Here is a 57,671-nt window from a genome sequence, read left to right on the forward strand (position 1 = left end):
AGTTAGTTTCCTAACTACGGATTTTGCATGATCGTTTGGATCGGTCAACCGGTCATTTTCTTAACTGATCGGCATTAACCTAATCGGTGCTTTTATTTTATATAACAACAAATACTTAATAGTTAAAACCTATCAATCTCATCAACATAAACAATTTCCTAAATTCCTATCTATAAACCATACTTTGTATAGAACATCAGCGGGAGAGACCCAAATGCTAAATACAAAAGTAAAAGATTTTATGCAACGCAAGTTGCCAAATATCACACCAGATACAGAAATGACAACAGCCATAGCAGAACTACAAAAATTTAAACTACTTGGCGCACCAGTATTTGATAAAGATAAATGCCTAGTCGGATTTATATCTGAGCAAGAACTATTAAAACCACTTACGCAAAGCAGTTATTTTTGTGATGGGATGGTTAAAGTATCGCAACTTATGCAAACAAAGGTAGTGACCGTTAGCGGCGATACCAATATTATTGAGCTTGCAGAGCAAATGCAGCCCGGTAAACCAAAAAACTACCCTGTTGTAGAGGGTGTTAAAGTAATCGGCATGATCAGCCGAGCAGATGTACTTAAAGCACTTTACGATAATTACATGAGCTGCCAAACACACTAAATTGCAGATAACAAAATGCCGCTTATAAAGCGGCATTTTTAATGTGTATTAAATGGAGTTAACGTGCGCTAACGATTGCTGAAAGTTCTTTTTTATCGCCATCGCTTAAAAATGCTATTTCTAATGCATTTTTTTGGGCTTTTTCCATATCAGCTTGAGATAAGCCCGCTTTAGGTGCTGCAACGGTATATTCGTACTCAATTTCAATGCCTTCAACCGCAGGGTCATCAGTATTAATACACGCTAAAATACCGTGATCTAAAAACTGTTTAAGTGGGTGCTTAGCTAAATCGTTTACTGTACTGGTTTGAATATTACTTGTTAAGCACGACTCAATACCAATACGGTTATCGCGTAAGTAATCCATTAGTTTTGGATCTTCAATAGCTTTAACGCCATGCCCTATTCGGCTTGCACCTAACTCATTAATTGCTTGCCAAATACTTGGAGCACCGAGTGCCTCTCCAGCATGAATAGTCGAAGCTAAATAAGCATTTCGTACTTGTTTAAAGTGCTCTACAAACAACTCACCAGGAAAGCCAATTTCGTCACCGGCTAAATCAACAGCGACTAAATCATTTTTAAATGCGAGTAAAGCATCAAGCTCTTTTTGACATGTTTTTACGCCATAAGTACGCGATAAAATACCAATCAAGTTAGCTTTTATATTTGCATCCTTTGTTGCTGATTTAATACCATCAACAACCGCCTCTACAACCCCTTCTGGGTGTAAACCTTGGCTTTGTGCCATGTAGTAAGGGCTAAATCGAAGCTCTACATAATCAAGGCCTTGTGCTTGTGCATCTTCAATGTTTTCAATCGCTATGCGTCTACACGCATCGTAGTCGCCAAGTACAGTGACACCCCAATCTAACTTTTGTAAAAAAGCCATAAGGTTTGGCTCAGGGTCAATAACTTGAACATGAGGAATTAATGCCTCAACGTTATCTGCAGGTAACTCTATATTAAACTGACGACCAAGTTCTAATATGGTTTGCGCACGTACATTACCATCTAAATGACGGTGAATATCTAGCAAAGGTAATTTTCTATTGATCATAATAGCAACCCAGTTTAGTTAAATTTGCGCGCATGATACGCAGATATAGTTATTTTTCAAGTCTATATGGTTTGCGTTAAGTTTAAGCGGTCATATGTCTGCTTTTTGTGCAAAAAATAACGTTACTTATTTATTTGATAAATAATGCCAAAGAGTTTTAAAAAGCGTATTTGCATCAATAGGTTTGGTAATATAACTATTCATTCCAGAGGCTAATGCCTTTTTAACGTCATCGTCATGGGCGTTCGCCGATAGCCCTATTATGGGTAAATCAATTAACCCTAAATCACAACGAATTACTTTTGTTGCTTGGAGTCCATCCATTTTTGGCATCTGAATATCCATAAGAACAATGTCGTAGCTATTTTCGGTTAGCTTTTCTATGGCTTCAAAACCATCATTAGCAATGTCGGCAATACACCCTTTTGTTTTTAAAATGGCACTGGCAACATGCTGGTTAAGTGGGTTATCTTCGACTAAAAGTAACTTATAGTTTGCGAATGATAAGGTACTTACATCTATTTCGTCGTATTGCTGTTGAATTTGCTCTGCCTTTGGTAAAGGCGATATAAGCGGCAAACTAAATGTAAATGTAGAACCTTTACCTTCATAACTGACTAAATCAATTGCACCACCCATTAACTCAACCAGCTTTCTGCAAATACTTAACCCTAAGCCTGTACCACCATATTGACGTGAGGTTGAGCTATCGGCTTGCGCAAACGGTTTAAACAATTGTTTTTGTGCTTCGCTACTAATACCAATACCCGTATCGTTAATACTAAAGTAAGTCATTTTTTTCGACTGCCAAATTTTCAGAGTGATCTCACCTTCCCCTGTAAATTTAACCGCATTATTGAGCAGATTCAGCAGCACTTGTTTTAAGCGGATTGGATCGGTATTAATGACCAAATTTGATATTTTATCAAAATCTAGACTTAACTTTATTGATTTAATGTCAGCTTCAAACTGAAGTAAATTAAGCATTTCATCCGCTAAACTCGCTACATTAATAGGCTCTTGCATTAAGTCTAGCTTGCCTGCTTCCATTTTTGAAAAGTCGAGCACATCGTTTAATACCCGCAGTAAAACACCCAGTGCTCCATCTGCTTGTTCAATGTAACTTCTTGCTTGTTGCCAATCATTCTGTTGCAGCGCTAAATAATGCAGCCCTTTTATACCGTTAATAGGGGTACGGACTTCGTGACTCATGTTTGCTAAAAACTGTCCTTTAATATGACTCGCTTCATCTGCTTTTTGTTTTTCTTTGCGTAATGTATGCGTTTGCTTAGCCACTTGTTCGCGAATTTGTATGTTTGTACCTGTAACTGAAATCAAAAATGTAATCAGTAACCACACAAACAACATACCTACTATTTGTGCAAGCCAATACATTAACCAAGACGTTCTAACTATTGGTTCATATAACTCGACCTGCCACATGCGTTTGCCAATCAACAATTGATATTCTTTAAACAGCGTTTGCGAGTTATCGGTATCGGCAATATAAATTGCCTGCTTTTTCCCTGGTATCGTTGTATCAAAAAAACTGACTGAAATTGAGTTGTTGTGATCAAATAATAGTGTTTGCGATAAGCGTTTCAGACTGACAATCGCTGCCACAAAACCTTGAAAATCATCTTCGGTAGACGACTCTCCAAAAACAGGATATAAAAAAAGCACACCGTCTTCAGCTGTATTTTGGACTAAATTAATTGGCTCACTTAGTGCAAGTTCATTAAGCTCTTTCGCTTTGCTAAGCGCTGCACCTCTTACTTTACTAGAAGCTAAATCAAACCCTAAAACACCTTCATTATCTTTTAAGGGATATACATATTTTACAGGAAAGTAATTACTACGAGTACCTGCAGGTTGCCAACCTCCATCAAGTGACTTTTCTTTTATGTATAAAGTTTTGCCTGTGGCTGTATTTTCATGTGTTTCAAAATCTGCGAGTTTATTTGCTGGTACATAAGGTATCCATTCAAATGCTAAAATTTCTTGGCTATAGTCCAACTGCTTTGAAGTAAATTGTTTAAACTCTTTAAAGTTCACGTCATTACTACTAGCAAAAAATGTAGCTAACAATCCTAAGTGAGCAGTAATACCATCGAGCTTCTGGCTTATAGCATTTTGCACAGTAAGTATTTTGGCTTCTTGCTTTTGAATGTCTTTTTCTTTTTTAACACTGGCAGCGCCATAAAAACTAACGCTGATCAGTATATAAATTAATAGTGAAGGTAAAATTACCAACATACGGTGGCGTACTTGCGTGTAATTAAAGGCTGCGAGCATGAGTGGAGTAAATATAAGTACACCGATACTGTCACCAATCCACCATGCTATAAAGCTATCAAAAATAGCATGCGTAGGGATCACATTATTCAATGCTAATAAGCTAGTTCCCACACCTGCAGCAATAACACAGCATATTGGCCCTGCTACTATTAGGCTCTGCACACTGTGTTTTAAAGAAGATAAATCTAGTGGAGCCTTTATAACATTTACTATGATTTGACGACCAATCCAAGCCTGTAAAACAGATGCTAAAGTGACGCAAATAGCTTGTAAAAGCACATTAAAATGAAGAATATCTACGGTGTTATCAAGATGAATTAAGTTAGTACAGAAAGCACCAAGAATAAGGCCAATAAATGACTTACGTCCCCAAATTAAAAAGCTCGCTAAAGCAATTCCTGAGGGCGGCCAAGAGGCGACCGCATAGCCATCAACAGAAAGAAGTGAGTTGCTAAAATACCCAGTAAAGAAGTAAGCACAAGCCAAGCTAAGGGTTAATATTAAAAACTTTCTCAATGCTTGTGCTCCTGAACTACAAAAAATGCTAAGTAGTTATAGTGTAGTCATTTATTGATATAAAACGAGCGCCTTTTCTGCTTGTGCACTATTTTTATAACTTAAAACAGCTTGTTCAGAGAACTGTTTTTTATTGTCACTATTCAGTGCTTTATCAAAAATTCTAGCTGCTAAGTCATAATCACCTTTAGCATTAGCAAGGCAAGCCAGCGCAAGTAATAGTGAATTATTTGAATCATCCTTTTTAAGGCGTTCTTGTATGTTTATTTGCAACTTAGGCGCGTCGGCTGCTGTTGCTTTACTTAATATATTGGCAAGCTCTAAGTGTTGCTCATTATGCTTAACCATTTTAATTAAGTCACTTTCGATAACAGCCAATTGACCTGCTTGCGCCATTTGCATTAAATATGCGGTGTGGGCATGAGCTTGCAGCTTTTTCGGTAGCTGTTTATATTTTTCACTCAGTTTGTCTGCATCTAACGCATTAAAGTAGGCACTAAATAACTGCGTCCACTGTGCATCAGTAAGTGCTTTTTTGCGTAATAAACGCGGCAAAAAATCTTCCAGCGCACTAAAGTGTTGTTGCTGTACTAATACTTCTGCATAAAGTTTTAACTCAAGTGCGGTGGCTTTTTTAGCTTCTGCGCTAATACGCATTTGTGATTCAATCGCGCTACTGTCGCCACTTGCCAACCATAGCTTTGCTACTTTTAATTGATGCTCTGGGCTTATTTCAAATAAACGCTCAAGTGCTTTATCTGTTTGATTATTAGCAAGCGCTGCTTTTGCAAGTAATGCTAAGCGAATATCTTCAAACTTATCTGGTACGCTATTACCCGATAGAGCCTGCTCTACATGCTCATAATCATCGTTAATAGCACTCCACAACGCCTGTTCAATCGCTGCTTGTTTACGCTCTTGGCTACGTGCAAAAAAGCCATGTTTAGTATTATGATAAATCGATAATAAGTAGCGGATTAGCTTATATGTAATAAATACGATCGCAGTAATAACAATCACTGTACCGCAAAAAGCAATCATAGTGCCCTCAACTGTATAGTTATTAAATGAGAAAAGGACATAACCTTTCTCATTTATAACGTAAGGAGCTACACCAATAACAAGTACTAACGCAATAACCAGTATTATTAGCCCTATCATTGCACCCACTCCTTAACCTGCTGTGTACTTTGAAGTGTTACTTTAGGGCTAAAGTTAAGTGATTCTTTCTCAAGGTTAGCTATTGATTTTAAAACCATTTGTGTAGCGTTATCGTCTTTCTTAAAATACTCATCAACTAAGCGCTTTGCTTCACTTAAAGTACTAAAGTAGATGCTAGCTTGTTTACTAAGTAACGCATCTTGTGCCTGAGTAATATAAAGCTTAATACGTTGATTAACGAGGTGACGCTCTTGCTCATCAAGAAATGGAGCAACTACTCCCCCTTCTCGGTGGTGAAGTGTTAAAAAGCTGTCTAAAAAGCGACCCCAGCTGTTATTTAAATTCTGCTGCCAATCATTTATATCTTCACTTAATTCATTTTCATCTACTTCGGTAACTTCTTCTGGCAAATTAACTGCATTAAAAACTAAGTCGTCAATACTGCTTAGTACACTGTTTAGCTGTAAATAAATAGCCTCTGTTGCAACAGGTTTAAGGCTATCAAGTGTTTGTATGTCTTGCATAATAGCTTGGCGAACTTCAACTGTTCCAGGGTGTTCGCTAAGTAATGCATCTAAGCGCTTTAAAACAGCACTAGTGCCTTGGTAATCTTTTTCAGCCCATAACTTAAACTCAGCCATACGCTGTAAGCTGGTTACTTCTTGTGGGTTTAAAGACGAGCCTTGTTGCTGCGCTTTTTGCAGGGCTGCTTTTAGCTCTTGCTGATTTTGAGCTGCACTTTCACTTAGGGTTGCGGCTACTTTTTTCTCACTATTAAATAGCGCTTGCTGCAAATTAGATTGTGCTGACTTAAGTGCTTGCAGCTCTTGAGCGAGTAACTTATTTTGCTCACTCAACTCATTCGCGGCCAGGTTTTGCGCCTTACCCGCATTTAATTTTTGATAAAACTCATAACCCACACCTGAGGCCACAATTAGCGAAATAAGAAGTGCAAGCACTGCGACTTTGCTAACCTTTTGTTTATTTTTATTTGCGGTGTTTTTAGCGGCTACAGGCTCTTGTTTAGCTGATTTAACCGAGGCCGTATTAGCTGTTGTTGGAGTGGCTTTTTCTGCCGTAACTGACTTTGACTGTTCGCTCATGTTGCTACCTTGCTGATTAATACAGGTAAACATAGCGTCATCGCTAGCTCCTGCTGCAATATGTATATTAGCCAAACTTACTTGTTGTTGCTGTAAATATGCGGCAATGCGCTCGCTGGCAACATAAAATTGGCACTGTTGTAACCATTGTAGTTGTGGTGCAGCAAGGGGAGTAAAAATGGCATCGACTGCTGCATTACTTGTTATGACTATACCGTGTACATTATTGCTTTTCCAGTGGTCAGTCCAGTTACCACCTAATTCACTTATCGGTTCACGTTTGTACACTACGCAATTATTTAAAAAAGCACCGCGCTCTTTAAGCACTTTTGCTATATCTGGGCGACCGCCTTGTCCTTTAACCAAAACTATATTACTACCATCAACCTGAGCAAGTGATTTTAGAGCCAGTAACCCCTCTGAATCATATTGCTTAGATTTAGGCAATGCAGCACGCACACCAAATTGTTCATATATTGTGTCGGCTGTTTGTTGGCCTACCGCATAAAACTGCGCTTTTGTATTTATATCTGGTTTTAGTTGCGCAAGCGCACTGACTGCATCTTGCGATATAAATATTATTTTGTCCGCATTTAACAGCGGACTCAGCTCGGTGCTAGAGGGTGTTAAATGCGTTATTTTTAATACCGGAAACAAAGACGCCTGATAACCCGCTTGCTCTAATTGCTGTGCAAGGGCTGCGCCTTTTCCTTCGGGCCGAGTTATCAGAATATGTGTCATTTATGCGTCTCTATAAACTTCAGCTAATATTTTGTCTGCGCCTTGAGCTAGTAATTTTTTAGCAAGCTCAATGCCTAGTTTTTCTGCATCATTTACATGACCAGTTACTTCGTCGCGTAAAATTTCGCTGCCATCAACAGCACCCACTAAACCACGCAAATGTACCTGCTCGCCATCAACTAATGCATAAGCACCAATAGGCACTTGGCAACCACCTTCTAAATGGCGATTCATCGCACGCTCTGCATTTACGCGAATACGTGTTTGAGTATGCTCAAGTGGTGCAAGTAATGCTTTTGTTACTTCATCATCAATACGGCACTCAATACCTACAGCGCCTTGACCATTTGCCGGTAATGATACTTCTGGCTCAATATAGTCGGCAATACGCGACTCCATTTCTAAACGAATAAGCCCTGCTGCAGCCAAAATAATAGCATCGTATTGGCCATCATCTAACTTACCTAAACGCGTATTTACATTACCGCGTAAATCACGAATATCTAAATCAGGACGAAGTGCTTTAATTTGGCACTGACGGCGCAAACTCGAAGTGCCCACAATAGCGCCCTGTGGTAGAGCGTTTAAATTAGCAAAATTGTTTGATACAAACGCATCTCGCGGATCCTCACGCTCACAAATAGTATACAGCTCTAATCCTTCTGGGAACTCTACTGGTACGTCTTTCATAGAATGTACGGCAATATCAGCTCGGCCATCTAACATGGCTTGCTCAAGCTCTTTAACAAATAAACCCTTACCGCCAATTTTGGCCAAAGGCGTATCTAAAATTATATCCCCTTGCGTCGACATTGGGACTAATTCTACGCGTACATCTGCATGAAAACGCTCAAGTTCAGCTTTTACAAATTCGGCCTGCCAAAGTGCTAAAGCACTTTTACGAGTTGCGATGCGTACTAATTTTGTTTTTTCTGTCATAAGGGTATCCAATTAATTACTGCGTTTAGCTAGTTTTAGTCAGCTAAAATTCTAAATTCTTTTTGGGCAATTAAATTACCTTGCTCATCTACAACATCAACACGCCAGTGGCCTGTTTGTGTGTCCATAATATTTTTTGTTGAGTAGGTTCTGTAGCGAGGCGAAGTAACATTGAGTGTAATTTCAGCCATAGTTTCATCTTCAAACGTCCAAACATGTTTAACTTGCTGCCCTTGAAGGTTTTTAATCTCGCTAAAAAACGATAACCCTTCATCAAACTGACTTAACCTAATATCTGCCGCAAACACATTAGTAGGCTCACGCTTACTTACTTTACGAGTAAGTACCGCACGGCTAATTTTATCTGTGTCTATTTGCGCGCCTAATGCCACACTTGCCACTTGTGCTGTAGGCGAAAAACCTTCAGTACCACTCAATGCACCATCATCGCTTTTTTGATCTAAAAGTAAGTCACTCTGATCAGCATACTCAGCTATATTTTCAGCTTCTTCGGTTTCTTCCTGCGTATCATTATCAAGGTTTGAGTTTAACTCTGTATTAATACTCTCACTTTGATCAATCACAATATCGTTGCTAGCTAATAAAACTGTATCATTATTTACTGGATTCACTTTATCAGGTGCATTATTTGATATGCTTTGCTCAACTTCATTCTGCGCAGCTAATAACGGTTCAATGCTCGTTTGCGTTATCTCTGCGGACTCGTTAGGAATGTTGTTTATTGATGATTCAGGCTCAACATCCGTTACTTCAACGTTTGTCTGGTTTTGAGCGTTACTGCTAAAGCTTAAAAATTGTTCCTGCTCATTTGGATGCTCACCTTGCTCTGCACTGGCTGAGGTTGTTAAGCCATATACAACTGCTGCAGAGGTCATTAATACCAACATAGCAATACTCACAATACGACGCCAATTCCACTCGTAGCTTACCGTTGGTACACTCTCTTGTAGTTCGCGTTTAACATTTGCTTTAATAACTATTTTTTGACTCATATTGACCTCAGCGGTTCCAAAATTAGCTTAAACGAGCAATTAACCATTGGCGAATAGCTTGCAATTCTTCTGCGCAAACTTGATGAGCCATTGGGTATTCTTGCCAGCTTACATCCATGTTATGTGCTGTTAATACTTCAAACGCACTTCTTCCCGCACTATGCGGTACTACGTTGTCTTGACTACCATGCGCCATAAATACATTTAAATCGGTATGTTTTGCTTCATCAGCAAATTTTTGCGGCACACACATATAAGTAGAAAGCGCCATAACACCCCCAAGCTTTTGCTCAAAGCGCGGCGCTAAATGCAGCGACACAACACCACCTTGAGAAAAACCAGCTAAAATAATTTTATTAGCGGGTATGCCATTAGCAATTTCTTTGTTGATTAGTTCTTCTACTTTAGCAGCCGAATCTCTTACGCCTTGTTCATCGGCACGCTTATCTAATTCTATAGATTTAATATCGTACCAAGAGCGCATTTCCATACCACCATTTATGGTGACCGGTTGCACTGGTGCATGCGGAAAAACAAACCGTATACCCAGTTCACTTGGTAAATTAAGCTGCGGAGCCACTGGTGCAAAACCATCCCCAGAATCGCCTAAGCCATGTAACCAAATAACCGTTGCTTTATGCTCGCTTTGAGCTGGAAATTCTACAAACTCTAAACTCATAGTGTTGATTGCCACTTAACTTCTTGGCCTGCTTGGCGAGTTGATGCTTCATTTATAAACGCCCAAAATTCTGCACCCGAACGGTTATCAATCCATAACCCATCGCGCATTTCAAAATGATGACCGTTAAACTTAGTCGCAACCCATACTTGATGAAGAGGCGCTTGTTTATTGATTACTATTTTACTTTTATCAGGAAAAATAATTTCTAAAATACCTTGTGCCGATTCGTAATCTAAATCAGCTTCGCAATCATCAACTTGCTCTTCAATAGTGAACATAAGAGCTTCGGCTAATTGGTGATATTCGTGTTCAGTCATTGTTATTTCCTTTGCAGGCGAGCCGCCTAATATTGGGTACGTTTTAGCTTTAAAAGTGTACTGTTAGTGTAACAGGAATAAAATCATCCGCGAATAGCTGCATTTTTTAGATATTCTGTTACTCTGCGATTATAAAGCCAGCAACCATATTAATCTAATGAAAGCGACGCATACCTTACAATTAAAAAAACTATTAATAAGCACTGTACTGTTAAGCGCCTTAGCTGGCTGTGGGCAGAGCGGTCCGCTATATTTACCAGAACAACAAACAGAGCAAAACCAACCTCAAAATACAGCTAAGCCAGCCACTACCGCTGAGCAAGCAAAAACACAGCAAAGTCAGGAGCAATAAATGGATTATTTTAACTACAAAAACAACCAATTATTTGCCGAAGACGTAAGTGTGGCAAGCATAGCGCAGCAATACGGCACACCTTGTTATGTATACTCGCGTGCTACGTTTGAGCGCCATTACCTAGCGTTTGCTAACGCCACTAAAAATCATAAAAGCTTGGTGTGTTACGCCGTTAAAGCAAACTCAAATATAGCCGTACTTAATATATTAGCGCGCTTAGGATCGGGTTTCGATATTGTGTCGAAGGGTGAACTGGCACGTGTAATTAAAGCAGGAGGCGATGCTTCTAAAGTGGTTTTTTCGGGCGTGGCTAAAACGTCTGACGAAATAGCGTACGCATTAAAGTTAGGCATTAAATGCTTTAACGTTGAATCAGCTTCTGAGCTTGAGCGAATTTCAGAAGTTGCTTGTGAGCTTAATTTAGAAGCGCCTATTTCTATTCGTGTAAACCCCGATATAGATGCAAAAACACACCCGTATATTTCTACCGGCTTAAAAGAAAATAAATTTGGTATTGATATTCAAACAGCGGTGAGTGTTTATCAACAAGCAGCGGCTTTACCTGGTTTAAAAATAATTGGTGTTGATTGCCATATTGGCTCTCAATTAACTGAAGTAAGACCCTTTTTAGAAGCCCTTGATAAACTCATGGCGCTTATTGATGAGCTAAAAACCAACGGTATTGAGCTAACTCACTTAGATATTGGTGGGGGTTTAGGCGTGCCATATAACAACGAGCAACCACCGCACCCAAGTGAATATGCAGCGCAAGTTACCGAGCGCTTAGCTAACTATAAACACCTTGAACTAATTTTTGAGCCAGGGCGCGCTATTGCAGCTAACGCAGGTATTTTAGTTACTCAAGTTGAATTTATTAAACAAAACCAAGACAAATTTTTTGCCATTGTAGATGCAGGTATGAACGACATGCTTCGCCCTGCGCTTTATCAAGCGTGGCAAAAAATCATTCCGGTATCAGTTCGCGACGACGAAACACCGACTCACAACTTTGATATTGTGGGTCCGGTGTGCGAAACCGGCGACTTTTTAGGAAAAGATCGTGAACTAGCGCTTAAACAAGGCGACTTACTCGCACAGCGAAGTGCTGGTGCATATGGCTTTACCATGAGTTCAAACTACAACTCGCGCCCGCGTGTTGCAGAAATAATGGTAGATGGTCAGCAGCACCATCTTATTCGTGAACGCGAAACTATTGAAAGCCTTTATCAAGGTGAGAAAGTTTTACCATAAACGTTTTTGTCTACTAGCTGCTCTGTGGCATGATTAGCACAGAGCAAAACCGAATTAGAGCGCTATGTTAGTTAATTTTTCCAAAATGCACGGCTTAGGCAACGACTTTGTTGTGATTGATAACATTACACAAAATGTTTTTTTGTCGCGAGATCAAATCAAAAAACTGGCAGATCGCCATTTTGGCATTGGCTTTGACCAATTGCTAATGGTTGAAGCGCCATACTCTCCTGATCTCGACTTTCATTATCGAATATTTAATGCCGATGGTACCGAAGTAGAACAATGCGGTAATGGCGCACGCTGTTTTGCCCGCTTTGTACGTATGAAGGGCCTTACTAACAAGCATAAAATTACTGTGTCGACCAAGTCGGGCAACTTAACGCTCTACATAGAAAAAGACGGTCAAGTAACGGTTAACATGGGTCATCCAAATTTTGAGCCAAGTAAAATCCCTTTAAAAGCGAGCAAGCGTGAGCTTACTTATATTATTAGAACCGAAGAACACACTGTATTTAGTGGCGCGGTATCTATGGGTAACCCGCATTGCGTACTAGAAGTTGACGACGTAACCACCGCGCAAGTTGATATATTGGGGCCATTACTTGAAAACCACGAACGCTTTCCGCAAAAAGCGAATATTGGTTTTATGCAGGTTGTATCGCAAGAACACATTAAATTAAGGGTATGGGAGCGAGGCGTTAACGAAACCCTAGCCTGTGGCACAGGCGCATGTGCAGCAATGGTTATTGGTCATATGCAAAATAAGTTATCAACAACCGTTCAAGTAGATTTACCAGGCGGTAGCTTGCAAGTACGTTGGAGTGGCGAAGGTCACCCTGTACGCATGACAGGCCCCGCAGAGCACGTATTCGACGGACAAGTAGCGCTATGAGCGAGCTAAGTAAAGAACAGGTTATTGATTACTTACATCAACATCCTGATTTTTTGGTTCAACACCCGGAGCTACTCGCACAACTTGAGCTGCACCAACAAGCTCAAGGTGCAACGTCGCTGGTACATATTCAGCAACGCCAATTACGCGAGCACAACACGCTTTTAAAAAGCCAAATAGACGCGATGAGCAAGCATGCAACGCAAAACGAGCTTGTATATCGTTTGTTTAGCCAGTGCCATCGCCAGCTTTGGAATCATGACGACTTTGATACGCTAGCAAATAACCTGCGCAATATAATTTGCTCAAGTGAAGATGTTAACGACTGCAAATTAGTAAAATATAATCCCGAATACGACGAACTTATTGCACATCGCCTTACCCATTCTGGGCATTATTTAGGGCGTATTAATCAGCAAGAACGCGAACAATTATTTAGTGAAGATACACAATCTGTCGCCATTTATTTAATTGGCGACACTACACACCCTATCGCTATTTTGGCGTTTGGTAGCAGTAACGTAAACCATTTTGAGCCCGCTCAAGATAACCTGTTTGTACTCGACTTTATAAACGCATTACACCTGCGGTTGCAAAAACTAGCATGAGTGACGATGCGCCTAATACTATCCAGTTAAGCGACAATTGGCGTACACCTATAACGCTATTTAGCGATTATTTAAAGTTTGAAAAACAATATTCAGCGCACACCGTAAACCAATACGTAAGCCAACTTGGCTTTGCAGCCCTTTATTTTAGCAAACTATGTGATGACTGGTTTGGCGTACAAGGCGAGCATATTCGCCGCTACAGCATGGCACTGCGATCAAAACAATTAAGTGGCCGTACAATTAGCTTAAAGCTCAGTTGTATTCGCAGCTTATATAAGTTTTTAAAAGCAAAAAATATTGCCGAGCAATCGCATTACCATAATCCGGCGGTGGGTATAAAAGGTCCTAAGTTTGCAAAGCCCCTACCTAAAAATCTCGACGTAGATCAAATGGCGCGCTTACTCGAAATACCCGACGACGAGCCTCTCGCAATTAGAGATAAGGCAATGATGGAGCTTATGTATTCATCAGGGCTGCGTATAAGCGAATTAGTTGGCGCTAACATGCAAGATATTAGCGCTGCTAATGGCGAAATTTTAGTGCGTGGTAAAGGCAATAAAGAGCGATTAATTCCGGTGGGTAAAAAAGCGTTAGACGCATTAAAAAAATGGCTCACAATACGCCCTCAATTTACAAAGCCCGATGAAATAGCAGTATTTTTAAGTAGCCAAAAAAATCGTATTTCGATTCGCCAAGTGCGCCTACGCATGCAAGAGTGGGGAATAAAACAAGGCATTAGCTCGCAGGTTCACCCGCATAAGCTGCGCCACTCGTTTGCGTCACATATTTTAGAATCATCTGGTGATTTACGCGCCGTGCAAGAATTACTAGGGCACAGCAGTTTGTCGGCTACACAAGTGTATACGCATTTAGATTTTCAACATTTAGCCAAGGTGTACGACAACACTCACCCTCGCGCAAAAAAACGAACTGATTAGGAAAATAAATATGATCCGATTTAATCGTGCTATTAAGCCATTTTCTGTCATGAGCTTTGATTTAGACGACACGCTATACAGCAATCACCCTATTATAAAAGCAGCCGTTAAAGCCCAACAAAATTATTTAAACGCGCTACCGGGCTATCAAGAGCAAGGTCCAAAGTACTGGCAACTATGTCGCGAACTTGCCGTAATACAAAACCCAGACCTTGCAGATGACGTAACTAAATGGCGCAAACACACCCTACGTTTAGCGCTTTCTAAACTTGGGTTTACCGCAGATGATGTAGAGCGCCATGCAAATGCCGCCTATAACGCCTTTGCCGATGCGCGCAGCAACATAGTCGTAAGCGATGACGTACTAAACTTACTAGATAATCTAGCCAAACATTTTACGCTTGTTGCAATTACTAACGGTAACGTTGAAATTGAACGCTTTAATTTACACAACAAATTTGAGCTAGTATTACAAGCAGGTATGCACGGTAAAGCAAAACCCCACACCACTTTATTTGATAAAGCAGCCACACATTTAAACGTTGCTAAAAGCGATATTTTACATATTGGCGATAGCCTAGACACCGACGTACAAGGCGCAAATAATGCCGGCTGCCAATCGGTATGGTTAAACGATCAAGGCGCTAACTATGCCTATAAAGGGCTGGCTGATATTGAAATAGTCAACATCCATGCTTTAACGCACTTTATTAAATAATACCAATTGCATTAAATAAGTGTTCTATTATAGCGCTAAGAAAATAGCACAATAACAAGGCGAAAATTGTGACATATAGTTGTTCTATATAAATAATTTTTAACGCAGTTAGTGAGTTATTTAATGCGATAAAATGATCATGTTTTAATAAAATTGGTATAAACTCGTTTAAAAATAAGAGGTCACAATGAGCCACTATACCAAGCTAATCACCTTGCTATTAATTGGCTCGCTTAGCCTTAACGCTTATTTATTATGGCCGCAGCCTGCGTTAACTACACCACAAAAAACGCAAAGTGCCCAGCAAAGCATATCGCCTAAACAACAAAATACGTTACTAAATACGGCAAAGCAGCAATTTAAACAACACCAATTTGAAGCCGCACTTAGTAGCTATCAACAACTCAAAAATAGCTACCCAGAAAGTGCAAAAAAACTTTATTCATCGTGGCTGATACAGCTTAAAACATGGCTAAATAGCAATTTATTACTCAGCGAGTCATTTCTCAATGCGCTATTAAATAACAGCCCTTATAACGTAGAATTACTTAACTTACAGGTTGAGTATTTAATAAATAGCGAGCAAACACAAAACGCCATTATTGCTTTATTTGAGCTTAATTCATTACAACCTGCTGATCAGCAAAGTAACGAAAATACACGTTTAAATACGCTCACTCAAAACGAATTACACACATTAACTGAGCAACAAAATTGGCAAGCTATTATTGAGCAAACACAAATTTGGCTTGATTATAAAAGCGATAACGCGCAGTTTTTATATCCGCTTGCGTACGCCTACTTTCAGCAAGGCGATTTAATTAGTGCACAAGCAACCCTTGATCGAATGCCAAACCAGCACAATCTAAAAAGCCAAGTGCAAACACTGCAAGCTATGATCAATAAAGCACAATCGCAAGACGACTTTGTTGCTTTAACGCCTTACGGCGCGCATTACTTAATAAACACCGAAATAAATAACAATCTATCGACCGAATTAATGATTGATACAGGCGCAAGCGTAACCTCACTACCTACAAGTATAATTGAGCAAATTTCGCCACAGCCTTTGTATTTACGCGATGTAACGGTAAATACAGCGAATGGTCAAATTGTTGTAAAGCGTTATCAAATTGAATCGTTTAAAGTGGGCTCGCAAATTATTTATGGTTTTGAAGTGTTGAGCATTGAAAACACACGCGGACAAGGTTTGCTAGGGATGAACTTTTTATCGCGATTTAAATTCAATATAAATCAGCAAACAGATGAGCTAGAGTTAAGCGCTAAATAATTAAAAATCCAAAGGTAACACATGACACTAAATAACTATTTAAAAGCACTTGCTGAAAATCCAAAAAGCATTCAATTTACCGATACAATGGCGGTGATTGAAGCAAATTACGACTTTACTGCATGTGGCTTTAATAACCATGGATTACTTAGCGCTGCGAGTGAGAACAACGGCTCATGTAAAATTTTTGCGTTTGCTAAATTAAACGATTTAAGTAAACAAAATACGTTGGATTGTTTTGGTAAGTTTTACCGAGAAGACGTGCTGCAAAACCCAAAAGGCAATGATCACCTAAATATTCGCACTTTTATGTTAGCACCAGAGGCAACACCTTTTTTAGGTATTACCTTTGAAGGCGAGCCACTAAAAGAAAAATAGCCAGCAAAAATTAAAGTGGCTTTTCCATAAAGTAACGCGTACCTGAGCGTGGGTAATTATTAAGTTGATACTTAACACTATAACCGCGCTTTTCGTAAAAAGGTTTTGCTTGAAAATCAAGTGTATCAAGCTGAGCAGTTGTTGCTCCTAGCTCAACAGCAGCTTGTTCAAGTTCCGTTAGCAGTTTATCTGCAAGCCCTTTACCTCGTGCACTATCGCTACACCAAAGCCAACTAATCATCAGCCAATTTCCAAACACACACCCACTAATACCGGCAACAAGCTCGCCCTGCTCATCAGTAAATTTATAACCTAATGGCACTCTTTGCGCATCAAAATGCTGGGCGTTAAATTCAACCATTTGTGCGCGAAGCGCTGAGTTTAACGCATCGGTATTATCTACTTTTAATTGATACATTTATCGCCCTTAAAAAGCAGATACTAGCAAATTAGCTCAATCAATAAAGATTATTTTTACCGTAAGGTACTTCGAGCATATTGCTGCCGGTTTTTTCTGGCTGACCGCACATTTCGTCGTAAGCGCTTGTTTGGCGCAGTACCATTTCGGCATACGCTATTTTGTCAAAACGCTTTTGAACATGCAGTGGGCTTAGCGCTCTTAAAAACTCACCGCTGTCTTCTGTTACATAGTATTCAACGTTATTAATCATTACTGATACTTGATAAAGCGCCATATCTAACGAGTGAACAATGACTTTTTGTAGCGGCTCGTGCTTTTTTAACTGTGAAAATTTAATACCCATCTTGGCTACCTTTTTATATTTAACCTGAGTTCTGGTTATTTAACATTATCGATACGCAGCTTTGCTATAATCACGATCAAATTTTTATTAGCCGCTGGCGTCACACGTTATGAGCACAAAAATCCGACTCGCTAAATATATTGCCCATGCAGGTATTTGTTCTCGTAAACAGGCATCGCGTTTAATTGATGAAGGTGTTGTGACTGTAAATAATCGCCCAGCGAATCATATAGATCACGTTGATGAGCAAGACATTGTAATAGTGAATGAAAAAGAAATTAAAGGTGCTGCCGATTTAGTTTATTTTGCGTACCACAAACCAGTAGGTATTGACTGCAAATTAAATATTGATGACCCAGCCAGCCTTATTCACCATTTGCCCACACTCACCCGCGTTTACCCTATTGGTCGATTAGATAAAGACTCTCGCGGTTTGCTTATTTTGACCAACGATGGGGATTTTTGTAATCAACTAATACATCCTGACTTCCACCAGCCTAAACATTATTTAGTCACCGTAAATAAGCCTTTAGACGATGCTTTTTGTAAAAAAATGGCAGCAGGCGTACCCGTTGATAAACACATAACCCTGCCTTGTGAAGTAAATAAAATAGCCAGCAATCAGTTTAGTATTGTTTTAAAACAAGGGCTAAACAGACAAATACGTAAAATGGCGCATTACTGCGGATATAAAGTAATTGATTTATTTAGAGTGCAATTTAGTGACCTCACCCTTTCAAAACTAAACCTACCTGAAAACCAATATATACAAATTAATAAAAACGATATTTCAAAAATCTAATACCAAGTCACTTAATTACATCTCAAAAAGTTAAAAATAAACTTGCAATTACAGATTACAGGCGTAGTCTTTAATTAAAGATTACATTTGTAGGCAATAGCATGATTGAGTTATCAAAAGCAGAGTTTGACGTGCTCGACGCACTTTGGATTAACTACCCCGCCACCGCGAGCCAAATAATTGAGCGCTTAAGCGACGATAAGCAATGGCACGAAAAAACCATTAAAACCCTACTAGGTCGACTAGTAAAAAAAGGCGCACTTACATTTGAAAAAGAAGGTCGTCAGTATATTTATATGCCGTGTATGGAGCGCGCCGACTACACCTTAAAAGAAAGCCAAAACTTTATTGAGCGCTTTTTTAGTGGACGTATTGCGCCACTTGTAAGCGGTTTTGCTAAATCGGAGCAGCTTTCTCAGCAAGATATAAACGAGCTTAAAAAAGTTATAGATGACTGGGAAAAAAACCAAAAGTAAGGGATTAACATGGTTATTCAAACTGGTTTTAATTGGTTAATTGAGCAGCAACTACTATTAAGTATTTTGTTTTGTGGATTTATTTTACTCGAGCGGTTTGGCTTAAAAGCCCTTGGCTCGCGGTTTGTATATAAATTAGCATGGCTATTACCTGCAGCATTGGTTATTGCTAATTTACCAAATGCGATTAAACCACTGCAAAATAGTAATATTAGCCATTACTTAATCACCCCTAACCAACCCTTTATACATGAAATGGGTATTAGCTGGGCGCTCATGTATGTACTTATTACCGCAGGGTTATTAATAGCTAGCTTTATTACGCATACCCGCTTTGTTAAAAGCCTGCAGTTAACTGAGTTAACACAATTTGAAGGCACTCTTACCGCTGATGTTAAAACTTATACCAGCCAACATGTAGCCACGCCAATGGTGGTCGGTATTTTAAACAGCAAGCTGGTGTTACCGAGTAACTACAATACCCAGTTTGATAAAGCCACATTAGCGCTTATTTTAGAGCACGAAAACGTACACATAAAACGCAAAGACAACCTAACAAACGCACTTATATTACTACCTACTATTTTACTTTGGTTTAACCCACTAGCTTGGTTTTGTTACGCAAGCATGCGCCGACTACAAGAGCTGACTTGTGATGAACGGGTACTTAGCAATAAAACCACACAACAACATATTTTATATAGCAAAGCCTTAATAAACTGCGCGGCAAATGCGCCCACAGGACTTATGGCTTATTCACACTACGGAGATAAAAAAACCATGTTACAACGACTAACTAATATAAAACACAGTGGGGAGCGTTCAAAGCTTGCTAAAGGTGGCTTATTACTTGTAGCCGCAAGTATGCTAAGTGGATTAGCGATTGCAAAGCAACCAGAGGCAATGACTAAAGAGGATCACATTTCACCGACAATGCGTATCGAACCCCTTTATCCAATACAAGCAGCTCAACAAGGCATCAGCGGCTCAGTGGTATTAAAGTACGATATAACTCCCAATGGTGAAACCGCTAATGTTTCTGTTGTTAGTGCAAAGCCTGAAGCCATATTTGACCGTGAAGCTAAAAAGGCGCTAAGACAGTGGCAATACAAACCCTCATCAATGGGTTATCAAAACGTACTTGTACAGCTCGATTTTGCAATAAACAATGAAGTTGCTAATACCGATTTAATAGAGCGAATTAAAGTATCGCACTAACTTTATTAGATTTTTCAAGACTACAAAGCAAGCGCCCTTTTAGGCTGCTTGCTTTGTGGTTTTACGCCATAAAGTTATAAGCTCACCACAATCATGGATATGGCTGTACCCAAACCAATAAACCACACTAATGAGCGAATTATATCTAGGTTCATATAGTAAAAAACGCAATACAAAATACGCGACACAATATGCGTAACCGCTAGCGTTTCGGTCACTGCACCTACAGAGTTAGTGCCCAGTACAACTGCAATAGCGACAGCAAAAACAGCGAGCGATTCAAAACAGTTTTGATGAGCAGCGAGCGCCCGAGCACCAAAGCCGGTTAATTTTTTTTGTTGCGCTCTTGGATGTTTATTGTCGTATCGACCTAATTTTGCCATTGCTATAGCAACCGGCACTTTTGCAAAGTAAGGCATTAATACCGCAAGTAATGCACATACAACTAATGTTGTCATAATTTATCCTTTTGATGTTTCGGATAATTTAGCATAAGCGCAATAAAAAAGCCGCCAGATACGTTTTATGACAAACGCTGGCGGCTAACAATAACATCAGGCTTACTATAGCTAAATATATCCTCAAACCCATGCGACATAATGTCGCAGATGATGAATATTCAACATCATAGTTAATGCATCGCTTTACTTCACAAAGCTTGTTAACTTTACTGCCTTACATTTTAACGATGACGACCATGACCTGGATATTTTTCACTTTTTTAGCCGCCTTCATGCAAGCATGGCGTAATGCCCTGCAAAGTAAATTAAGTAGTAATGTCAGTGTTGCTGGCGTAACCCTCTCCCGCTTTATTATTGCGGGGCCTATTGCGGCGGTGTATTTATATGGTTTGTATCAATATCAAGATACCGCCATGCCTACGTTTAATAATGCCTTTTGGGGATTTATTATTGGCGCAAGCGTTATGCAAATACTCGCCACTGGTTTAATGGTTAAGTTATTTAAAATGAATAACTACGCTGTAGGGGCTGGTCTTGCTAAAAGCGAGGCGTTAGTGGCTGCCATTTTAGGTGTATTATTTTTTGGCTCAGCACTTTCTTTACTTGGTTGGCTTGGTGTATTTTTTGGCGCTATTGCCGTATTGCTACTTAGTGGCATAACCAGTGTAAAAACCTTTAATGCTAAAACGGCTTTGTTGGGGCTTGCATGTGGTACTTGCTTTGCGCTTACATCACTGTGGGTACGTGAAGCGAGTTTAAATTCGGGGTTACTATTTCCACACTCTGCCGCTTGGGTTTTACTGTTTGTAATTAGTCTACAAACGCTAATATTACTTGGCTATTTATTATTAAAAGAGCCGCAAACACTCAGTAAACTGTGGCAATACAAAAGCACTACAGCCGCAATTAGTGTTTTTAGTTGTGTCGGTTCTATTGGCTGGTTTAGTGCAATGAGCTTACAGCACGTTGCTTACGTTAAAACACTTGGACAGGTTGAAGTGTTTTTTACCATGCTAATTGCCGTACTTTGGTTAAAACAGCCACTTAAAAAACAAGATACTGCAGGCTTAATACTCATCGCCATCGCCGCTGTTTTGGTCATGTTGCCAAGTTAAGAGCATAAAAAAGCGCAGGCTTTTATACCTGCGCTATTCATAATTAAGCGTTTATTTGAATTATTAATTAAGAGCTTATTTTTAGCGTTATCACACCACTAATAATCATCAGTACACCCGCAATACGACCAAATGTAGCGGCATCGTTATAAAACAATATACCCACTACAAACGTACCTGCAGCGCCAATACCGGTCCACACTGCGTATGACGTACCCATCGATATTTGCTTTTGGGCAAGCCACAACATAAAGCCACTAGCGACTAAAAAAGCCACCGCTATTGCAATACCCTGCCAGCGAGTATCTGAGTTTTGCGATATTTTTAAACCTATCGGCCAGCCAATTTCAAGTAAACCGGCAATAACCAAATAAATCCACGCCATTAAACATCTCTCTTTTTCAAAATGACTTCGTATAAATCTTCGCGGCGATCTTTTAAGTTACGCACTGTACCTTCGCTATGAAGAATTTTTAGTTTATCCATATCAAGGTCGCTAAATAACAGCATTTCTGTATTTGGCGTGGCTTCGTTAAGTGTTGCATCGTGCGGGAACGAAAAGTCCGATGGCGTTAACACTGCCGATTGTGAGTACTGCACATCAAGGCTTTCTACTTGTGGTAAATTACCTACCGAGCCTGCAATAACTACATAACATTCGTTCTCTATTGCGCGTGCTTGTGCACAGTGGCGTACACGTAAATAACTATTTTTAGTATCTGTCCAAAATGGTACAAACAAAATATCGAGCCCTTGCTTAGCTAATATGCGTGAAAGCTCAGGAAACTCTACGTCGTAACAAATTTGAATACCTACACGCCCGGCATCGGTTTCAAATACAGCAATTTTGTCGCCGCCTTGAATAACCCAATCGTTTTGCTCATGCGGGGTAATGTGTATTTTACGCTGCTCATCTATTTTACCGCTGCGGTGACATAAATAACTCACGTTATAAATTTTATCATCTTCGGCAAGCGGCATAGAGCCGGTAATAATATTGGCGTTGTATTCTATTGCCATACGCGACATCGCGTTTTTAAACGTTTCGGTATATTCGGCTAAATAACGAATCGCTTCCGTTTGGTTGCTTTGATTTCCTAAACCCATTAATGGCGCGTTAAAAAACTCAGGGAATAGTATAAAGTCACTTTTGTAGTCAGATACGGTATCTACAAAGTATTCAACCTGCTTTAGCATTTCTTCAACCGATTCAACACAACGCATTTGCCATTGCACAGCACCTACGCGCACAATTGATTTAGTTGACTCGAGTACCGTGTCGGTTGGTTCATACATAATGTTATTCCACTCAAGCAAAGTGGCGTAACCAACTGACTCTTGATCCTCCGGTAGGTACTTTTTAAGTAAACGCTTTACCTGAAAATCGTTAGATAACTGAAAGCTTAAAATAGGATCGTATAGCTCTCTCTGATCTACTTTTGCAATGTATTCCATTGGCGTCATTTCACTACTGTGATTGTAATAACGCGGAATACGACCACCCGCTAAAATAGCGCGTAGGTTATATTGGCGGCACAGTTCTTTACGGGCATCATAAAGGCGACGACCTAAGCGCATGCCTCTGTGAGTTTCGCTTATTGCTACATCTAAGCCGTATAGCGCATCGCCGTCGGTATCGCTAAATACACGGTCATGACCATCTGCAATGTCTTCGTAGGTATGCGGGTTTGAAAAACGTGTGTAATCAACTTGTACGCTCAGCGCTAAGCCCACCAGCACGCCGTCATCTACAATACCGATTTGCCCTTCAGGAAATTGGTCTATTAATCTAAAAATGGTATGACTTGGCCACGCACCACCTAAGTCGGGATACGCTTGATCCATCAAGGTTTTAATTTGCGGATATTGCTCTCTGGTTAAGTTACAAATTTCAAGATGGGTTTTTTCTGCCGACATACACAACTCCTTTAGGCATAAGAAAATAAAAGCCGAATGTACGCTCGATTAAATCAAGAATACACTCAGCTTTGTATCATGTTTTTTACTTTAGATGTACTACTTTAAACTGCGATAAAAGAGTGTGGTTACTTTCTCTTTTGGTAACCAGCCTGCGTATTCAAGACCAAGTTCTGCCAATGGATCGGCTTTAAGTACTTGCTCTAAGCTTGCATTATTTTGCATTGCTTTTAACATCACATCTTTCGCATTTTGAACTAGCTTACCATACGCTATCAGTCCTGAACGGTCACTTACCTTACCGTGTCCTGGTATTACTTTAGTGTTGTCGTCAATTTGTTTAACTACATCGTCTACTGCCGCTAAAATACCATCAACGCTACCGCCGCTATCTACATCAACAAACGGTAAGCTGCCAAAATTAAAGTAAATGTCGCCCATGTGCACTATGTTGTCGTTACTAAAAAAGATAACTGAATCGCCATCGGTATGTGCATGTTCGTAATGCACTACATGGGCGTGTTCGTTATTAAAATGTAGTTTTAAATCGTGACCAAAACTAATGCGCGGTAAAAAGTCTGACCCTTCCCCGTGCTGCTCTTCTAGACGTTTGTGTACATTGTCGTGTGCTATAACGTGCGCACCCGCTTTAGCAAAGTTTTCGTTGCCACCAGTATGATCGCCATGATGATGCGTATTAATAACAAACTCTGCACTGCCTGGCTTTAAATCGCTAATAGTTTTTTTAATATCGTCTGATAGCTTAGCAAACTGATCATCAATAATATAAATGCCATCATCGCCTACACTCGCTGCAATATTACCGCCTTGCCCAAATAGTACGTATACATGCTCACTTAGCTTTTGCGCTGTTACTGGACCCTCGTCTGCTTGCGCTGCTGTACTTAGTAATAAACTTGTTATTAATGCGGGTAGTATTTTTTTCATTTTAGTTCTCTGCTGTTTTATTAGTAATTATATAGAACGTTTTTATCACTATTTAAGCTCACTCACTGATCACTTAAACGTTATTTAACAGGACTTATGACTATTTGATGTATAAGTGTTTGCGGCAATAAAGGTGTATGTTTACCTTCTACGTAATCACTAAACCCCGCTCTATAAAATTCAGATAACGGATGCCCCGATTGCCCACCCGGAATAGCTAAAATTGCATGTTCTAAATGCCCAGGTTGTGCAATAAAGCGCTGCGATGCACCAAAACTACGCCCTTGTACGGCGGGCATGTAGCTATCACCAAAACCCGCTGCTGTAGGCATATTTAATAACTTAGCAAGTAACGGCATTTGCTTTGCAAACGGGTGCTCTATCACTAACTCATTGACCTTGCCCCACTGCCAGCTTTGCACGTTATTGCCAAACTGCTCAGTAAGCTTAGTAATAGTTTGGTTAAATGCACCGTGTAATTGTGCATCCCAGCTCTTAAATTGTGGGTTTATCCACGTATCGGGTTTGTTGTTAATAAGCTGCCACACTGCGGGCTCTAAATCTCGTTTTACGTATTTAAGCGTGCCTTGCTGTTGATTTAATTGGCTTTCAATATTACTAAATAAAATATTAATCACTTCATCGCGGTAGCGCTTAACTAAGGTATACCCTATGGAGGTTGAACACGCACATTGCTGCCAATTTTCGAGCGCTGTTATATATTGCTGATTTTTAGTTTGATCGGCTTTTAATTGCTTTAATAGCAGAGCATGCCAAGGCATTAAAAAGCGAGCTTGATTATCGAGCTGTAGTGCGTAAAAATCACTCTCAGCAAATGTTTGTTTTTCAAATAATCTATCGCGAATTTGACTCGAACGTGCACCGAGAGCATAGCCACCATTGCCAAAACGAGCGTTATCCTCAGCCGATACCACGCGAGAGTTACCAGTCCATAATCGCCCACTTTTTGGGTTTTTAATAAACGGGCGTTGTAATTCATTTTGCTGCCAAAGCACTGAGTAGTCATCGGCATTTACGCCAAGTTCGCTAGGCGTTTTACGAGCCGGTATACCGCCCATGTTTTTCCACGCTGCGTTACCTTGGCTATCTACCACCATTAGGTTTTGCACAGGTATTCCTACATCGCTTGCTACAGCAAGTGCATCATCTACTGTTTTGGCTTGCTCTAACTTTAATAGTTGCATATTAACGGCGTAAGGCTGATGTGCAGCCCAGCTCAATGCATAAGGTTTTTCGTTAATGTATTTTACAGGTCCGTATTCGCTGAGTAGTAATGAATAGTTTTCAACCTCCCCATCGGGTAATGCAATAGGTTCATCTACTTGCCATGTTTTACTATCATCGTTTAATGCAATCCAATCGGCTGTATCTAAATAGCCGTTAGTAAACCCCCATGCAATATTATTGTTAGTGCCAACAACAATTGCCGGCGCTCCGGGCAGCGATACACCAGTTACCTGAGCAGGTTTTCCATTTTGTATATAATTTAGCTGGGCTCTGTACCAAATTGCAGGCACTGCCATCGATAAATGCATATCATCCGACACCATACCAGCGCCTGTTTTAGTCAACGCTCCTGTAACAGCCCAGTTATTACTGCCGCGCTCTTGGTTGGCTTCAATACTTTTAACTGTATGCTGTGTTTGAGTTGGCAAAGTAGGTATGCCGCCGCTATAAGGCGCTAATTTACTGCCATCAAGCGCGGCTTGGTACTTACTTGGTTGCGTTAAAAAATCAACCATTTGCTTTGTGTACGCTTGCTCAATTTGAATGAGTGCTTGGTCGCGTTCAAATGTGGCGCTTTGCAAATCAAGGTACATGCTAAATATCACAAGTAGGCTGTCTTCACTTTGCCATGGCTTTTGTGGTGCACCTGTTAGTAAATATTCAAAGCTTGAATACCCTACTTGCGCTAAACCTTCGTTTACACCTTGAGCGTAACTTTTAAGTAATTGCTTATCGGTCTCAGGCAGCGTTTGCAAAATAATTTGGCTGCGTTTACGTAATTGATGAAAACGCATCTTTTTATCGAGCCCCAACGCGGCTTCGCCAAATAACTCACTTAGCTCGCCTGCGGCATTACGTCTTAGTAAATCCATTTGAAAAAATCGGTCTTGCCCATGCGCATAACCTAAACCATAGGCAACGTCGTTTCGGCTATTTGCATTTATCACTGCTTGCCCTAGTGCATCGCGCGAAATTTTTACGGGCTCTACTACCGCGTTACTACGTCCGTTTCCATCAAGGGCAGGTAAACTTAAACTAAGTACACCATAAACAACGGCGGTACTTGCCAGCCCTAAAATCACAATTAATAATAACAAGCGTTTGATTACTTTAAACATCAACCTTTCCTTTGCACGTTTTGACCAAGCGTTAAGGACATATAATAACCACAGTTTTATTAAATAATAATGTTCTTGCTCGCAAAGGGTGAAATAAACATCAAAATCCACGATAATGTCAGCTCCACACATCGTGCAGAACTAGTTGAGATCAATATGACTGAAAAAACATTTATCAAAGGTAAAGACCGCGACCTAGAATCGTCAATCTCTACCATGCAAAACAAGCTTGAAGCCCTACACATTAATGTTGAAGAAGCGCTTTGGCTTAACCCTGTAGCTAACTGTTATTCGGTTCATATAAAAGACAGTGACTGCGGTGTTATGTTTACCAATGGTAAAGGCGCTACCGACAAAGCATCTATTGCCTCAGCACTCGGTGAATACTTTGAGCGTTTAAGCTGTAACTACTTTTTTGCAGACTTTTATCTAGGTGAAGAATTTGCCAATGGCGAGTTTACTCATTACCCAACCGAAAAATGGTTTAAAGTTGAAGGCGATGAAGTACCGCAAGGCATTATGGATGAAAGCTTATGGAATTACTTTGACCCAGAGCGCGAACTTAACGCATCACACCTTTTTGATTTTAACTCAGGTAACGATGACCGTGGTATTTGTACCCTGCCATACACGCGCCAACGCGATAACCAAAACGTATACATTCCAGTAAACGTTATTGGTAATATTTTTGTATCTAACGGTATGAGCGCAGGTAACACTAAATTTGAAGCTCGCGTACAAGGTTTATCAGAAGTATTTGAACGCGCTATTAAAAACCGCATAATCGCCGAAGGTATTTGTTTACCAATCGTGCCTGAAGACGTTGTTAAGCAATACCCTCAAATTCACGAAGCCTGTGAAGAACTTCGCAGCCATGGTTTTCATCTGCGTATTGCCGATGCATCACTTGGGGGGATTTACCCAGTAATGAGCGTAACGCTTATTAACCCAACAGATGGTTCTGTATTTGCCTCTTTTGGTGCTCATCCTTCATTTGAAGTAGCGCTTGAGCGTACCGTTACCGAATTACTACAAGGTCGTCGTTTAGATCAACTAGATGTATTCCAACCTGCAACATTTGATAACGATGAAGTAGCAACACCAGAGAACATTGAACTGCACTTTATTGATTCAAGCGGTTTGATTTCGCATGATTTCTTCCGTGCAAAACCTGACTTTGAATTTGTACACTGGGACTTTAGCGGCACAACAGAGCAAGAATATAACTTCTGTACTGACCTGATTCACAGCATGGATCACGATATATACATCATGGATTATACGCACCTAAACGTATACGCATGTCGTATTTTAGTACCGGGCATGTCAGATATTTATCCAGTTGATGAGCTTATTTGGCGCAACAACAACGAAGGCGCAAAATTTCGCGAAGCATTCCTATCGCTTGATCAGTACGATGCAGAGCAATGGATGGAAATTTACGACAGCCTAGAAGAAGCAGGTCATAGCGATATTATCCGCGCCGCAGAATTTATTGGTTTAGCAACCGATGCCGACACACCATGGCACACACTGCGTATAGGTGAACTTAAAGCGCACTTATGTTTAGCCGCAGGTAGCGAAGAAGCCATTGATTGGGTTGACTGGATACTTCATACAGGCCAAGTAAACGAAGATGCAATGCGCCACTTCCGCTGTTTAAAAGCGATTCTTGAAATTAAATACGATGACGAGCGCGAATACGCTGATTACCAAGATGCATTAGGCTTAATGTTTGGTGCTAATAATGTAGCGCTGGCTATTGAAATTGCCGAAGGTAAAAAGCAGTTTAACGGTTTAACTTTTCCAGGTTTATCGCTTGAAGGCTTTAAAAAGCATGCGGCACTACTTGATGGTTACCGCAAGCTACACGTAGCAAAGCAAAATCATTGGGCACGTGAAGTTAGCGATTCGTAACTCGCTAAACTACTAATTATAAAAAATAAACGGCGCATTTGTTAATGCGCCGTTTTCATTTATGTCATAAATTAGCTATAGTTAATTTGCCTAAATTAACGCCACGATGTAGCTAATGCCACCGTCTAGTAATAACAAAAAAACGAATGTTTATAACTTTAAGCTGACCTTTTGGTTATCGCTTACGCTAACTGTACTAGTTGGTGTTGTTCTTGATCGTATTAACTATAATCGTGTAAAAGATGCTCACCGCCTACAAATTCTATCAGAAGTAAGTACTTATAGAGCTCAACTCGAATCAACCTTAGTTTCTAATATTCAACTAGTACGGGGTTTAGGTGTTGCCGTTGCCGCAGAACCGGGTTTAGAACAAGAACGCTTTGAACAAATCGCAGCTCCTCTTTTTGATACATCAAATGAACTTCGTAATATTGGTGGCGCTCCCAATATGGTCATTCAAATGACCTATCCTTTAAAAGGGAACGAAAAAGCAATTGGCCTTAATTTTTTAGATAATAAAAATCAGCGTACTGATGCACTTAGAGCCCGCGATACCAACACAATTATTATGGCAGGACCGCTAACATTAGTTCAGGGGGGGGAAGCATTAATCGCCAGGGTTCCGGTGTATACCCCTCCTAATAATGAGTTTTGGGGGTTGTTGTCGGTTGTACTCGATATTGACAAGGTTTATATCAACTCTGGTGTTTACGAATTAGAAAAACAGTACAACGTTGCCATTCAAGGGCGTAATGGTTTAGGTAAAAAAGGCGAGTTTTTTTTCGGCAATCAAAATATTATTCAGCAAGATCCTCTTGAGTTCACTCTAAATTTTCAAGGCGGCAGCTGGCAGTTATATGTAGCGCCAAAAATCGGTTGGAGCCCTCCTATTTCATCAATATGGCCACTTCGGTTATCGATTATTATTATTTGCGGATTATTAATTTGGGCCTTTTTATTCTTTTTGAAAATGCTTAATCGTCAGCAACAAAACGAAAAAATGCTTGAAGCAATGAGTGATCTAGCTCAAATAGGCGCATGGTCATTTAACTTAGAAACTAAACAAGTGTATTGGTCTGATATGACCAAAAAACTATTTAAATACCCATTAAATAACCAACCAGAATGGCCTAAAGATTTAAACTACTTTAAAAAAGGCACTAGCCGAGAAACAATTAAACCTTTAATTGAACGAGCCATAAAATATGGTGAAAGCTACGAAGTTGAATTAGAAGTAATGGATGCAGAAGGTGAATCTGTTTGGGTACTCGTACATGGTGAAGCAGAACGAAAGAATGGACGATGCACACGCATTTTTGGCTCACTACAGAATATTGATACCCGTAAAAAAATTGAATTAGAAAATAATAAAACCGCATTACATAACGAAATTTTAGCTTCTCTTACCGTTAATAAATTAATATTAAATGGGCAACTTAGCCAATCGAAAGATATTATCACTGAAGCAATCTGCCAAGCATTCGATATTAAACGTGCCAGTATTTGGTTTTTTAATGAAGACAAGTCTCAACTAAGCCCCTTTGCCATACATAGCAAACATTCGTCTAGTGACAAAATTGACTCTATTTGGCTAAGAAAAAACAACCCCGGCTTTTTTAATGCAATAGATCATCAAGCAGTATTTAATGCACCCGATGCACTAGAACACCCAATACTCGCACCAATTAAAGAGCAGTATTTAATGCCACTCGAGATTAAATCAATGCTGTGCGTAATTATTCCTGCGGGAAGTGGTGCTATAGGCGTTGTTTGCGCCGAGCAATGTCAATCCAAGCGCCACTGGTCTAAAAACGAAGAAAGCTTTTTAATTGCCGTTGCAGCGTTAATTGGCAGCTTGCACTCGAGCCAGCAACGAATTGAAACTGAACAAAAGCTGGTTGCTGCCAAAGAAACAGCAGAACAAGCTGTTGAAGCTAAAAGTGAATTTTTAGCAAGTATGAGCCACGAAATTCGCACCCCAATGAATGGTGTTTTAGGCATGCTTAATATAATTAAGCAAACGCAACTAGACCTACAGCAAAAGCATCATATCGAACTTGCTCAGTCATCAGCTCAATCTTTACTTAATATAATTAACGACATATTAGACTTTTCTAAAATTGAAGCCGGTAAGCTCGATATTGAAAACGTGCAATTTAACCTACCTCGGTTATTAGGAGAAGTGGTTGAATCGTTTGCTTTAAAAGTAGAGCAAAACAATACAAAACTTATTTTAGATGCCACTCAAATTACAGTTAGCGAAATAATTAGTGATCCGAACCGCTTACGCCAAATTTTGAATAACTTAATTGGCAACGCCGTTAAATTTACTATTGATGGCGAAGTAGTTATTACCGCCAAAGTGGATGAAACAACGGATGGCTCGTTTCTACAATGTTCGATTATTGATACTGGCATTGGTATTGACCCTAAAAAGCAAGCGTCGTTATTTGATTCGTTTACACAAGCCGATGCTTCAACTACACGCCAGTTTGGGGGCACAGGGCTTGGCCTTGCCATAGTAAAACAACTGTGTGAGCTGATGAACGGTGAAGTAAGCGTAAACAGCATGCAAGGTGAAGGAAGTACATTTTCTTTCACAATACAAATACAGCCTCGCTTAAGTAAAGAACAAGATTTACCGAGTCATTTAATTAAAAACAAACATATTTTAATTATTGATGAGTGCTCGTTAAATGCAAATACAGCCAGCAAACAACTCACGGTATGGGGTGCAAAGGTTAATTGCATACATGACTATCTTGAGGTTGATGATTATTTAAATAATGTAACCACCCACCCTGAAGCTATTTTAGTTGATTACTACTTTTTTGAAAAAGCGCCGCAAACGCATATAACTGGGCTTAAAAACTTTATAAATATGCATAGTTGCAAGTTAGTTCTTATGGCGCCAATGAGTTATTCACCTGAGGAGTCTAAAGTAGGTATGGAAGTCGACTGTATGATTTTCAAACCACTCACACCTTCTGATTTGTTTGACTCACTCACTAACGATAAATACATTGAACAACAGCAGCAACAAGCACAACTACAAAATAAACTAACTAAAGCACCAGTACTCGATTCATCAGAACCACAACTACTGCTCGTTGAAGACAATAAAATAAACCAAGTAGTTGCCTCGGCGCTATTAAAGCAAGCAGGTGTGACTTTTGATATTGCTGAAAATGGGCTTGAGGCAATTGTAAAACTCAATGCAAAACAAGGTAAGCCATATAAGCTAGTTTTAATGGATTGCCAAATGCCTGAAATGGATGGCTACCAAGCTACTAAAGCCATTAGAGAAGGCGATGCAGGTAAGGGTAATGAAAATATTACTATTATTGCACTTACAGCCAATGCCATGCAGGGCGATAAAGAAAAATGCCTAGCAGCAGGCATGAACGATTATTTAAGTAAGCCGCTCGATTTAGCCGCCCTAAAACCTAAACTCCAGCAATGGCTTGGTATCCAATAAAGGTGTAAGCTAATAAAATACGCTTACTAATTTGAGATTATTTATGCAGTTATCAGCAAATCAACAACGTATTCTTGGTTGCTTACTAGAAAAACAAAGCACAACGCCAGAACATTATCCGCTATCGTTAAACGCTCTAGTGAACGCATGTAATCAAAAGTCTAATCGCGATCCTGTGTTAAATCTTACAGATAGTGACGTGCAAAACGCACTTGATGAACTAATAGACATGCGTTTGGTAACTATAGATGAAGGGCTTTCTGGTCGCGTAAATAAATACGACCACCGCTTTTGCAACACTGAGTTTAGTAATCTGCAATTTTCTGCTCAGCAACGTGCCATTGTTTGTTTATTACTTTTACGTGGTGCCCAAACTCCAGGTGAATTAAGAACTCGCAGTGCTAGGCTTGCTGATTTTAATAACGTAAATGAAGTAGAAACAGCGCTCAATAAACTGATTGAAAGCGATTACGCCCGTAAATTAGAACGAGAAGCAGGTAAACGCGACAGCCGATACATTCATTTATTTGGCGAACAACAAAATAATCCCGCCGATGCCTTTGTTGCTCTACCAAGCGAAGTAATTAAAGATAAAGAATTAAGTGATTTACTGGCAGAAGTGGAAGAATTAAAAGTAGAGCTTCGCAAAATAAAAGCTCATTTAAAACTTTAATTAATTAAGACTAAATCACATAATAAGTTTATTGCGTATCACATATTAAATTTTATAAGGAGCTGGCAATGCGCGCCGAAATTATGGCTGAAATGAAGGTTAAGCCAACTATTGATGTAAATGCTGAGATAACTCGCCGGGTTGCTTTTATTAAAGCACGTTTAGTAGCAGCTCACTCACGATCACTAATATTGGGTATTAGTGGTGGTGTTGACTCATCAACTTGCGGCCGCTTATGTCAACTTGCCGTAAACGAGCTAAATAAAGAACACGATACTGACAAATACCAATTTATTGCTGTGCGCTTACCTTATGGCGTACAAGCCGATGAAGACGAAGCGCAAATGGCGGTTGATTTTATCCAGCCAAGTAAACGTATGACCGTAAACGTACAACCTGCGGCTGATGCATTGCATGAGCAAGCGATAGCTGCTGTAGTTGGCTGTGGTGAAGCACTGCCTGAGCAAGCTCAGATAGATTTTGTTAAAGGTAATGTTAAAGCACGCCAACGTATGGTTGCTCAGTACGAAATTGCAGGCTTTTGCCAAGGCTTAGTAGTGGGTACCGACCATAGTGCTGAAAATATTACTGGTTTTTATACTAAATTTGGTGACGGCGCGTGCGATTTAGCTCCGCTATTCGGTTTATCAAAACGCCAAGTGCGTGCACTTGCTACTGCGCTCGGTGCCCCAGCTTTATTAGTAGAAAAAGCACCTACAGCTGATTTAGAAAGCGATCGCCCAGGCTTAACCGATGAAGAAGCACTTGGTTTGAGCTATGAGCAAATTGATGACTTTTTAGAAGGTAAATCTGTTTCTAAAGACGTTGAACAAAAGCTTGTAAGTATTTACATGCGTACACAACATAAGCGCCAACCAATTCCGACAATTTACGATTAATGTTTTAGTAAAATAAAGCAATTAACGCCTTTGAGGATTAATTGCTTTTTTGATCGACAGATTAAGAAACTGCGTATATTTTAGTAAATTAACGCTTTAAATTTTATAAACCAATTGCGTTAAATTAATGATCTATTATAGCCCTAAGAAAATAGCGATAGATCGATCATGTTTTAACAATATTGGTATAAGTTACCCGCCAAAGAGAACACTGCCTTATATGACATCGCCCATCTTAATTACCGGCGCAGGCCAACGTATTGGTTTAGCGCTCGCTCAGCATTATATAGCCCAAGGGCAGGCTGTTATTATTACGTATCGTACTCGCCACAACGCTGTTGATAAATTAGAGCAACTAGGCGCTGTATGTATTTATGCCGATTTTAGTACCGATGACGGTATAAGTGCATTTATAAATACGCTTAAAGAGCATACAACATCGCTGCGCGCTGTTGTTCACAATGCATCAAGCTGGGACTGCGAAGCTAACAATCCTGACTTTGCAGTACTGTTCGATAATATGATGCGTATACACGCCAAAACACCGTATTTAATTAATTTAATGTGCGCTGAGCTGCTTATAAACTATCAGCAAAGTGAAAAAGTACCTGCTGATATAATTCACCTTACTGATTATGTAGTTGAAACAGGCAGCCCTAAACACTTAGCTTATGCAGCAAGTAAAGCAGCTCTCGATAACTTAACTAAATCGTTTAGCGCTAAATATGCGCCAAACATAAAAGTGAACTCGGTTGCTCCATCACTCATTATTTTTAATGAACATGACGATGAGCAATATCGAGCTAAAACCCTTAAAAAATCATTAATGGGCATTGAACCCGGATGCCAAGAAATTATCAATAGCATTGATTTACTATTACAAAGCCACTACATCACAGGGCGCTCTTTGCCTATTGATGGCGGCCGTCATTTAAAGTAAATATAAATAAACTGAGATATTTATGCACAATGAATTAAAAGAAAGTTACGAAAAAATCATCACCGCAGTAGGCGAAGATGCTAACCGCGAAGGCTTACTTGATACGCCAAAACGTGCTGCAAAAGCAATGGAATATTTAACGCAAGGGTATCGTCAAACGCTTGATGAAATAACTAATAAAGCGGTATTTACATCTGACGCTGACGACATGGTGTTAGTGCAAGACATAGAGCTTTACTCTATGTGTGAGCATCATTTACTACCTTTTATTGGCCGTTGCCATATTGCTTATATTCCAAACGGTAAAGTATTGGGCTTGTCTAAATTTGCACGTATTGTTGATATGTTTTCACGCCGTTTTCAAATTCAAGAACAGCTAACGCATCAAATCGCTAAAGCAGTTGAAGAAGTTACTGGCGCTAAAGGTGTGGGCGTTATTGTTGAAGCAAAACACATGTGTATGATGATGCGTGGTGTAGAAAAGCAAAATTCAAGCATGCGTACATCAGTAATGTTAGGTAACTTTAGAAGCGACCCTAAAACACGCAACGAATTTTTGCAGCTTATAAAAGGTTAACCCTATGGCTAATGCAATTATTAACGTTACTAATTTGCGCCTGCGTACGTTTATTGGCTTTAACCCCGATGAGCGTGAAAAAAAGCAAGATGTAGTGATCAACCTAGAGATTCACTACCCTGCTGATGACGCGTGTAAAACGGATGAAGTTGACCAAGCACTTAATTATAAAGTGATCACCAAAGAAGTAATTAGCTTAGTAGAGCAAGGCCACTTTTTACTGCTCGAAAAATTAGTGGCTGAAATTCTTGCGGTTTGTCACTCACACCCAAGTGTTCATTACGCTAAAACACGTGTTGATAAACCGCATGCACTGCGTTTTGCCGATTCGGTGTCGCTAACGCTTGACTGGGCTAAATAAGGCCTTAAAAAACTTATTTAAAAAAGCTTTTCGAATCCTACGGCAAGGGCGATAACCGCTAAATAGCGCGCGCCTTTGCCTAGTGTTACTAGTAATAAAAACATACTAAAGCGTACTTTAAATATCCCCCCAATTACAGTTAGCGGATCGCCTACTACTGGCAGCCAAGCAAACAACAAACTATACACACCGTATTTATTAAATTGCTTTTGTGCGCTATCAAGCCCTTTTTGCGATACAGGAAACCATTTTTTATCTTTAAAACGCAGTACCTGCGTGCCTAACCAGTAATTAACGCAGCTTCCCAATACATTTCCAAGTGTTGCTACGCACCACATAAGCCATAAATTAACTTTACCTTGGGCAATCATCCCCACCATTATCACCTCAGAAGAGCTAGGCAGTAATGTGGCAGATATAAATGCGCTAATAAATAACGTGAGATAAAGCATAATGCCCTTATGGCTAAACGTAAAAACCCAGCCTATAGCTGGGTTTATAATACCAATTTTATTAAAAACATGATCATTCTAGCGTATTAAATAACTCACTAACGACGTTAAAAATTATTTATATAGAACAACTATGTATCATAATTTTAGCCTTGTTATTGAGCTATTTTCTTATCGCTATAATAGATCACTAATTTAATGCAATTGGTATAAAAATGACTGAGGTTTTATTTTATCAAATTTAAACTAAACGGGTAATTAAACTCTTTACCTTCGTTAGCTTTAATACTCGCCATTACAACCATTACAAACCCAAAAATTGCCACTATAGGTAGTAATATTAAGCCTACTGCTACAAACATCAGTAAAAAACAAACTACATATGCAATTGCCATCGTTATTTGAAAGTTAAGCGCCTTTTTACCGTGCACGTCAACAACTGGCATCTCATCTTTTTTAATTAACCACACAATTAATGGCCCAATTATTGAGCCAAACGGCACAATAAATCCGGCAAGCGCACTCAAATGGCATAACATAGCCCACATACGGTCATCTTTGTTAACTGGTTCAACCTGTTGATTTTCTTCCATAACACTCTCCTTTTTGTTTTATGTATGTTGCCTCTTAACTAAACAAATGTCTACAAATCAACCAACGTATTTGTATTTAAAAATCACAGCGTGAAATCTTGTGATAAAAAAGTGATAAGTTTGTGAGAGTTTCTGGAGACGATTATTCAATACTTAACTCGAATCATCACTTACAGGAATAATAATGAAAACTTCTACATTAACAATTGCAATTCTTTTAGCGGCAGCTAGCCAATCGACTATGGCCGCAGAATTAGACCTAAAAGTTACTAACCTAACCAAGGGTATTCACTTCACTCCACTGTTAATTACAGCACACAACAGCGAAGACACACTATTTGAAGTAGCAACAGAGGCATCTACAGCATTACAAACAATGGCTGAAGGCGGCAATATTGCAGAGCTAGTTGCACAAGCAACTGCAGCGGGCAGTGATATGGCTGCAAATCCAGCTGAAGGTTTACTTGCACCAGCCGCATCTACAACGGCAACACTAACAACTACTGACGGTAACGAGTACCTATCTTTAACTGCAATGATGCTACCAACTAATGATGGCTTTGTAGGCTTAAACAGCTGGAAAATCCCAACAGAAGCGGGTACTTACACAATTAATTTAAATGCTTACGATGCAGGCACAGAACAAAACAATGAGCTTGTAGTTGAAGGCTCTGGCGCTCCAGGTACTCCGGGGATTCCTGCGGCTCCAGGTGGCGACGCTGGCACTGGCGGTACAGGTATATTAAGTGGTGATACAAATACAAGCATCCATATTCACCCAGGTAGCTTAGGCGATGACGATTTAGAAGCGGGTAATAGCGATTTAAGTAATACAGTACACAGATGGTTAAACCCAGTAGCGCAATTAACCGTTACAGTTAAGTAGGAGCATGATTATGTCATCTGCTAACAACCTTAAAAAAAGTCTACTAGTGCTTGCACTTGCAACCACACTTGCAGCGTGTAGCGATAATGATAACGACCCAGTTGTTGAAGAGCCGGTCGTTGTTGAGCCAATTGTTGTAGAACCTGTGATCAGTGAGTTTACTATTACTTTTAGTAACTTAACTGCAGGACAGCCTTTGTCACCACTCTCTGTCATTGCTTTTGAAGATGAAGCACCTTGGACATTCGGTACAACAGCTTCTGTTGGTTTAGAAATGCTTGCAGAAAGCGGTGCAAATGAAGAATACCTCAGCTACGAAAGTGCACTTGCTGCAGTTTCAGCTGAAGGCGCTATTGGCCCTGGTGAAACCACCACAGTAATCATTACTGTTGAAGAGCAAGAAACGCTTAATTTGTCATTTGCTGCCATGCTTGGGAATACAAATGATGCTTTTACCGGTCTTAGTTCTTTAGATGTATCAACATTAGAAGTTGGCGGCTCGTTATCACGCACTACGACAGCTTATGATGCGGGTACGGAAGCAAATACAGAAACAGCTGAAACTGTGCCAGGTCCTGCCGCTAGCGGTGAAGGGTTTAACGAAATACGTGACGATACAGCCGATATAATAACGATGCATCCAGGCATTGTTTCAAATCAAGATGGATTATCTACATCAGCACTTGGTGTTGAACATAAGTTTGATAACCCAGTATCGAAAATAGTAATTACGCGCACGCAGTAACGTTCCAGCTTGTAATGGGGAAGTAAGGGAGCACGGATGCCCCCCTTTTTACGAGGTAATACATGCGTCACGAAAAAATATTAGTAGTAGAAGATGACAGAGAAATAGGTAAGTTAATTACCACGCAGCTAACGTCGCTTAACTTACATGTTGATCATGTTGTAAGCGCAGAACTTGCCTTAAAAAAAATAGCTAAGCATCCCTACGGACTTATTTTACTCGATATAAACTTACCCCAAATGGATGGTTTGAGCTTATGCCGAAAAATAAAAGAGCATTACCCAACTACCTCCGTAATTTTACTCACCGCGCTTAGTAGCGATATGGACAGAGTTATTGGCCTTGAAATGGGCGCCGATGATTATATTTGTAAACCCTTTTTTGCACGCGAATTACAAGCCAGAGTAAAAACCCAATTACGCCACAGAGCACAACTACTCGCTAGCCAAAATAACGACAACTCCCCCGTTGATAGCGAACAAACACTAAATGTAGGCTCACTCAATATAGAATTTAGTTCGCACCAAGTGTATTTAGGCAAGCAAGCCCTTAACCTTACCGCCACCGAATTTGATTTACTCGTTTACTTTGCACGCCATCCTAATCATGTTTTTAGCCGCCAGCAGTTACTCGATAAAGTATGGGGTTACCAACACAGTGGTTACGAGCACACGGTTAATTCACATATAAACCGCTTACGTGCCAAGCTAGAAGAACACCAACAAGCGCCTATCATCGAAACAGTTTGGGGTGTTGGTTACAAACTAAACCCTAGCCAACTCAATTAAGACACCTATTATGAAATTATCTTTGTATCAAAAATTAGCTATATCGCTAGTCGTGATTTTTTGTTTTATTTGCGCCCTAGTTTACGGCTGGAGCAAGCAATTAGAACTGACTTCAAAACACCACGCCGAACAAAATCTGCACTTAGCGTTAGCGGAACATTTAGTACAAGATAACCCATTAATAAAAGAAGGGGTTTACGACTATAAAGCGCTTGAAAACCTCTTCCATACCTTAATGTTATTAGGCCCTGCGTTTGAATTTTATTTTGTAGACGAAACCGGAAAAATTCTTACTTACTCAGCAAAGCCGGGTAAAGTTAAACGCACGCATATTAGTTTAACGCCTTTAAAAAGGCTGATTAACGACCCAAGCGCTGCACCTATTTATGGTGATAATCCTCGTAATAAAGAGCAACAAAAAATATTTTCAGCCGCGCCAGTATTTAATCAAGATAAGCTACAAGGTTATTTATATGTAATTATTGGTGGTGAGGCTTACGATACCTCACTAAGCACTGTAAAAAATAATGATAAGTTATGGCTAGCTGCTTTATGGCTTGGCTCTGCACTCGCATTTTTATTTATTGCGATGCTAATTTTACTACGTTTTTTTACCAACCCAATTCAGCGCTTAGCACGCGATGTTAGTAATATTGAAGCCGCTAACTACAGCCTTACCGACACCAAGCTAAGTAACTATTCAACGCAAAAAAGTAACGAAGTGCATAGTTTAGGGCGAAGTATTCAAGCCATGTTAACGCGTATTAATGAGCAGTTTAAAGCGCTTGAACAAGGCGATAAACAACGCAAAGAGTTACTAACTCACTTATCGCACGACCTACGTACACCACTTGCTTCACTGCAGGGATTTTTAGAAGTATTAAATCAGTCAGGCGAGCAGCTAAGTAAAAAAGAGCAGCAAGAATACTTGCAGGTATCGCTTAATAATTGCGGGCAATTAAAGCTACTCATAGAGCAAATATTTGAACTTGCTCACTTAGAAAATGGCGAAATAAGTATAAATAAAGAAACCTTTAATTTAGGTGAACTCATTTACGATTGCATGGCAAAATTTAGTTTAGCCGTTGATAAAAAAGGCATTAGTTTGTCGGTAGAACCTGCGATTTGTGATTTTCCTGTGGTTGCCGATATAGCTAAATTAGAGCGCGTATTAAGCAACTTAATTGATAACGCAATTAGGCATACCCCTCGTGGCGGCAGCATTGCAGTACATGTAAAACGCAGTGACGATAATCAACTATTTGTGCATGTATCAGACACGGGCGTAGGCATAAAAGAAGATGAGCTGAATGCTATTTTTGATCCGCACTACCAAGCAAGTAATTCTAATAAAGAAGGGCGCCAGCAAGGTGGTTTAGGATTGGCTATTTGCAGAGGGTTATTAAAACTGATGGATAGCGAAATTTACGTACAAAGTGAAATTGGTAAAGGCACTATGTTTAGCTTTAACTTGCCACAAAAAAAGGTGCTTTCTTAAAAAGCACCTTACATTTTTTGTTTATTTTAAATATATAAATTAATTACTTTTTAATACCCGCTAAATCAAGCATAAATGCATAGTTTAGCGCGGTATCTTCTAAGCGTTTAAAGCGACCCGATGCACCACCGTGCCCTGCTTCCATATCTATTTTAAACAATAACTTATTGTCATCAGTTTTATAGTCACGCAGCTTAGCAACCCATTTTGCAGGCTCAAAGTATTGAACTTGTGAATCGTGCAAGCCAGTCGTTACCAACATATTAGGATATGTTTGCTTAGATACTTGGTCGTATGGCGAGTAAGACAGCATGTAATCGTAATACGCTTTTTCGTTCGGATTACCCCATTCGCCGTATTCATTTGTTGTAAGCGGAATACTCGCATCAAGCATCGTTGTTACTACATCTACAAACGGTACCGCAGCAACCATGCCTTTATAAAGCTCAGGCGCTTGGTTTGCTACTGCGCCCATTAATAAGCCACCAGCACTGCCACCTAACGCAAATATTTCATCTTTTGCGCCATACTTTTGAGAAACCAGTGCTTTAGTTACGTCAACAAAGTCGTTAAACGTATTCTTTTTAGTTAGCAGCTTGCCATCTTCGTACCAAGGACGACCTAGCATTTGCGAGCCACGTACATGGGCAATTGCAAATACAAAGCCACGGTCTAACAAGCTCAAACGTGAGCTTGAGAACGTTGGATCCATGGTTGCGCCGTACGACCCATAACCATATTGCAGTAGCGGATTAGTGCCATCTTTTTTAAACGCATCTTTACGGTAAACTAAACTTACCGGTACTTTTATGCCATCGCGTGCTGTTACAAAAATACGCTCTGAAGCGTAATTGTCAGTATCAAAATCACCTAACACAACCTGTTGCTTAAGAAGCGTTTTATCGCCAGTCGCTAAATCTACATCGTACGATGAGCTTGGAGTGGTCATGCTTGTGTAGTAAACACGTAACGTGCTGCTATCTATATCGTTATTGCCATAAGTACCAATTGTATAAGCGCTATCGTTAAAGCTCAGTGGTAACTCTTTGCCTGTTTTTAAATTACGCGCAATCAACTTTGATTGGCCCATTTCACGCTCTTGATAAACTAAATAGTCATTAAATAAATCAATGCCTTCGAGTTTAATATCATCGCGCGCTGGGATCACACTTTGCCAATTAGCCTTGTCGCCTGCTTTATCAATATCAACTTTCATCAGCTGAAAATTTACAGCATTTAAGTTAGTTACAATGTAGTAAGTATTCCCTAGCTTCGAAATATCATATTCAAGCCCTGCTTCGCGCTCAATTAAACGCTTAGGCATTGCTTTAGCATCATCAGCACTTAATACAGATACGCCTGATGCAGCCGTGCTACTGTGCCAAATATAAATCTCTGACTCGTCTTTACTCTTACTCATACCCATGTAATAGCTGGTATCAGTTTCTTCGTAAATTAGCTCATCATCAGCTTGCGGTGTACCTAACGTATGACGATACACTTGGTAACCTAACAAGGTTTGTAAATCTTTTTTAATGTAGTAAATCGTTTTATTATCGTTTGCCCACACAATGCCACCGTTGGTGCCTTCAAGTGTGTCTTCGAGTAATTTACCGGTAGTTAAATCTTTTATTTTTACGCTATAAATACGACGACTAACAGTATCTTCGCCATAAGCCATTAAATTGCCATTCGGGCTTACATCTAAACCACTTACTGCATAATAATCATGACCTTTAGCAAGCTCATTTACATCTAAAATAACTTGCTGATCGGTACCTGCAAAATCGCTGCTGCGTAAGTAAGTCGTGTACTCGTTATCGCCACGTGTTTGTGTTGAGTAAAAATAATCACCGTTTTTAACTGGGACCGAATCATCGTCTTTTTGAATACGCCCTTTTAGCTCTTTAAACAACTCACTTTGCAGCGTTTTAGTATGTGCGAGCATTGCATCAGTGTATGTGTTTTCAGCTTCTAAGTAGTTAATTACCTCAGGTGCTTTACGCTCGTCATCACGCAGCCAATAGTAATCATCTATGCGTGTGTCACCATGAATAGTCATTTCATGTGGCACTTTTTTAGCAACAGGGGCTACAGCTTGGGCTACTTGAACCGTTTTAACTTGTGTATTACTTTTTTTGGTTTCTTCAGGGGCTTGATTACAGCCACTTAAAATAGCGAGCGATAGTGCTGCGAGTGCGAATGGAGTACGTTTCATCAGTCAAAGTCCTTGTTGTATTTTTATTTTTTATTAAGTAATTAAATATACCTAAAAATAACCTATGTTGTGATTTAGTTTGTGAAGCTATGTAAAGTAAATCAACGTAATTCCTCTTTTCTTAATAAGCCTACATCAGGTACTCTGTAGATATATAAATCACTTTTAAGCTCAACTGATTAAGGGTAGTAATGAATAGCGAAGTAATTAACATTTTAACTATGGCAAAAGTAATTCAAACGGCCGTTGCTCCCGTATTTTTAATCACAGGTATAGCAGCAACTTTAGGTGTTTTATCTAATCGCTTAGCACGAATTACCGACAGAGCGCGCTTATTGGAGCGAAGATTAAAAGTAAATACAGATGACGATTTTAATAAGTCGCTAGCAACAGAACTGCGCGCTTTATTAAAAAGATCTCGATGTATACATATTGCTTTTAGTTTAAGTGTATTAAGTGCCTTACTTGTATGTGCTGTGGTTATGTTTTTATTCTTGTCGCACATTCAATCAATTAACTTAAGCGTGACCATTGCTTGTTGTTTTGTAGCAGCAATGGCATTACTTATATGTGCATTTATGTCGTTATTAGGCGAAGTATTTTTAGCAACGCGCAGCATGCGTCGCGGGATGATATTTGCAGATATTGATATAAACGATTAATTTTTTATAAAAAAACCCCGAGCAACTAATGTTGCTCGGGGTTTTTATTAAATAAGCTTATTTAATAAAATAACTTATTGTGCAGTATAAATCGTCTCTAGCACTTCAATTCTAGCTTCTTTAGCATAACCTGAAGCATTTAACTGCTCTGCTGCAACTAAAATATCTTGTCCATCATTCACTGCTAAAACGGCAATCTTAGTACCAGGAAATACAGACACCACTTTTAATCCAGCCGCTGCAGCAATGTCGCTAGCAGTAATACCATCTTTTAAAAGTACCGTAATATTACCCGATAAAGAACTTAAGCTATTAGTTAAAACGTTACGTACCAAAGTTCCTTTAGTTACTAAATCAGATTTACTTGCAACGTCTACAACTGCCATATCGCCTTTTTGCATAACTACATGCTCATCGGCAACAACACTTGAAGGCACTAGGCGCAAATTTCTCTCTACTTTATAAGAGCCAAAGTCAGCTTTAGTATACTTGACACTAGACACTTGTTTTTTTGGTAATTGAACCCTTTCATCAAAGCTTGTGTTTGCCGAAGCGCTTAAAGAAATACACGCAGCAGTACTTAATACAATTAATTTATTTATTTTCATTTTCATAATCCTTACTCTTGACCTGCGTGACCGAATGCGCGTAAAGACACACCCTCTAAAATACTCGCTGAGCTATTGTTAGTAATACCCGTGATTACGCCACCAAAAATATTATCCGGAGCATCACTAAATGTATAACTATTTGCACTTGTATCTAGTAAACGAACCGTCCAAGTACCTTTAGTCGACTCACCATAAAACGCATTTGAAAGCATTACAGCATCTTTTAAAACATACCCACTACTGAACCCAGTTGAAGTATCGTATGCTGGGTATAGCATCGCTTGTTTAGAGGACAGTAATACACTACGTGTACCCGCTGGCGATGTAACTTCTATAGCTAAATCTGTTCCGGCTGAAGTTTGTGTACCATCGCTTAAGCCAAAGCCCATCTCAGCATTACTTACATCTAACTTAAACTGCATTGCTTCAATGCTTAGCTCTTCAGTCACTTCAATTTCTTGTGTAAGACCCGTTGCATTGTTATCTGGAATTTCTAGTGCAAGTGCGTCTTCAGCAATTACTGAACCAACACCGCTCCACTGAGTAATAACTTGTTCACCTAAAGCAACATCGTAAGCCTTCGCCATAGAAACCGCAGCTCCAGCATCAGCACGACCAAAACCATATAAGTTATTGAAGTTATAACCGGCAGAGTTTTCAATCCAACCGTCGTGTGCAACAAATTCGCCTTCACCAACTGTTAATTTAACAGCAGCATTATCTGCATCAATTAAAGTGCTAGTTGATGCAAGGATATGGCGAACGTCACGCCATGTTAAATCTGGATTAGCCGAAAGAATTAACGATACCACACCCGATGCATTTGGCGCAGCAGATGATGTGCCATTAAACGTTGAAGTATAGTTACAGCTTGCATTGTCTGCATGGCCTGGGTAGTTAAATGGATATTGACTTGCAGCAAACTCTTCACCGTAAGCTTCAGCCCATGCTGCAATAGAACCACCATTGAAACCTGAATAACCATTAATACACGTCATTTGATCTGTTGTTACCATTGCAGGTGCAAAACGACCATACTCACCCGCTGGAGCCGACACCATTACGTTAGCACCCGCTGTAGAATAGCTAGTATGCTTCCCGTTCGCATTTACTGCAGCAACACTCAAGTAATAAGGATGCCCTTGGCTTGGCTCAAAAGCGCCATTGTAACAAGTTAAACCTAAGTCATTTGCACCATTATCAGCACAAAACGAGCCTTCTCTGTCGCCATCAATGAATGAGTTACCACTAGATTTCATGTTTAGCGCACCTTTACCATCACGAAGGTTAAGGTTAGGGTAGGATTCAATTGCTTCATCTAGTTCTGAATAGCCAAAGAATGCAGGGAACGTAATACCGTAACTACGGTTAAAGGCTGAAATATTTTCAGACGTACTAATACCACTACCAGGGAAGCCATGAGCAAGTAAATCAGTTTGTGCTACTTTATCTCCACCAAGGTAGTTCATACCGATTAAGCCAGCATCAGGTGCAACACCACGGCCGCCTTTGCCATTCCAACCTTTTGCTGCAATTAAGCCGGCAACACTTGTTCCGTGGTCACCACTGTTTGATGTACTTGTAGGGTCTGTACGATCTAGCGCTTCAGCGTTAAGGTTTAAAGAACGATTTGGTAATACGTTATCTACTAAATCTTCGTGGCGAATTTCCATACCCGAGTCAACAACAACAGCAGTTACACCAGCTCCTGTAACGCCTTGAGCATAAGCGGCTGTTACATTCATATCTTCACCAGCAACCAACCCTGTAGCTTCTGCATTAGCAAAACTAGCATCAACACTTGCTTGCGCTTCCTCTTCGGTATCACCGAATAGGCTTACGTATAAATTAACTAAGCCCTGCTTCATTTCATCACTTAATGAGTATGCTTTTTGGCCTGTATTATTTAGGTGCCATTGTTGATTTGCTAATGGGTCACCAACAACTCCTGAAATGTTTATTTGCGCAGAAGCCGCTTTACCATTTGCGTTTACAGTGTAATCAATAACTGCATCATCATCCGACATTGGAACATAAGTAAATGATGTTCCCTCTACAGTTAGAGTGCCGTGACTAAATGTGAATACGCCATCTTCTGCAACCACTGCTTCACCATTTTCAGTGAAGCTAAATGTAAGTGCATCACCATCGTTATCGCTGGCTTTAAATTCTGCAGTAACAGGGATCCATTGTTTTAAATCTGCAACAACAACATCACTCGCTTTAGGCGCTACGTCAGTAACTAATGGTACGCTGCTTTTATTATCGTCATCACTACTTCCACAACCAGAAAGTGAAACCACTATTGCAGCAGACAATGCTGACATTTTAAAAATATTATTTTTCATAAACTCTCTTTGTTAGTTATTTTTATGATGGGGGGGGAAGTTACACAACAGGAATCAAAATAACAACGAGGTGTTTACAGTCATTAACAATAAAGACAATAGATGTAACGATAGGGTAATCGTTGTATGCTTAGTTAAAGAAACAATGATTAAGCACATATATTAACTTGAACATTCAAAGAAGCTAATATAGAACAGGATTAACAATTACTTTAAAAGGGGCAAACATGAAATTGAAAAAAGTATTAGCAGGTATAGCATTAGCTACATGTGCACTTAGCGTATCGGCAAATTCTGCATTTAAAGAACCAAGTGACGCGATTGAATACCGCCAAGCAGCGTTTTCAATGATCTCAGTACAAATTGGTGACATGGGCGCAATGCTAAAAGGTAAAGTACCTTTTGACGCAGAGCAATTTAAAATGCGTGCTAACAACGCTGCTACACTTTCAAAAATGCCATGGGAAGCGTTTTACGAAGGGACAGATAAAGGCGACACAGCTGCACTTGCTGCTGTTTGGGCCGAAAATGCAACCTTTGTTGAAAAAGCGAATGCTTTTGCAGCAAATGCAGATAAGCTAGCGTTAGCTGCTCAATCGGGCGATAAAGCCGTAATTGGTAAAGCTTTTGGCGCATGGGCTAAAGGCTGTAAAGATTGCCATAAGCAATTTAAAGATTAATTATTGTTGTAGCCAGTTTAACAACAATAAATAGATAATAAAAAGCACTGAGCGTTAATAACGGTCAGTGCTTTTTTGATGCTTTATATTTACGAGACTTTAGCAGCTCGGCTTTTAAAAGGGCGCTTAAATAACGCACCAATATCACCTAGAATAATATATAAACACGGCACTAATATAAGCGTTATTAACGTTGCAAACATAACAGCAAAGCCAAGTGCTACTGCCATAGGTATTACAAACTTAGCCTGCAGGCTTGTTTCAAACATAATAGGTAATACACCAGCAAAGGTTGTTATAGACGTTAATAGTATTGCTCTAAAGCGGGCACAACCGGCTTCTATTACTGCATTTTTAACGCTAACACCTTCGCGGCGAACTTGGTTAACGTAATCGGTCATTACAAGTGAATCATTTATAACAACACCTGCTGCGGCAATTAAGCCAAATCCCGACATTAAGCTCATATCTAAATCAAACCAGTAATGACCCCAAATAGCCCCGGTTAAACTAAACGGAATAACCGACATTACAATAAGCGGTTGTGAATAGCTTTTAAGCGGCACAGCTAGCAGTATGTATACTAAAATCATTCCGCCAATAAAAAACATTATTTGCTCATTAGCTTGAGCTTGCTGCTCTTCTATTGCGCCACCAAGCTCTGATTTAACACTTGGGAATTCTTCTATTAGCTGTGGCAGTAGATTTTCTTTCACTTGCTTAACCACTTCGCCTGGCTCAATTTGCTCTTCATCAATATTGCCATAAACATACACGGTACGGTAACCACCTTCGCGGCGTATATAGCTAATACCTGGCGTTTCTGTTAGCTCTACTACATCACCAAGAAGTACTTCTCGCCCTTGTGGGGTAGTAACAACGGTGTGTTTAAGCGATGAAAATGCCTCACGAGTCAGCTTAGGGTAACGTACCATTACGCGTACTTCTTCGCCGTTTCGGATTACACGCTGTGCTTCGCCACCATAAAAACTAGCACCCACTTGATTTGCAATGCCGGCTAAATCTAAGCCTAAATCGTAAGCAACGGGTTTAAGGCTCATTTGCACTTCTTTGCTCGCAGGATCTATGGTTGAGCTAATATCAAACAACCCTTTTTGCTGTTGAAGTAATTGAATAAAACGACGACCCGCTTGATTTAAAGTATCTATGTCTGAGCCATACAGTAAATAGCCAAACTCGCCGCCGCCATTACCACCGCCACCAACATCGTCTTGAATAGTTAACGACTTAATACCAGCAATAGTCGGCATAGCCTCACGCCACCGGCGAGAAAGCTCAAATGCATTGTATGGACGTGAATCTTCGTCAACTAATGGAGCTAGTAACTGCGACTCGGTTCTGCCTTGATTAAATACCAATACATCACGAATAATTTTTTGACCAAATTCACGTTCAGTCTCTTCATCGACTCTAAGTACCATAGCTTCTATTTCACGAATAGCAGCAATGGTTTGTAAGTCAGAAACGTTGTCGTTCATTTCTACTTGAATTTGTGGAAAGTCGTGCGGCACTTTAGGAGTTGGAACTGTACGTACTTTATTAGACGTAATAAGTGCAATACTAATTATAAACATTGCAATAAAAGCAAACAAAACAGTCCAGCGCCAATCAACACACTTAGCAATAAAACGTTTATATGGGCCATTTACGAAACCAAAAAAGCGTGTATTGAAGCGATCGCGCCAACCACCTTTTTTAATCGGCGAAAAGTGCGTATGAGCAATGTGAGCTGGCAGTATCAGCTTTGATTCAATCAAACTAAATGCTAAACACAGCATTACTACAACGGCTATACCATAAAAGAAGGCACTTTCTGGCCCGCTCGACATTGTGAATGGTGCAAATACAGCAATCGTTGTTAACACACCAAAGGTTGCTGGGGTCGCGACTCGGTTAGCGCCACGCACAACATTTTCTACACCACCGCCGCTTTTTTCAACTTCGGTGTAGGCAGCTTCCCCTATCACTATGGCATCATCCACCACTATGCCGAGCACCATTATAAAAGCGAATAACGAAATAATATTAATGCTAATGCCAAATAGTGGCATCATCATCATGGCCCCTAAAAAGCAAACAGGTAAGCCAATCATTACCCAAAGCGCTAGTTTAAAACGCAAGAATAACGACAACATAATTGCCACCAAAATGGCACCTTGAAACAGGTTAGCTTTCATCATATCAAGGCGAGCATTTAGGTAGTAGGTCATATCCATTAATGGCTCTAATCGAATACCTGGCGGTAGCTGCTTATTTTTTTGATCAATAAACGCTTTAACCGAATCCGCAACGGGAATCATGTTTTGCTCTTGCGTTGCTTTTACCGATAAATACACCGCGTTTTCGCCATTAAACTTAAAGTAGCGCTCACCTTCGGTAAATTGATCTTTAATAACTGCAATATCTTGCAGTAAAACTTTAGCGCCATACTCGCCAATTTTTACCGGAATTTGCCTAAACTCTTCACCCGAGTAAAACTGATTCTCGACGCGAACAGAAATAACACCTGCGTCTGTTTTTAGCTGCCCCGCCGAAAAGTTAGCTGAGTAACGGCGTACCGCATTCATCACATCACTAAGGGTTAGATTATATTGGCGCAGCGTATCGGGCTCTATTTCAATTGCTATTTCATCAAGAGGAACATCGTTTACCACTAACGACACGTTAGATAACTGTAGTAACTCATCCTCTATTTGGTTTGCTATAGGCTTAAGCTCTGTAAGTGGTAAGTCAGCAACGAGCGTCATACCTATTACGTCTTGCCTAAACTCAACCTGACTTATGGTGACCGGTTCCATACCCGCCGGAAAAGTCGCAATACCATCAACACGCAACTTTACTTTATCAAGCACATCGGTAAGTTTTGCATCGGTGTTTATTTCCAGGCTGGCTGTACCGCCATTTCTAAATGCGCGATACACGCCTTTTTTAATTTCGGTTATATCTTTAAGTGACTCTTCAACTTTTATAAGAATACTTTCTTCTATTTCCTGAGGAGAGGCACCTGGGTAATTAGCCTCAATATTAATGTAGTTAATCTCTACATTAGGAAACATTTGACGCTGAATCGTAAAGTAACTTATAGCCCCCATAATAATGATAAAAAACATCATTAAATTAGCGGCTACTGAATTATTAGCAAAGTAGGCAATTAGCCCTGTTTGTTTTTGTTGTATTGACTCGCTCATAACTATTACACCCTACAGCTGTTGCGTGTTTGAAGTGCTCGTTTCTGAGCTTTCAGGTTTTGCAGCGACACCTGCAATTTTAACCTGCATTCCTTTTTGCGGGTATTCAGGTAAAGTAATAACGAGTTTGTCATCGGCATTTAAACCACTGCTAATATAAAAATACTCACCCTCTTCACGAATAACCGTTACTTTGCGAGGCTCTAGTTCTTGATTTTCGTTTACTACCCACACAGTTTGATTGTTAACTAAAGCTTGCGGTAAACGGTAAATATTATTAAGCATTGCACCTGCAAAATTCACCTGTACGTAGCTGCCAAACTTAATGGCTGGTTGTATGTTTTTAAGACCGTATGGGTCTTCTATACGCACTACTAGACTACTCATACGCGTAGCGTTATCAACAATCCCTAGGTCGCGGTCAATTACACCTTCACGGGTGAAGCTGTTTAGGCCCTTTTGAATAATCGTCGCGGTAATGCCTTTAATACGCTCTGGCAAAAAAACGCTATCGAACCCTGCGATAGGAATAATCACTTCAGCAGTTTCAATATTATTGAGCTCAGCAACTTGCGAACCCATAGTGACAAATTGACCAACACCTACATTTCGGCTAATAACCAATGCATCGTAAGGGGCTGTAACTTCACAATTATCTAAGTCACGTTGTGCACGTTTTAATGCAGCTTGCGCCGACTTTACAGATGCCTGCGCACTTAACACTTGAGGCTTACGTAAAAATAAGTCGGTACGCGCTTTACTTGGAAAACGCTTTGCTTCATCTGCGGCTACTTGAGCTTGGGCCTGCTCTTCAATTAAGCCTGCTTGTGCACGAGCAATTTCTGCCTCTGCAACAAGTACTGCTGCTTCGTAGTTGTCTTTTTCGATAGTAAATAACGTTTCACCGCGAGCAACGATGCCGCCGGCTACAAAATTAGGATGCCAACTTAACACTTCACCCGACACCTGCGCCGAAAGCTGTGTACTTTCAAGAGGCTTTACTTCACCGTAGCTATTAATAATAACTTGATGATCGTTTGCAGCCACTGGCTCAACTTGCACTGTTGGACGAGTATCAATTACTTCTTTTTTTTCTGGCTCTTGTGCAATGGCATTTATTCCCATAAAGCCAACAACACCAACAATTAGCGCTACAAATGGAAAAACCCATCTAAGTGAATTTGTTTGCATATCCTATTATCCCCAAAATTCTATTAACGTCATAATACCAGAGCCACATGAAACATTAAGGTGACATTTGTAAGCAACTGTTGCAAATACATATAAACCACTGCTATTTAGGGCTATAAAAATAACTTTGCATGCAGCTCACCTCATTCGTTATATTTTGTTACAAACTTTTGTTTATTAATATCAGTTGATTAGCGTTGTACACTTAAATTTCGTCGCGAAGATGTGCGAAATTAAATTAATTTACGTACAGTCCAATTAAATTAACAAATATTAAAAGTCTCAAAATGAAATTAACGACCATCACCCTTGCGCTTAGCTTAGCGTTTGGCAGCCATGCATTTGCAGCCGATAAAAAAGACGAAAAAGAGCCAAAAACACTTAGCGAAATGATCAAAGGACAAACCGAATTTGCCGGTATATTTAGCCTTTATCAAGACGAAAAAACCGGTAAGCACCTTATGGTGATTAACGAGTCCCAACTTAATACGCCGTTTGTATATTTTGCGCACACTGTCGATGGCGTTACAGATGCAGGCCATTATCGTGGTTCGTACCGTGAAACTAAGTTAATTGAATTTAGAAAATACTTTGATCGTATCGATATCATTAGCAAAACACCTCGCTACAAATTTGACGAAAACAGTGCAATTTCAAAAGCGAGTGATGCCAATATTAGTGAAGCGGTACTTGCGAGCATTAAAATAGAAAAAGAAGAAAACGGTAAAATAGCATTCAACGTAAATAAGTTATTTTTAAGCGAATCACTTCATAAAGTATCACCTACGCCAAATCCAGCTGATAAAAACGCTAAAAAGCGCTTTAAAGTAGGCAAATTAGACGATAAAAAATCACGCATTATTAAACAGCGTCCATACCCTAATAACTTAGACGTGGTTGTTGATTACGTATTTACTAACCCAAGCCCAACGGTACGCGGCTCAAATGCAGTAAGCGACCCGCGTAGTATATCGGTAAAAGTACAACACTCGTTTGTTGCTCTACCTAGCAACAACTATGCACCTCGTATGGATGATGCGCGCATTGGTTATTTTACAAATCAATTTGATCAAATGACATCTGCCGATTGGGCACCTTATGAAGATGTTATAAAACGTTGGGATCTACAAAAGAAAGACCCTAGTGCAGCACTTTCAGAGCCAGTAAAACCAATTACTTGGTGGATAGAAAACACCACACCTATCCAATGGCGCGACACTATTCGTGACGCTGTTTTAACGTGGAATACTTCTTTTGAAAAAGCCGGTTTTAAAAATGCCTTAGAGGTAAAAGTACAACCAGATGATGCAGACTGGGATGCGGGCGATATTAATTACAACGTACTGCGTTGGACTTCGTCACCTAAGCCTCCATTTGGCGGATACGGACCAGCACTTGCTAACCCATTAACAGGCGAAATACTGGGCTCAGACATTATGCTTGAGTTTGTATTTATGAAAAACCGCTGGATTTACGACACACTTTTCACGCAAGGAACAATGAGCCACGGTGAAACAACAAATACCGGCGAGTTAAATTGCTCATTAGGGCATGAAATTCAACAAAACCTAATGCTTGCCAAAGGTCTTGCTAGCGGCGACAAAATTGAAGATAAAGAAATGCTTCGCCAAGGTTTAACCCAATTAGTACTTCACGAAGTTGGCCATACTTTAGGCCTTAACCACAATATGAAATCATCTATTTTGTGGGATGAAAAAGAAGTACACGATAAAAATAAAACCCAAGGCATAGTAACCGGTTCTGTTATGGATTATGCACCAGCTAACATTGCCCCAATTGGTATGCAGCAAGGTGATATTTTTCAAACAAAACCAGGCCCTTATGATGATTGGGCTATTAACTATGGCTACAGCGTAGCACTTGCAGATGAAGCTGCTGAGCAAGCTAGACTTGAAAAAATACTTGCTCGTTCAAGTGAACATGCCCTTGCCTTTGGTAACGATGCAGACGATATGCGCGCACCAGGTCGCCATATCGATCCACGTGTCATGATTGGTGATTTGTCGTCAAATCCTGCGGCCTATGGCGCAGATCGTATGGCGTTAATTAATAAATTATTTACTGAGCTAAAAGATAAAGCAACGGTTAAAGGTGAGTCTTACCAACAGCTTGTTACCTCTGCTAATAGCTTATTTGGTCAATACCGAGCTCAAGCAGGTGTTGTTTCTCGCCAAATTGGTGGTGTGTACGTTGAGCGTGCTGTAGTGGGTGATGCAAACGCAGATAAACCATTTACACCGGTATCTCTTGAACGTCAAACACAAGCGATGGATATATTAGCCAAGTTTGTATTTGCACCAGACGTACTACAAAACATGCAACCTCTATATAGCTACTTGCAACTGCAACGTCGTGGCTTTAATCACTTTGGTAAAAATGAAGACCCTAAAGCACACAAAATGATTTTAGGTATGCAAAAATCTGTACTTGCGCAGCTATTACACCCAGCCGTATTACTGCGTATTTCTGATACTGCTTTGTACGGCAATGAATATAGCCTAACTCAGTTTATGCAAGATTTAACCGCTAATATTTTTGTGAAAAGCAAAGACGCAAATTCTATTAGTCACAACTTACAAATTGAGTATGTTAATCAGCTAATCGCAATTGCAGGTCTTGGCAAAGCAAGTAAGTACGATAACTTAGCTAAAACAGCTGCGTTATATCAGCTAACTCAAATAGCCGATACCAGCACTGCTTGGGGTGCAGATACAGCAACTAAAGCGCATAAAAAATATATTGATCGCTTAATTGCAAAAGCACTAGAAGCGTAAAATATCTCTAAAAATTGAGTAAACCAAGGCCACGTTTAACGTGGCCTTTTTTATAACTTAATTCACAGATCAAATATAAATAGTGCCTTTTAAATACCTTACAGCATGCCCCGTTAAGGTGACGGTTGTATCACCCACTTCACATAGTAAATATCCGCCTCTGCTTGAAGCCTGATAAGCGCTTAACGTAGTTTTACCCAATTGCTGCGCCCAGTAAGGTGCCAAACCAGTATGAATAGAGCCTGTTACATAATCTTCGTCGCCACCGCTTGCAGGCCAAAAATAACGAGATATAAAATCATATTCAGCACTTGCAGCAGTGGCCACTACATCAAGTGGATAAAGCGTTTTTAAAAGCTCTGAGCTAGTTTTTAATTCAAGTATTTGATCGGCGTTTTCATAAATAACAAAGTAGGCTTGGCCATTTTTAAGCACTTTACTCGGTTGTATAGACAGGCCGTCAAGCAGTTGCTGAGGCACATTTTGCACTTCAACCGGTGCTTGTTTTGGAAAGGTCATTGCAAAGCTACCATCAGCGTTTTTATTAACGATTAGCTCGCCCACCGCATCAGCAATAAAGCGAATTTGCGATATGTTATGCTCTTCACATAAAACATAGGCAGCCGCAAGTGTGGCGTGACCACAAAAATCGATTTCCATTAACGGCGAAAACCAACGAATAACAAAACTTCCATCGTCTTGCAGGCAGGTAAAAGCAGTTTCAGATACGTTATTCTCAGCGCCAATCTTTAGCATTAAATCGTCACTTAACCACGATTCTAGTGGGATCACTGCCGCATAATTACCTTTAAATAACTCATTCGTAAACGCATCAATTTGATGAATAGCTAATTGCACTTTAATCCCCTAAACTATTTTATATACACGCTGAAGGTAAAATTTCTTTTGGTACTGTTGTTTTATTTTCGCCAACCGCTTGCATGCCAGTTACCGGTTCGTCAAACCCACATAACCACGCAATCGGGCTTGTAGGGCTTCCCGTTACAACTGCGGGTCTGAATGTTAAAACTGTATTTTGCAAAAGCTGTGAAGCTTTATTACCCAAGCTAATATGAATAGCACCATTATCAACTGTAATACCTGTTACTCGATTGCCAATCAAAAATTTACTTGCAGGCACACCTGCTTGTTCATTACTTGCTGGAAAACGCCTGTTTTCAAGATAATAAACCGTAACGTCTTCTCTAATGGCAGCTGCCATTGCAAGTGGGTCAACAAGTTCTGCTCGTTGTATATACTTACTGTATTGAGGTAGCGCAACCGCAGCTAAAATACCAATAATGGACACCACCACCATCAACTCTATTAACGTAAATCCTTTTGTTCTCATAGCACTTCTCCTAGCATAAATAGTGGTTGATAAGCCGCTTTCACAAATAAGCAAATAGACACAACAATGACCAAACCATAAACAATAACGAGCTTATTTATAAAGCTTTTAATATGTGTATTAAGTAACTTTAGCTGCTGCTTTAATAACGCTTTAAATTCTTCTTGGGTTTCTAAACCTAGCAGCTCGCATTGAGCTAAGTGCTGGGTTTGAGGTGTAGAGGCTTTAACACCCTTTTTATGATTACTTGGAAATAATAGCGTGGTAATTAAAGAGTTATGCTCATTAATTAATTGACGAGGAATAAGAAATTTAAATAAACCCGAAAAAGGCTTTAGCTCTGTGAGAGCACTTACATTTTTTAGCTTTAAAATAACGGTAAAAATAACACTCAGCAATAAAACGAGTAAAATAATTGGCACATACCAGTACGTAAAATAATCATCAAATACATGATTTAAAGAAACAGTATGCTTGCTATATATCTCAACAAAAGTAGGCACAACAAAAGACTGATACAACAAAGAGGATAAAACATAAATAACAAATACAATGGTTAAGTAACTAAGCCAGCCCTTGTGCTCAAACTTAAATTCGTTAACTAATTCCGGTAAACATTGATAATACGTAGCTTGCTTTTGCGATGTTGCCTCATCTTGAGATGCAATTTGCGTCACCAGATTATGCGCTAATTTACTATGCGACCCGCTATTGGCATACATATTTAAATGGGGCTGTGTACTCAGCTCATCTTTTTGCTCTGTACTTAGTGTTTTAGAGCTATTAACACGGCAAATATAGCCAAACTGATTCCAATTCATACTTTATCCTTTTATTAGATAAAGTAATTTGCCATAAATTAGGCTAAATAGGAACTTAAGTAGCTTGTTTTTAAGCCATTACAGGCCGCATTCTATAATATTGCATACAACCAAATTGCACAGCATTGGTAAGCAACAGCATAATAAACATAAGTAAGTGCGCTGTGCTTGGAGCCGCTGTTGTAAGCTCAACAACTAAGCCGCAAATACCAGCAATAAACTGCAAGCTAAAGTAGCGCGCGCTTAAATTACTTACATTACCCGTACGCAATGTTTTATAAGTTTGCGGCATAACACGTACCGAACTCATCACAAGGCCAACATACGTTAAAGCGCTTAATACCGTTGCAGTATCGAGGCTTGAATTCAAAAGTAGTGAAAAAGGCAGTAACGAAAAACCTAGCATAGTAAACAACTGTACCCGTTCTCGTTTAGCTGCGTTATAACGTGCAAAAAAATACAAAATAAGTCCGCTTAACGCACCGGTTACAATAAATGGTAACGCAATATAAAAACGCTCAAAATAAATATTGTAGGTTATAAAATAAAGGCTTTGTGCTAACCCAAACGTCATCATCAATAGTGATAAACCTGAGACACTACGATTTTTTCGAATTTTGTTTAGTAATGGTAAAAAACTAAAAACCAAAATAAATGAAGACAATATAGGCAAATAATGCGCCAAAGCAACCTCGCTCGTTACATAAATGTTAATTAAAAGCAGAAATAAAAACATTTAATAAACATTTGTTTTAAAAGGCTTTTACTATGAGCGCGGCATTGTAGAGCCGCGTAAATTTAACTCAACTAAATAAGAAATTCTTGTTTTAGGTACTGGCAAGCTAGGTATACAAAAACCGTAGAATTAAGTTCACGGTTTACCGGTTTAATAGAAAGCCTCACCGTCAAACTGTTAAATAAAAATGATAGTTGTTATCATGCGCAAGTCATTAACTGCTGTATATAAAACTACCTATGAGAAAAACTCTTTTTAAAATTCACAGTTGGATCGCTCTAAT

54 protein-coding genes (1 of these 54 running past the window's edge) are annotated in these 57,671 nt (G+C 39.7%); 28 read left to right on the forward strand and 26 right to left on the reverse strand.

What is annotated here, in order from left to right; translation table 11 throughout:
- Positions 1 to 214 precede the first annotated feature (214 nt).
- The gene (locus I6F54_RS13110; RefSeq protein WP_007580571.1) at positions 215 to 625 is read left to right on the forward strand and encodes a CBS domain-containing protein; all 411 of its coding nucleotides are present in this window, start codon (positions 215 to 217) and stop codon (positions 623 to 625) included.
- A 58-nt stretch (positions 626 to 683) separates the two neighbouring features.
- On the opposite strand, the gene add is transcribed toward I6F54_RS13110, so the two are convergent.
- The 8 genes from add to cyaY form a co-directional block, all read right to left on the reverse strand.
- Positions 684 to 1,685, reverse strand: coding sequence for an adenosine deaminase (gene add / locus I6F54_RS13115; RefSeq protein ID WP_024592609.1), 1,002 nt, complete (start codon positions 1,683 to 1,685; stop codon positions 684 to 686).
- Between the two features lie 126 nt (positions 1,686 to 1,811).
- Positions 1,812 to 4,499: a CHASE domain-containing protein gene (locus I6F54_RS13120; RefSeq protein WP_197141702.1), complete on the reverse strand. Its 2,688-nt coding sequence runs from the start codon at positions 4,497 to 4,499 to the stop codon at positions 1,812 to 1,814.
- 51 nt (positions 4,500 to 4,550) lie between these two features.
- A complete protein-coding gene (locus I6F54_RS13125) occupies positions 4,551 to 5,660 on the reverse strand; it encodes a heme biosynthesis HemY N-terminal domain-containing protein (RefSeq protein WP_165729324.1) in 1,110 nt (369 codons plus the stop codon).
- The gene (locus tag I6F54_RS13130; protein WP_197119567.1) at positions 5,657 to 7,504 is read right to left on the reverse strand and encodes a uroporphyrinogen-III synthase; all 1,848 of its coding nucleotides are present in this window, start codon (positions 7,502 to 7,504) and stop codon (positions 5,657 to 5,659) included. Before I6F54_RS13130 ends, I6F54_RS13125 begins: the two co-directional genes overlap by 4 nt.
- On the reverse strand, positions 7,505 to 8,443 hold the full coding sequence (hemC, locus tag I6F54_RS13135; RefSeq protein WP_165729326.1) for a hydroxymethylbilane synthase: 939 nt from the start codon (positions 8,441 to 8,443) through the stop codon (positions 7,505 to 7,507).
- A 35-nt stretch (positions 8,444 to 8,478) separates the two neighbouring features.
- Complete coding sequence (locus I6F54_RS13140; RefSeq protein ID WP_197141704.1) at positions 8,479 to 9,456, reverse strand: DUF2914 domain-containing protein; 978 nt, start codon at positions 9,454 to 9,456, stop codon at positions 8,479 to 8,481.
- A 22-nt stretch (positions 9,457 to 9,478) separates the two neighbouring features.
- Positions 9,479 to 10,135, reverse strand: a complete 657-nt coding sequence (locus I6F54_RS13145; protein WP_166419584.1) for an alpha/beta hydrolase — start codon at positions 10,133 to 10,135, stop codon at positions 9,479 to 9,481.
- Positions 10,132 to 10,455, reverse strand: a complete 324-nt coding sequence (gene cyaY, locus I6F54_RS13150) for an iron donor protein CyaY (RefSeq protein ID WP_007377335.1) — start codon at positions 10,453 to 10,455, stop codon at positions 10,132 to 10,134. The genes I6F54_RS13145 and cyaY overlap by 4 nt, the downstream gene beginning before the upstream one ends.
- A gap of 157 nt (positions 10,456 to 10,612) precedes the next feature.
- Between cyaY and lptM the strand changes: the two genes are divergently transcribed.
- The 8 genes from lptM to I6F54_RS13190 all read left to right on the forward strand — a co-directional run bounded on the left by lptM (position 10,613) and on the right by I6F54_RS13190 (position 16,892).
- Positions 10,613 to 10,807, forward strand: coding sequence for an LPS translocon maturation chaperone LptM (gene lptM, locus I6F54_RS13155; protein ID WP_166419563.1), 195 nt, complete (start codon positions 10,613 to 10,615; stop codon positions 10,805 to 10,807).
- The gene (gene lysA, locus I6F54_RS13160; protein WP_007580550.1) at positions 10,808 to 12,061 is read left to right on the forward strand and encodes a diaminopimelate decarboxylase; all 1,254 of its coding nucleotides are present in this window, start codon (positions 10,808 to 10,810) and stop codon (positions 12,059 to 12,061) included.
- 64 nt (positions 12,062 to 12,125) lie between these two features.
- A complete protein-coding gene (dapF, locus tag I6F54_RS13165; protein WP_024589649.1) occupies positions 12,126 to 12,956 on the forward strand; it encodes a diaminopimelate epimerase in 831 nt (276 codons plus the stop codon).
- A complete protein-coding gene (locus tag I6F54_RS13170) occupies positions 12,953 to 13,564 on the forward strand; it encodes a DUF484 family protein (protein ID WP_166419562.1) in 612 nt (203 codons plus the stop codon). Before dapF ends, I6F54_RS13170 begins: the two co-directional genes overlap by 4 nt.
- Positions 13,561 to 14,505: a tyrosine recombinase XerC gene (locus I6F54_RS13175; RefSeq protein ID WP_197141713.1), complete on the forward strand. Its 945-nt coding sequence runs from the start codon at positions 13,561 to 13,563 to the stop codon at positions 14,503 to 14,505. The genes I6F54_RS13170 and I6F54_RS13175 overlap by 4 nt, the downstream gene beginning before the upstream one ends.
- A gap of 10 nt (positions 14,506 to 14,515) precedes the next feature.
- Positions 14,516 to 15,223, forward strand: a complete 708-nt coding sequence (locus I6F54_RS13180; protein WP_197141715.1) for an HAD-IA family hydrolase — start codon at positions 14,516 to 14,518, stop codon at positions 15,221 to 15,223.
- A 187-nt stretch (positions 15,224 to 15,410) separates the two neighbouring features.
- Positions 15,411 to 16,514, forward strand: a complete 1,104-nt coding sequence (locus I6F54_RS13185; RefSeq protein WP_197141717.1) for a retroviral-like aspartic protease family protein — start codon at positions 15,411 to 15,413, stop codon at positions 16,512 to 16,514.
- Positions 16,515 to 16,535: 21 nt separating this feature from the next.
- A complete protein-coding gene (locus tag I6F54_RS13190; protein WP_197141719.1) occupies positions 16,536 to 16,892 on the forward strand; it encodes a HopJ type III effector protein in 357 nt (118 codons plus the stop codon).
- Positions 16,893 to 16,902: 10 nt separating this feature from the next.
- On the opposite strand, the gene I6F54_RS13195 is transcribed toward I6F54_RS13190, so the two are convergent.
- Both I6F54_RS13195 and I6F54_RS13200 read right to left on the reverse strand, forming a co-directional pair.
- Positions 16,903 to 17,310: a GNAT family N-acetyltransferase gene (locus tag I6F54_RS13195; protein WP_197103195.1), complete on the reverse strand. Its 408-nt coding sequence runs from the start codon at positions 17,308 to 17,310 to the stop codon at positions 16,903 to 16,905.
- Between the two features lie 40 nt (positions 17,311 to 17,350).
- Positions 17,351 to 17,656, reverse strand: coding sequence for a DUF6482 family protein (locus I6F54_RS13200; RefSeq protein WP_024589642.1), 306 nt, complete (start codon positions 17,654 to 17,656; stop codon positions 17,351 to 17,353).
- 109 nt (positions 17,657 to 17,765) lie between these two features.
- Between I6F54_RS13200 and I6F54_RS13205 the strand changes: the two genes are divergently transcribed.
- The 3 genes from I6F54_RS13205 to I6F54_RS13215 all read left to right on the forward strand — a co-directional run bounded on the left by I6F54_RS13205 (position 17,766) and on the right by I6F54_RS13215 (position 20,152).
- The gene (locus I6F54_RS13205; RefSeq protein ID WP_024589641.1) at positions 17,766 to 18,458 is read left to right on the forward strand and encodes a pseudouridine synthase; all 693 of its coding nucleotides are present in this window, start codon (positions 17,766 to 17,768) and stop codon (positions 18,456 to 18,458) included.
- A gap of 101 nt (positions 18,459 to 18,559) precedes the next feature.
- Complete coding sequence (locus I6F54_RS13210) at positions 18,560 to 18,934, forward strand: BlaI/MecI/CopY family transcriptional regulator (protein ID WP_007580531.1); 375 nt, start codon at positions 18,560 to 18,562, stop codon at positions 18,932 to 18,934.
- 9 nt (positions 18,935 to 18,943) lie between these two features.
- The gene (locus tag I6F54_RS13215) at positions 18,944 to 20,152 is read left to right on the forward strand and encodes a M56 family metallopeptidase (protein ID WP_197141721.1); all 1,209 of its coding nucleotides are present in this window, start codon (positions 18,944 to 18,946) and stop codon (positions 20,150 to 20,152) included.
- A gap of 74 nt (positions 20,153 to 20,226) precedes the next feature.
- Here the strand turns inward: I6F54_RS13215 and I6F54_RS13220 are convergent, their stop codons facing one another.
- The gene (locus I6F54_RS13220; protein WP_024592624.1) at positions 20,227 to 20,610 is read right to left on the reverse strand and encodes an MAPEG family protein; all 384 of its coding nucleotides are present in this window, start codon (positions 20,608 to 20,610) and stop codon (positions 20,227 to 20,229) included.
- Between the two features lie 239 nt (positions 20,611 to 20,849).
- Here I6F54_RS13220 and I6F54_RS13225 point away from each other — a divergent pair, with 239 nt between their 5' ends.
- Positions 20,850 to 21,728: an EamA family transporter gene (locus tag I6F54_RS13225; protein WP_442960973.1), complete on the forward strand. Its 879-nt coding sequence runs from the start codon at positions 20,850 to 20,852 to the stop codon at positions 21,726 to 21,728.
- Positions 21,729 to 21,795: 67 nt separating this feature from the next.
- On the opposite strand, the gene I6F54_RS13230 is transcribed toward I6F54_RS13225, so the two are convergent.
- From I6F54_RS13230 to I6F54_RS13245, 4 genes are all read right to left on the reverse strand, one after another.
- A complete protein-coding gene (locus I6F54_RS13230) occupies positions 21,796 to 22,113 on the reverse strand; it encodes a DMT family transporter (RefSeq protein WP_165729335.1) in 318 nt (105 codons plus the stop codon).
- Positions 22,113 to 23,645: a bifunctional GNAT family N-acetyltransferase/carbon-nitrogen hydrolase family protein gene (locus I6F54_RS13235; protein ID WP_010554553.1), complete on the reverse strand. Its 1,533-nt coding sequence runs from the start codon at positions 23,643 to 23,645 to the stop codon at positions 22,113 to 22,115. Before I6F54_RS13235 ends, I6F54_RS13230 begins: the two co-directional genes overlap by 1 nt.
- A gap of 99 nt (positions 23,646 to 23,744) precedes the next feature.
- Complete coding sequence (locus tag I6F54_RS13240) at positions 23,745 to 24,593, reverse strand: MBL fold metallo-hydrolase (RefSeq protein WP_165740960.1); 849 nt, start codon at positions 24,591 to 24,593, stop codon at positions 23,745 to 23,747.
- A gap of 80 nt (positions 24,594 to 24,673) precedes the next feature.
- Positions 24,674 to 26,959, reverse strand: a complete 2,286-nt coding sequence (locus I6F54_RS13245; protein WP_165740959.1) for a penicillin acylase family protein — start codon at positions 26,957 to 26,959, stop codon at positions 24,674 to 24,676.
- 156 nt (positions 26,960 to 27,115) lie between these two features.
- On the opposite strand from I6F54_RS13245, the gene ycaO reads away from it, so the two are divergent.
- From ycaO to folX, 7 genes are all read left to right on the forward strand, one after another.
- Positions 27,116 to 28,876: a 30S ribosomal protein S12 methylthiotransferase accessory factor YcaO gene (gene ycaO / locus I6F54_RS13250; RefSeq protein WP_165729338.1), complete on the forward strand. Its 1,761-nt coding sequence runs from the start codon at positions 27,116 to 27,118 to the stop codon at positions 28,874 to 28,876.
- A gap of 115 nt (positions 28,877 to 28,991) precedes the next feature.
- Positions 28,992 to 32,354, forward strand: coding sequence for an ATP-binding protein (locus I6F54_RS13255; RefSeq protein ID WP_197141723.1), 3,363 nt, complete (start codon positions 28,992 to 28,994; stop codon positions 32,352 to 32,354).
- 43 nt (positions 32,355 to 32,397) lie between these two features.
- Positions 32,398 to 33,027 (forward strand): YceH family protein, encoded by a 630-nt coding sequence (locus I6F54_RS13260; protein ID WP_007580511.1) that lies wholly within the window; start codon positions 32,398 to 32,400, stop codon positions 33,025 to 33,027.
- 68 nt (positions 33,028 to 33,095) lie between these two features.
- On the forward strand, positions 33,096 to 33,926 hold the full coding sequence (gene nadE / locus I6F54_RS13265; protein WP_165729340.1) for an ammonia-dependent NAD(+) synthetase: 831 nt from the start codon (positions 33,096 to 33,098) through the stop codon (positions 33,924 to 33,926).
- A gap of 220 nt (positions 33,927 to 34,146) precedes the next feature.
- Positions 34,147 to 34,866: a dihydromonapterin reductase gene (gene folM, locus I6F54_RS13270; protein ID WP_197141725.1), complete on the forward strand. Its 720-nt coding sequence runs from the start codon at positions 34,147 to 34,149 to the stop codon at positions 34,864 to 34,866.
- Between the two features lie 22 nt (positions 34,867 to 34,888).
- Positions 34,889 to 35,443, forward strand: coding sequence for a GTP cyclohydrolase I FolE (folE, locus tag I6F54_RS13275; RefSeq protein WP_002962341.1), 555 nt, complete (start codon positions 34,889 to 34,891; stop codon positions 35,441 to 35,443).
- 4 nt (positions 35,444 to 35,447) lie between these two features.
- A complete protein-coding gene (gene folX / locus I6F54_RS13280; protein ID WP_197141726.1) occupies positions 35,448 to 35,804 on the forward strand; it encodes a dihydroneopterin triphosphate 2'-epimerase in 357 nt (118 codons plus the stop codon).
- A 17-nt stretch (positions 35,805 to 35,821) separates the two neighbouring features.
- On the opposite strand, the gene I6F54_RS13285 is transcribed toward folX, so the two are convergent.
- Both I6F54_RS13285 and I6F54_RS13290 read right to left on the reverse strand, forming a co-directional pair.
- Complete coding sequence (locus tag I6F54_RS13285) at positions 35,822 to 36,256, reverse strand: YqaA family protein (protein ID WP_010554546.1); 435 nt, start codon at positions 36,254 to 36,256, stop codon at positions 35,822 to 35,824.
- A 227-nt stretch (positions 36,257 to 36,483) separates the two neighbouring features.
- Positions 36,484 to 36,849 (reverse strand): DUF4870 domain-containing protein, encoded by a 366-nt coding sequence (locus tag I6F54_RS13290; protein WP_165729341.1) that lies wholly within the window; start codon positions 36,847 to 36,849, stop codon positions 36,484 to 36,486.
- A 184-nt stretch (positions 36,850 to 37,033) separates the two neighbouring features.
- Here I6F54_RS13290 and I6F54_RS13295 point away from each other — a divergent pair, with 184 nt between their 5' ends.
- The 4 genes from I6F54_RS13295 to I6F54_RS13310 all read left to right on the forward strand — a co-directional run bounded on the left by I6F54_RS13295 (position 37,034) and on the right by I6F54_RS13310 (position 40,766).
- A complete protein-coding gene (locus I6F54_RS13295) occupies positions 37,034 to 37,735 on the forward strand; it encodes a spondin domain-containing protein (protein ID WP_165729342.1) in 702 nt (233 codons plus the stop codon).
- 10 nt (positions 37,736 to 37,745) lie between these two features.
- The gene (locus I6F54_RS13300) at positions 37,746 to 38,480 is read left to right on the forward strand and encodes a spondin domain-containing protein (protein WP_024607274.1); all 735 of its coding nucleotides are present in this window, start codon (positions 37,746 to 37,748) and stop codon (positions 38,478 to 38,480) included.
- A 62-nt stretch (positions 38,481 to 38,542) separates the two neighbouring features.
- On the forward strand, positions 38,543 to 39,268 hold the full coding sequence (locus tag I6F54_RS13305) for a response regulator transcription factor (protein ID WP_007580488.1): 726 nt from the start codon (positions 38,543 to 38,545) through the stop codon (positions 39,266 to 39,268).
- Between the two features lie 10 nt (positions 39,269 to 39,278).
- Positions 39,279 to 40,766 (forward strand): sensor histidine kinase, encoded by a 1,488-nt coding sequence (locus I6F54_RS13310; protein WP_007580487.1) that lies wholly within the window; start codon positions 39,279 to 39,281, stop codon positions 40,764 to 40,766.
- Positions 40,767 to 40,809: 43 nt separating this feature from the next.
- Here I6F54_RS13310 and I6F54_RS13315 read toward each other — a convergent pair whose 3' ends face one another.
- Positions 40,810 to 42,984: a S9 family peptidase gene (locus I6F54_RS13315; protein ID WP_197141728.1), complete on the reverse strand. Its 2,175-nt coding sequence runs from the start codon at positions 42,982 to 42,984 to the stop codon at positions 40,810 to 40,812.
- 191 nt (positions 42,985 to 43,175) lie between these two features.
- Here I6F54_RS13315 and I6F54_RS13320 point away from each other — a divergent pair, with 191 nt between their 5' ends.
- Positions 43,176 to 43,646 carry a DUF2721 domain-containing protein gene (locus I6F54_RS13320; RefSeq protein WP_024589627.1) on the forward strand — a complete coding sequence of 157 codons (471 nt, stop codon included), beginning with the start codon at positions 43,176 to 43,178 and terminating at the stop codon, positions 43,644 to 43,646.
- Positions 43,647 to 43,720: 74 nt separating this feature from the next.
- Here I6F54_RS13320 and I6F54_RS13325 read toward each other — a convergent pair whose 3' ends face one another.
- Both I6F54_RS13325 and I6F54_RS13330 read right to left on the reverse strand, forming a co-directional pair.
- Positions 43,721 to 44,254, reverse strand: coding sequence for a S8 family serine peptidase (locus I6F54_RS13325; RefSeq protein WP_197141730.1), 534 nt, complete (start codon positions 44,252 to 44,254; stop codon positions 43,721 to 43,723).
- Between the two features lie 11 nt (positions 44,255 to 44,265).
- Positions 44,266 to 46,605 (reverse strand): S8 family serine peptidase, encoded by a 2,340-nt coding sequence (locus I6F54_RS13330; protein ID WP_197141732.1) that lies wholly within the window; start codon positions 46,603 to 46,605, stop codon positions 44,266 to 44,268.
- 227 nt (positions 46,606 to 46,832) lie between these two features.
- Here I6F54_RS13330 and I6F54_RS13335 point away from each other — a divergent pair, with 227 nt between their 5' ends.
- A complete protein-coding gene (locus tag I6F54_RS13335; RefSeq protein WP_197119554.1) occupies positions 46,833 to 47,285 on the forward strand; it encodes a c-type cytochrome in 453 nt (150 codons plus the stop codon).
- 89 nt (positions 47,286 to 47,374) lie between these two features.
- Here the strand turns inward: I6F54_RS13335 and I6F54_RS13340 are convergent, their stop codons facing one another.
- Together I6F54_RS13340 and I6F54_RS13345 are read right to left on the reverse strand one after the other, a co-directional pair.
- Positions 47,375 to 50,494 carry an efflux RND transporter permease subunit gene (locus tag I6F54_RS13340; protein WP_197141734.1) on the reverse strand — a complete coding sequence of 1,040 codons (3,120 nt, stop codon included), beginning with the start codon at positions 50,492 to 50,494 and terminating at the stop codon, positions 47,375 to 47,377.
- Positions 50,495 to 50,506: 12 nt separating this feature from the next.
- A complete protein-coding gene (locus I6F54_RS13345; RefSeq protein ID WP_007580481.1) occupies positions 50,507 to 51,685 on the reverse strand; it encodes an efflux RND transporter periplasmic adaptor subunit in 1,179 nt (392 codons plus the stop codon).
- A gap of 287 nt (positions 51,686 to 51,972) precedes the next feature.
- Between I6F54_RS13345 and I6F54_RS13350 the strand changes: the two genes are divergently transcribed.
- Positions 51,973 to 54,480: a zinc-dependent metalloprotease gene (locus tag I6F54_RS13350; protein WP_197141736.1), complete on the forward strand. Its 2,508-nt coding sequence runs from the start codon at positions 51,973 to 51,975 to the stop codon at positions 54,478 to 54,480.
- 69 nt (positions 54,481 to 54,549) lie between these two features.
- On the opposite strand, the gene I6F54_RS13355 is transcribed toward I6F54_RS13350, so the two are convergent.
- The 4 genes from I6F54_RS13355 to I6F54_RS13370 form a co-directional block, all read right to left on the reverse strand.
- On the reverse strand, positions 54,550 to 55,338 hold the full coding sequence (locus I6F54_RS13355; protein WP_197141738.1) for a PhzF family phenazine biosynthesis protein: 789 nt from the start codon (positions 55,336 to 55,338) through the stop codon (positions 54,550 to 54,552).
- 19 nt (positions 55,339 to 55,357) lie between these two features.
- The gene (locus I6F54_RS13360) at positions 55,358 to 55,831 is read right to left on the reverse strand and encodes a pilin (RefSeq protein WP_010554538.1); all 474 of its coding nucleotides are present in this window, start codon (positions 55,829 to 55,831) and stop codon (positions 55,358 to 55,360) included.
- Complete coding sequence (locus I6F54_RS13365; RefSeq protein WP_166419528.1) at positions 55,828 to 56,652, reverse strand: hypothetical protein; 825 nt, start codon at positions 56,650 to 56,652, stop codon at positions 55,828 to 55,830. Before I6F54_RS13365 ends, I6F54_RS13360 begins: the two co-directional genes overlap by 4 nt.
- A 70-nt stretch (positions 56,653 to 56,722) precedes the next feature.
- A complete protein-coding gene (locus I6F54_RS13370; protein WP_033012533.1) occupies positions 56,723 to 57,337 on the reverse strand; it encodes a PQ-loop repeat-containing protein in 615 nt (204 codons plus the stop codon).
- Between the two features lie 290 nt (positions 57,338 to 57,627).
- On the opposite strand from I6F54_RS13370, the gene I6F54_RS13375 reads away from it, so the two are divergent.
- On the forward strand, positions 57,628 to 57,671 hold the start of the coding sequence (locus I6F54_RS13375; protein ID WP_197119551.1) for a PepSY-associated TM helix domain-containing protein. The gene runs 1,093 nt beyond the window's last position; the window shows 44 of its 1,137 coding nt (coding positions 1–44); its start codon is at positions 57,628 to 57,630; its stop codon lies beyond the right edge, outside the window.

The organism is Pseudoalteromonas sp. SWXJZ10B (assembly GCF_015864475.1).
Classification (GTDB): Bacteria; Pseudomonadota; Gammaproteobacteria; order Enterobacterales; family Alteromonadaceae; genus Pseudoalteromonas; species Pseudoalteromonas arctica.

Coding starts and splice junctions, on each gene's coding strand:
- I6F54_RS13180 (WP_197141715.1), top strand. CDS start 14,516: ATGATCCGATTTAATCGTGCTATTAAGCCATTTTCTGTCATGAGCTTT.
- folM (WP_197141725.1), top strand. CDS start 34,147: ATGACATCGCCCATCTTAATTACCGGCGCAGGCCAACGTATTGGTTTA.
- I6F54_RS13215 (WP_197141721.1), top strand. CDS start 18,944: ATGGTTATTCAAACTGGTTTTAATTGGTTAATTGAGCAGCAACTACTA.
- I6F54_RS13285 (WP_010554546.1), bottom strand. CDS start 36,256: ATGCTTTATCTCACGTTATTTATTAGCGCATTTATATCTGCCACATTA.
- I6F54_RS13330 (WP_197141732.1), bottom strand. CDS start 46,605: ATGAAAAATAATATTTTTAAAATGTCAGCATTGTCTGCTGCAATAGTG.
- I6F54_RS13195 (WP_197103195.1), bottom strand. CDS start 17,310: ATGTATCAATTAAAAGTAGATAATACCGATGCGTTAAACTCAGCGCTT.
- I6F54_RS13315 (WP_197141728.1), bottom strand. CDS start 42,984: ATGAAACGTACTCCATTCGCACTCGCAGCACTATCGCTCGCTATTTTA.
- I6F54_RS13310 (WP_007580487.1), top strand. CDS start 39,279: ATGAAATTATCTTTGTATCAAAAATTAGCTATATCGCTAGTCGTGATT.
- I6F54_RS13255 (WP_197141723.1), top strand. CDS start 28,992: ATGCCACCGTCTAGTAATAACAAAAAAACGAATGTTTATAACTTTAAG.
- I6F54_RS13200 (WP_024589642.1), bottom strand. CDS start 17,656: ATGGGTATTAAATTTTCACAGTTAAAAAAGCACGAGCCGCTACAAAAA.
- lptM (WP_166419563.1), top strand. CDS start 10,613: ATGAAAGCGACGCATACCTTACAATTAAAAAAACTATTAATAAGCACT.
- I6F54_RS13260 (WP_007580511.1), top strand. CDS start 32,398: ATGCAGTTATCAGCAAATCAACAACGTATTCTTGGTTGCTTACTAGAA.
- I6F54_RS13175 (WP_197141713.1), top strand. CDS start 13,561: ATGAGTGACGATGCGCCTAATACTATCCAGTTAAGCGACAATTGGCGT.
- I6F54_RS13295 (WP_165729342.1), top strand. CDS start 37,034: ATGAAAACTTCTACATTAACAATTGCAATTCTTTTAGCGGCAGCTAGC.
- I6F54_RS13345 (WP_007580481.1), bottom strand. CDS start 51,685: ATGCAAACAAATTCACTTAGATGGGTTTTTCCATTTGTAGCGCTAATT.
- folX (WP_197141726.1), top strand. CDS start 35,448: ATGGCTAATGCAATTATTAACGTTACTAATTTGCGCCTGCGTACGTTT.
- I6F54_RS13325 (WP_197141730.1), bottom strand. CDS start 44,254: ATGAAAATAAATAAATTAATTGTATTAAGTACTGCTGCGTGTATTTCT.
- add (WP_024592609.1), bottom strand. CDS start 1,685: ATGATCAATAGAAAATTACCTTTGCTAGATATTCACCGTCATTTAGAT.
- I6F54_RS13365 (WP_166419528.1), bottom strand. CDS start 56,652: ATGAATTGGAATCAGTTTGGCTATATTTGCCGTGTTAATAGCTCTAAA.
- I6F54_RS13235 (WP_010554553.1), bottom strand. CDS start 23,645: ATGTCGGCAGAAAAAACCCATCTTGAAATTTGTAACTTAACCAGAGAG.
- I6F54_RS13320 (WP_024589627.1), top strand. CDS start 43,176: ATGAATAGCGAAGTAATTAACATTTTAACTATGGCAAAAGTAATTCAA.
- folE (WP_002962341.1), top strand. CDS start 34,889: ATGCACAATGAATTAAAAGAAAGTTACGAAAAAATCATCACCGCAGTA.
- I6F54_RS13340 (WP_197141734.1), bottom strand. CDS start 50,494: ATGAGCGAGTCAATACAACAAAAACAAACAGGGCTAATTGCCTACTTT.
- I6F54_RS13335 (WP_197119554.1), top strand. CDS start 46,833: ATGAAATTGAAAAAAGTATTAGCAGGTATAGCATTAGCTACATGTGCA.
- I6F54_RS13130 (WP_197119567.1), bottom strand. CDS start 7,504: ATGACACATATTCTGATAACTCGGCCCGAAGGAAAAGGCGCAGCCCTT.
- I6F54_RS13125 (WP_165729324.1), bottom strand. CDS start 5,660: ATGATAGGGCTAATAATACTGGTTATTGCGTTAGTACTTGTTATTGGT.
- I6F54_RS13225 (WP_442960973.1), top strand. CDS start 20,850: ATGACCTGGATATTTTTCACTTTTTTAGCCGCCTTCATGCAAGCATGG.
- I6F54_RS13350 (WP_197141736.1), top strand. CDS start 51,973: ATGAAATTAACGACCATCACCCTTGCGCTTAGCTTAGCGTTTGGCAGC.
- I6F54_RS13360 (WP_010554538.1), bottom strand. CDS start 55,831: ATGAGAACAAAAGGATTTACGTTAATAGAGTTGATGGTGGTGGTGTCC.
- lysA (WP_007580550.1), top strand. CDS start 10,808: ATGGATTATTTTAACTACAAAAACAACCAATTATTTGCCGAAGACGTA.
- I6F54_RS13110 (WP_007580571.1), top strand. CDS start 215: ATGCTAAATACAAAAGTAAAAGATTTTATGCAACGCAAGTTGCCAAAT.
- I6F54_RS13190 (WP_197141719.1), top strand. CDS start 16,536: ATGACACTAAATAACTATTTAAAAGCACTTGCTGAAAATCCAAAAAGC.
- I6F54_RS13170 (WP_166419562.1), top strand. CDS start 12,953: ATGAGCGAGCTAAGTAAAGAACAGGTTATTGATTACTTACATCAACAT.
- I6F54_RS13305 (WP_007580488.1), top strand. CDS start 38,543: ATGCGTCACGAAAAAATATTAGTAGTAGAAGATGACAGAGAAATAGGT.
- I6F54_RS13145 (WP_166419584.1), bottom strand. CDS start 10,135: ATGAGTTTAGAGTTTGTAGAATTTCCAGCTCAAAGCGAGCATAAAGCA.
- hemC (WP_165729326.1), bottom strand. CDS start 8,443: ATGACAGAAAAAACAAAATTAGTACGCATCGCAACTCGTAAAAGTGCT.
- ycaO (WP_165729338.1), top strand. CDS start 27,116: ATGACTGAAAAAACATTTATCAAAGGTAAAGACCGCGACCTAGAATCG.
- I6F54_RS13300 (WP_024607274.1), top strand. CDS start 37,746: ATGTCATCTGCTAACAACCTTAAAAAAAGTCTACTAGTGCTTGCACTT.
- I6F54_RS13205 (WP_024589641.1), top strand. CDS start 17,766: ATGAGCACAAAAATCCGACTCGCTAAATATATTGCCCATGCAGGTATT.
- I6F54_RS13245 (WP_165740959.1), bottom strand. CDS start 26,959: ATGTTTAAAGTAATCAAACGCTTGTTATTATTAATTGTGATTTTAGGG.
- cyaY (WP_007377335.1), bottom strand. CDS start 10,455: ATGACTGAACACGAATATCACCAATTAGCCGAAGCTCTTATGTTCACT.
- I6F54_RS13290 (WP_165729341.1), bottom strand. CDS start 36,849: ATGGAAGAAAATCAACAGGTTGAACCAGTTAACAAAGATGACCGTATG.
- I6F54_RS13185 (WP_197141717.1), top strand. CDS start 15,411: ATGAGCCACTATACCAAGCTAATCACCTTGCTATTAATTGGCTCGCTT.
- I6F54_RS13220 (WP_024592624.1), bottom strand. CDS start 20,610: ATGACAACATTAGTTGTATGTGCATTACTTGCGGTATTAATGCCTTAC.
- I6F54_RS13210 (WP_007580531.1), top strand. CDS start 18,560: ATGATTGAGTTATCAAAAGCAGAGTTTGACGTGCTCGACGCACTTTGG.
- I6F54_RS13140 (WP_197141704.1), bottom strand. CDS start 9,456: ATGAGTCAAAAAATAGTTATTAAAGCAAATGTTAAACGCGAACTACAA.
- dapF (WP_024589649.1), top strand. CDS start 12,126: ATGTTAGTTAATTTTTCCAAAATGCACGGCTTAGGCAACGACTTTGTT.
- I6F54_RS13230 (WP_165729335.1), bottom strand. CDS start 22,113: ATGGCGTGGATTTATTTGGTTATTGCCGGTTTACTTGAAATTGGCTGG.
- I6F54_RS13240 (WP_165740960.1), bottom strand. CDS start 24,593: ATGAAAAAAATACTACCCGCATTAATAACAAGTTTATTACTAAGTACA.
- nadE (WP_165729340.1), top strand. CDS start 33,096: ATGCGCGCCGAAATTATGGCTGAAATGAAGGTTAAGCCAACTATTGAT.